The following is a 56,670-nucleotide window of genomic DNA, read 5'->3' on the forward strand; positions in this document are numbered from 1 at the left end:
GAGGGAGATGATTCCTCGTCAGGCGTCAGTGGTGCTACCAGAGCACGTCCTACTTTCAGTAGGAAGAGTCCGTGCGACCCGGGCCTGGCGCTCCAATTGTCGGATGAGGTCCGGTGCCTTTCAATGGGCGCCGGGCCTTGTTTGCTTTTGGGGTGCGGGTTGGTCGGGATTCGGTGTGTGGGTGTGGGGCTGGTATTGTTCTGGGTGTCGCGAGGGAGATGATTCCTCGTCAGGCGTCAGTGGTGCTACCAGAGCACGTCCTACTTTCAGTAGGAAGAGTCCGTGCGACCCGGGCCTGGCGCTCCAATAGTCGGACGGGGTCCGGTGCCTTTCAAAAGGCACCGGGCCTCGTCCGCTTTTTCGGGGTGTCGCGGTGCGCGGTCAGGACTTGGTGAGGCGGGCGGGTTCCGCCGGGGTCAGGGTCAGGCCGGTGGCGGCTGCGGAGTCCTGATGGTTTCGGGGCGGCTGGCGCCGGGGATCGGCAGGGTCGCCGGTGAGCCGGCCAGGAGCCAGGCCAGGGCGACCTGCTGGGGGCTGACCTCGCGTTCGGCCGCGACCTTGGCGAACTCCCGGGCCGGGGTTCAGGACGGCTGGCGGTCCGAACCGAGTTCGCGGGAGATCCGCAGTCCGGCCTGGGCGACGACGGGACCGAGGGCGCGGACGCGGGCGGCGGTCATGCGGGAGGTCAGGCCGGAGACCGACAGGGCGGCGGTGACCTCGCCGGCGTGGTCGAAGATCGGTGCGGCGACGCAGCGGACCTCGGGTTCGTTCTCGCGGTCGTCGATGGAGTAGCCGCGGGCGCGGATCCGGGCGAGGTCGGCGCGCAGCCGGGTCTCGTCGGAGATGGTCCAGGCGGTGACCGGGCGCAGGCCCGCGGCGACGACCTCGGTGACGGCCTCGTCGGGCAGCCAGGCGAGGATGGCCTTTCCGGTGGCGGTGCAGTAGGCGGGGGCCCGGCTGCCGACGCGGGAGGCCATGCGGACGTTGGTCTCGTCCTCGACCTTGTCCAGGTAGACGATTCCGGGGGCCTGCCAGACGGTCAGGTGGACGGTCTCGCCGGCCTCGCGCTGGAGTCGGCGCAGGTGTTCGGCGGCGACGCTGCGCAGGTCGAGGGTGGAGAGGTAGGCCTGGCCGAGGCGCAGTGAGCCGTGGCCGAGCCGGAACCAGCCGGTCTCGCGGTCGCGGTCGAGGAGGTGCTCGTCGAGGAGCGGGCCCGCGAGCCGCAGCACGGTGCTCTTGTTGAGGCCGAGCGCTTCGGCGAGTTGGGCGAGCGGGACGCCGCGCCCGTCGCTGTGGTCGCGGACGTGGCCGAGGACGGCGAGCGCGCGGCGCAGCGAGGACGACTGGTTGCGCTCGGTCGCGGGTTTCCGCCCGGCGGCCGCGCCCGGGGGTCGTTCGGCCGCCGCGCCGGCGGGTCTGTCGGCCGCCGTGCCCGCGGGTCGCTCGGTCTCCGCGTCGGGCCCCGTCTCCGTCATGGGTGGTCCGTCCCCTGTCTCGTTCCGCTGTCGAGTGCTACTGCCATGTACTGCTGCCGCGTTCTGCTGCCGCGTTCTGCCGGTGTTCCCCCGCTCGACGGCGGCGGTTGTCAGAAGGTACCCGTTCGCGTCCGCAACGCCGCTTCTTCGACACAACGTTGTGCAGTGCAAAACTTCCCGAACCCCCTCTTGTTGGCGTCGATCGCCCGCGCTTAACGTCCCTGCCATCGAGCAGGCGACGCCGCCCCACCCGAACGGTCCGCCCTGCCGCACCCCCGTACCGGTCTGCCCGGGACGCCCCCCAACGCGTCCGGGCAGTCCTCCACCCACACCCACCATCGGCCCCGGTCAGGGCCTGCTTCGACGTACCCGTCCCCAGCGGAGCACGTCTCGGCGGCAACTGTCGGGAGGGGAGGTTCTTTACCCATGCGACTCATCAGACGGACTGCCGCGGCCGCCGTGCTCGCCGCCAGCTGCCTCGCCGCGACCGCCTGCGCGCCGGGCACCGCCGCGCCGGCCGGCGACAAGGCCGCCGACGACCGGACCGGCACCCTCCAGGTCTGGCTGTACAACGAGGCGGGCAACGCGGCCAAGGAGGCCGTGGTCGGCAAGGCGGTGAGCGAGTTCCAGGCCTCCCACCAGGGCGTCACCGTCAAGGTCAGCTACATCGACACCGACGCCTCCGCCCGCGCGGCCAAGATGAAGGGCGCCTTCAACGACCCGGGCAGTGCCCCGGACCTGGTCGAGTTCGGCAACACCGACCTCCCGGGCTACGTCGCGGCCGGCGGTCTCGCCGAGATCGGCGCCGACCTCGACAAGTGGCAGGACAAGGGCGACCTCGACCCGGCGATCGTCAAGACCGCCGTGGTGGACGGCAAGACCTACGGCCTGCCCTGGTGGATCGCGGTGCGCGCGCTCTACTACCGCAGCGACCTGTTCACCGAGGCCGGGCTGACCCCGCCGACCTCGTACGCCGAACTGGTCACCGCCACCCAGAAGATCCACGCGGCGAACCCCGACACCTTCGGCATCGCCGTCGGCGGCAAGTACACCTTCGGGGCGCTGCCGTTCGTCTGGGACGCGGGCGGCGACATCGCCGCCAAGGATGGTTCCGCCTACAAGGCGGCCATCAACTCGCCCGCCTCGCAGGCCGGGATCAAGCGCTACACCGACCTCTTCGGCGCCGACGGCTGCCCCGCCCAGCAGTGCGCCGACCTGACCGGCGGCAAGACCGTCGACCTGTTCGCGGCCGGAAAGTCCGCGATGGCGATCCTGCCCAACTCCAGCCGCAGCAAGGTCGACGGGGGCCCGGTGAAGGGCAAGTACGGCGTGGTGCCGCTGCCCGGGGAGAAGGCCGGCTCGATCGCCCCGGCGTTCGCGGGCGGCAACAACCTCGGCGTGATGAAGGCGGCCAAGCACCGCACGCTCGCCCTCGAGTTCGCCGAACTGCTGGCGGGCCCGGCGTACCAGGAGCAGATGTACGACGCGATGGGCAACCTGCCGACGCTCAAGTCCGTCAGCGGCAAGGTCGCCGCCAAGGACGCCTTCCTGAAGCCGTTCACCGACACCATCGCGGCCGGCACCAGGTTCGTCCCGCTCGACCAGGCGTGGGCGCAGATCGACGCCCAGGCGGTGATCCCGACCATGCTGCAGCAGGTGGTCACCGGCAAGGCGGACGTGGCGAAGGCCTCGGGCGACGCCGCGAACCAGATCACCTCGGCCTTCGCCGCGCACTGACGGCGCCCGAGCACCCCCCAACCTCTGGTCCCGTACCACCTCCTGGTCCCGCACCGACCTCCTGGTCCGCGGAAGAGAGCAGGTCCCGCACGTGTCCGCATCCACCACGACCGCCCCGACGGCGCCGCCTTCCCCGCGCGGGCGCCGTGGGGGCACGGCGCCGGCCGCACCCTCGGGCGGCCGGCGCCGCCGGCCCCCGCTGCTGCTGCTCCTGCCGGCCGCGGTCATCCTGATCCCGCTGGTCGCCTACCCGATCTACCAGCTGGGCCTGCTGTCCGTGCTGGACTTCGGGCAGGCTCAGGCCTCCGGGGGCGCCCCGACCTCCTTCGTCGGCTTCGGCAACTACTCGAAGATCCTGAGCGACGGCCAGTTCTGGTCGGTGCTGCTGCAGACGGTCGGTTTCGCCGCGTTCTGCGTGGTCGCCACCCTGGCCGTCGGCGCGACCCTCGCCGTCCTGCTGACCAAGGTCGGGCGCTGGCCCCGGCTGGTGCTGACCACCGCCGCGATGGCGGCCTGGGCGGCGCCGGCGATGACCGGTTCGACGGTGTGGAGCTTCCTGTTCGACACCAACCTCGGCCTGGTCAACCACACGCTGGTGAAGCTCGGGCTCACCGGCTTCCACGAGTTCAACTGGTTCTACGACAAGTGGACGGCGTTCCTGATCGTCGGCGCCGTCGTGGTGTGGCACTCCTTCCCCTTCGTGATGGTCACCCTCTACGCGGGGATCCGGGCGATCCCGGAGGAGATCATGGAGGCCGCCGCCCTGGACGGCGCCAACACCTGGACGACCTTCCGCCGGATCACCGCGCCGATGCTGCGGCCGATCCTGACCATCGTGGTGATCCAGTCGGTGATCTGGGACTTCAAGGTCTTCACCCAGATCTACGTGATGACCGAGGGCGGCGGCATCGCCGGCCAGAACCTGGTGCTCAACGTGTACGCGTACCAGAAGGCGTTCGCCTCCTCGCAGTACGGGCTGGGCGCGGCGATCGGCGTGATCATGCTGCTGATCCTGGTGATCCCGACGGTCCTCTACATCCGCACCCTGCGACGGACGGGGAACGAACTGTGAGCACCCTGAACCCCGTCCGGAACTCCCGGACCCATGCCGGCGGAACCGGCGCCCCCCGGAGCCGCGCCACCCGCAACACCCGCGGCCGCTGGCGGTTCGCCGCCAACGCCGGCGCGATCGTGCTGGCCGTGGTCACCGCCTTCCCGATCTTCTGGATGGTGCTGTCCGCGTTCAAGCCCAAGGGCGAGGTGCGGTCGCTGGACCCGAAGCCGTGGACGGCCCACCCCACGCTGGAGAGCTTCCGCCAGGTGCTCAGCGTGGACGGCTTCGGCCGGTACTTCGTGAACAGCCTGGTGATCGCGGTGTCGGTGGTGGTGCTCTCGGCCGTCGTGGTGTTCCTGGCGGCCGTGGCCGTGACCAGGTTCCGGTTCAGGTTCCGCACCACCATCATGGTGATGTTCCTGATCGCCCAGATGATCCCGGTCGAGGCGCTGACCATCCCGCTGTTCTTCATGTTCCGCGACGCCGGGCAGTTCGCGCCGGGCATCGGGCTGAACACCCTCGCCTCGCTGATCCTGGTGCAGTTGGCGTTCTCGCTGCCGTTCGGCATCTGGATGATGCGCGGCTTCGTCGCGGCCGTCCCGGTGTCGATCGAGGAGGCCGCGCAGATCGACGGCGCCAGCCGCACCCGCATCCTGTGGCGGATCCTGCTGCCGCTGGTGGCACCGGGCCTCGCCGCGACCAGCGTGTTCTCCTTCATCGCCGCGTGGAACGACTTCGTCTTCGCGAAGACCTTCATCATCAGCGCCACCCAGAACCAGACCCTGCCGTCCGCGCTGCTGGTCTTCTTCAAGCCGGACGAGAACGACTGGGGCGGCATCATGGCGGCGTCGACGCTGATGACGGTGCCGGTGCTGATCTTCTTCATCGCGGTCCAGCGCAAGCTGGTGTCCGGGCTGGCGGGCGCGGTGAAGGACTGACGCCGACCGGAGCGGTGAAGGACTGACGCCGACCGGGGCGGTCGGGCGGGCTCCCCCCCCCGCCCGGCCGCCCCGGCGGTCGTGCCACGCCGTGCGGCCGGTACCGGACGCCGATCCGCGGGCCCACCGGCCGGGCCGTGTCCGAGGCGGAGGTTAGGCTTCCGCCATGCCTGGCCGGCACCGGTGGACGGGGCTTCCCTCCCGGGTGCGGCGGCCGGCGATCATCCACCGCGACGGCGGCTCCGCCGCACAGATGGGGAAGACGATGAGCAAGCCCACGAGGACGGCCGCGCAGCCGCCGGCGGCACCCGGTGCCGACAGTCACGACCTGATCCGCGTGCACGGCGCGCGCGAGAACAACCTCAAGGACGTCAGCGTCGAGCTCCCGAAGCGGCGGCTCACGGTGTTCACCGGCGTCTCCGGCTCCGGCAAGAGCTCCCTGGTGTTCGACACGATCGCCGCCGAGTCGCAGCGGCTGATCAACGAGACCTACAGCGCCTTCGTCCAGGGCTTCATGCCGACCCAGGCACGGCCCGAGGTCGACGTGCTGGAGGGGCTGACCACCGCGATCATCGTCGACCAGCAGCGGATGGGCGCCGACCCCCGCTCCACGGTCGGCACCGCCACCGACGCCAACGCGATGCTGCGGATCCTCTTCAGCCGGCTCGGCCAGCCGCACATCGGCTCGCCCAAGGCGTTCTCCTTCAACGTCCCCTCGATCAGCGGGGCGGGTGCCGTCACCGTCGAACGCGGCGGGAAGACCGTCAAGGAGCGGCGCAGCTTCAGCATCACCGGCGGCATGTGTCCGCGCTGCGAGGGCCGCGGCAGCGTCTCCGACATCGACCTCACCCAGCTCTTCGACGACACCAAGTCGATCTCCGAGGGCGCGATCACCATCCCCGGCTGGAAGACCGACAGCTGGTGGACGGTCGGGATCTACGCGAACTCGGGCTTCCTCGACCCGGACAAGCCGATCCGCAAGTACACCAAGAAGGAGATGCAGGACTTCCTCCACCGCGAGCCGACCAAGGTCAAGGTCAACGGGGTCAACCTCACCTACGAGGGGCTGATCCCGAAGATCCAGAAGTCGATGCTCAGCAAGGACCGGGACGCGCTGCAGCCGCACATCCGGGCGTTCGTCGACCGGGCGGTCACCTTCACCGCCTGCCCCGACTGCGGGGGCACCCGGCTCAGCGAGGCGGCCCGGTCGTCGCTGATCGGCGGGACGAGCATCGCCGACGCCTGCGCGATGCAGATCAGCGACCTGGCCGCCTGGGTCCGCGACCTCGACGAGCCGGCCGTGGCGCCGCTGCTCGGGACCCTGCGGCACACCCTCGACTCGTTCGTGGAGATCGGGCTGGGCTACCTCTCGCTCGACCGGCCCGCCGGCACGCTGTCCGGCGGCGAGGCGCAGCGGGTCAAGATGATCCGGCACCTCGGCTCGGCGCTCACCGACGTCACGTACGTCTTCGACGAGCCCACCACCGGCCTGCACCCGCACGACATCCAGCGGATGAACGAACTCCTGCTGCGGCTGCGGGACAAGGGCAACACGGTGCTGGTCGTGGAGCACAAGCCGGAGACCATCGCGATCGCCGACCACGTCGTCGACCTCGGCCCCGGCGCCGGGACGGCGGGCGGCTCGGTCTGCTTCGAGGGCACCGTCGAGGGACTGCGGTCCAGCGGCACCGTCACCGGCCGCCACTTCGACGACCGGGCCGCCGTCCGCAAGGCGGTGCGCGAGCCGAACGGCACCCTGGAGATCCGCGGCGCGACGGCGAACAACCTGCGCGACGTCGACGTCGACATCCCGCTCGGGGTGCTGACCGTGATCACCGGCGTCGCCGGCTCCGGGAAGAGCTCGCTGGTGCACGGCTCGATCCCGAAGGGCGCGGGCGTGGTGTCCGTCGACCAGGGCGCCATCCGCGGCTCCCGACGCAGCAACCCGGCGACGTACACCGGGCTGCTGGAGCCGATCCGCAAGGCCTTCGCGAAGGCCAACGGCGTCAAGCCGGCCCTGTTCAGCGCCAACTCCGAGGGCGCCTGCCCCAACTGCAACGGCGCCGGGGTGGTCTTCACCGACCTGGCGATGATGGCCGGTGTGGCCAGCACCTGCGAGGAGTGCGAGGGCAAGCGCTACCAGGCCTCGGTGCTGGAGTACCACCTCGGCGGCCGCGACATCAGCGAGGTGCTCGCGATGCCGGTGACCGAGGCCGAGGAGTTCTTCGGCACCGGCGAGGCGCGCATCCCGGCCGCGCACCGCATCCTCGCCAACCTGGCCGACGTCGGGCTCGGCTACCTCAGCCTCGGCCAGCCGCTCACCACGCTGTCCGGTGGCGAGCGGCAGCGGCTCAAGCTGGCCACCCACATGGCCGAGAAGGGCGGCGTCTACGTCCTCGACGAGCCGACCACCGGCCTGCACCTCGCCGACGTCGAGCAACTGCTCGGGCTGCTCGACCGGCTGGTGGACTCCGGCAAGTCGGTCATCGTCATCGAGCACCACCAGGCGGTGATGGCGCACGCCGACTGGATCGTCGACCTCGGCCCGGGCGCCGGCCACGACGGCGGCCGCATCGTCTTCGAGGGCACGCCCGCCGACCTGATCGCCGCCCGCTCCACCCTCACCGGCGAGCACCTCGCGGCCTACGTCGGGGGCTGACGGCCCCGGCGGCCGAACCCTTCGGTGGTCGAACGCCCCGGCGGTCGAGCGTTTCGGCGGCAGGGTGGTGCCACGCCCCGGGCACTACCCTGCTGCCATGGCGATCCACGGCTTCGGGGCCACCGAGTTCCAGCTCGTGCTGCTGCGCCGGATGGCCGACTTCAACCCGGAACTGGTCGAGCAGGCCGTGCGGCGGCTCGGCGCGACCCGGGCCGCCATGCGGGAGGTGAACAAGCGCTGGCAGGCGATGGTCCGCTCGCCCCGGTTCCCGCGCGGCGCCGACCGCTGCGCCGCCGTCCTCGGCCCGCCGCAGGCGGTGGTGCCGCGCCGGATCGGGGACCTCGCCTGCACCGCGCGGCAGTGGGCGCTGCCGCTCTGGCCCGAGCTGCGCTTCGAGAGCCTGCTCGGTCCGGCGCAGGCCGGGCGGCCGCTGCTGAACGAGTGGCTGGTGCGCGGCCCGGACGCCCCGGCGCCCGGGCTGCGCACCCTCGCCGACCTCACGCCGTGGAGCTGCGTGGTCGCCGACCTGGGCGCCGCGTTCCCGCCCGCCCGGCCGCGCGAGGGCAGCGCGCCGACCCGCTTCCAGCTCGACTTCACCGCCCCGGACGCCGACGGGCGGGCGCGCCCGTGCACCGCCGACTTCACCTGGGGGCTGCTCCAGGAGGTCCGGCCGGACGGTTCTTAGGCCCGGGCCGGGTGGACGGTCCGCCCGCCGACGACCGTGCGCTCGGGCCGCAGCTCGCGCAGCACGTCCACCGGGCAGCTCAGCGGATCGACCGGCCACACCGTCAGATCGGCCAGTGCCCCCGGCCGCAGGCTGCCGCGCTCGGCGCTCTCGCCCATCAGCCGGGCCGCGTGGACGGTGTGCAGCGCGACCGCCTCGGCCCGGTCGACGGCGTGCTCGGGCCCCACCACCCCGGCGGTGGTCCGGCGGGTCGTCATGCCCCACACCGACACCATCGCGCCGTACGGGCCGACCGGGAAGTCCGAGCCGGCTGCCAGCAGCGCGCCCTCGTCGAGCCATTCGCGCAGCGGGAAGATCCCGGCGGTCCGCTCCTCGCCCCAGGCCCGCTGCTGGGCGAGCGCGCCGTCGTGCAGCAGCGGGTGCTGCACGGTGACGGGGATGCCGAGCGCGATCGCCCGGGCCCGCTGGTCGGCCCGGGCCAGTCCGCCGTGCTCGACCACCAGCGTGCCGGGCGGCAGGCCGGGGCGCTGGCCGAGCACCTCCTCGAAGACGTCCAGCAGGGTGCGCAGGCCGCGGTCGCCCCAGGCGTGCACGCCGACCCGCCAGCCGCGCCCGACCACCCGGTCGACGGCCGCGACCAGCTCCTCCGGCTCCCAGAGCAGCCGGCCGTGGTAGCAGGGCCGGTCCTGGTACGGCTCCTCCAGCGCGCCGGCCTCGAAGCCGCCGTCGATGCCGAACTTCACCCCCCACAGCCGCAGCAGGTCGTCGTCCTCGCCGGCGGCGCGCCAGGCGTCCATCCGGTCCAGCAGCTCGTCGACCTGCTCGGGGGTGCGGGCGGCGAAGCCGGAGACCAGCGCCCGGACCCGGACGGCGAGCGCGCCGGCCGCCCGGGCGGCGAGCAGCACGTCGAGGTCCTCGACCGGGACGAGGCAGTCGCGGACGGTGCCGATGCCGGTGGCGGCGTAGTCGGCGGAGGCGGCGCGCAGGCCGGCCACCCGTTCGGCGAGCGCGGGGCGCGGCAGCACCCGCTCGACCAGTTCGACCGCCTTGTTGACCAGCCGCCCGGTGAGCCGCCCCCGGTCGTCGCGTTCGAGCAGGCCGCCGGGCGGGTCGGGGGTGTCGTCGGTGATGCCGGCGAGGCGAAGCGCGGCCGAGTTGAGCACCATGTTGTAGGCGCCGCGGCGGACCAGGACGGGGTGGTCGGCGGTGGCCTCGTCCAGTTCCGCGGTGGTGGGCAGCCGCTGCTCGGCGAGCAGCACCTCCTGCCAGTTGACGGTGGTGTGGATCCACTGGCCGGGCGGGGTCCGGGCGGCGCGTTCGCGGATCAGGCCGAGGAAGGCGGCGAGGTCGCGGGCCCGGTGGACGGGGACGCCGTGGACGCTGTGGCCGGCCAGGATCAGGTGGGTGTGGGTGTCGTCGAAGGCGGGCAGCACCGTCGCGGCGGGGGCGTCCAGGACCTCGGTGGCCGGTCCGATCAGGTCGTCCAGGCCGTGCGGGTCGGGGGACAGGGCGGTGATCCGCGCCCCGGTGACGGCGATCGCCCGCTGCGGCGGCCGGCCGGGGACGAGGGTGTGGACGGCGGCGGCGCGGACGAGGAGGTCGGCGCGGACGAGGAGGTCGGCGGGGGCGGGGTCGGTCATCGCGGCTCCTGGTGGGGTGGGGCGCCGGCCGGCAGGCCGGTGACCTTCTCGACGTGCCGCAGACTGGGCTCGGCGAGCAGCGCGTGCAACTCGGTGAAGACGGCCCGCGCGGCGACGGCGTTCCAGTCGGCGGGCAGCAGCGGCTCGGGCAGGCCCGGGTCCAGGTAGGGCAGCCGGCGCCACTGGGTGAGCATCGGGACGTAGTCGCGGAACGCCTCGACCGGGTCGACCCGCGGCCGGCCGCGCAGTTCGGCGGCGACCGGGCGCCAGGCGTCGTCGAAGGCCGCGTACTGCGCCTCGATCGCCGGGAAGTCCCACCAGCCGGCCACCGCGGTGCGCAGTTCGGCGAAGCCCGCGTACTCGGCGGACAGGAACAGGTGCACGTAGGCGCTCAGCCCGAGGCGCTCCAGCAGCCGCCGGGCGTCCGGCAGCAGCCGGGCGGGCGCCAGCCAGACGCCGGGGGCGGCGTTGCCGAAGCCGAGCCAGCTCAGCCGGGAGCGCAGCTGGTGGCGGTGGGCGCGTTCGGACTCGGGCACCGAGAAGACCGCGACCACCCAGCCGTCGGCGAGTTCGGCGGGCTCCAGGCTGTGGAAGATCCGGCGGTCGCCCTCCTCGAACACCGGGCCCATCGCCGGGGCGAGCCGGTAGCCGGTGCCGTCGCGGCGCTCCTGGAACAGGGTGCCGGCCTTCTTCAGCCGGGAGATGGCCGAGCGCACCGCCGGGCCGTCGACGTCGAGTTCGGCCATCAGCGCGATCAGGTCGGCGATCGAGATCCAGCCGCCGAGGCGGCGCACGAACTCGCCGTACACGGTGTGGATGAGGGAGCTGGGCCGGGTCGTGCTCTCCGACATGGTGCGCCTCCTCCCCGGCAGCTCGTGGTGATCATAGCGGTGGGAGCCCGGCGTCAGGCGTCCGCGTAGGCGCCGGAGAGCAGGTGCCCGGCGCCGGGGGCGACGGCCGGCAGGCCGAGGGCGCGCAGCAGTTGGTGGGTGGTGCAGATCGCCGCCGAGACGACCGGTTTGCCGAGCTGTTGTTCGGCTTCCTCGACGGCGGACAGCGAGGGCAGTTGCACGCAGGCCGAGAGCACCACCGCGTCGGCCTCGGCGTGGGCGAGACGCCGGGCGATGGCGGGGAGCCGCGCCGGGTCGTGGGCGGCCACGTCGAGGTTGTCGGGGATCTCCAGGGCCGCGTAGTCGAGCACCTCGATGCCCTCGTGGGCCAGGTAGTCGACCACGGTCCGGGCCAGCGGCCGCAGGTACGGGGTGACGAGGGCGACCTTCTTGGCGTCGAGCGTGTGCAGGCCGGTCACCAGGGCGCCCGCGCTGGTGACCACGGGGGCGGGGGCGCCGTTCTCGGCGGTGCGCCGGTGCAGGCGCTGTTCGGCCTCGCGGTGGTAGCCGGGGCCGGTGGCCATCACGGCGACCAGGCAGGCGTAGCCGAGCACGTCGACCCGGGCGTCGGAGAGTTCGGCCGCGCAGCGGTCGGACTCGGCGTCCATGGCGCGCAGTTGCTCGGGGGTGACCCTGGTCATCCGCATCCGGCTGGAGTGGAAGGTGAACCGCTCGGGCGCGACCGCCTCGCGGGCCCGCAGCAGGGCGGGGACCTCGGTCTCCATGGTGACGTTGGAGCTGGGGACGATCTGGCCGATCCGGTAGGTGGTCATGGGGTGCTGGGGCTCCTCTCGGGAGCTGGCCGGGGTGGGGCGCTCGGCTCAGCGGGCGTCGACCACCGGGTTGGCGAGGGTGCCGATCCGCTCGATGGTGGCCTCGACCAGGTCGCCGGGCTGGAGGAACTGCGGCGGCACCAGGCCGGCGCCGACGCCGGACGGGGAGCCGGTGGCGATCACGTCGCCCGGTTCGAGGGTGACGCCGGAGGAGATGTCGGCGATCAGTCGGGCGATGCCGAACAGCATGTGGCGGGTGTTGGAGTCCTGCCGCAGCTCGCCGTTGACCCTGAGCGAGAGGTCGAGGTCCTGCGGGTCGGGGATCTCGTCGGCGGTGACCACGACCGGGCCGAACGGCGCGTAGCTGTCCTGCCCCTTGGAGAAGAACCACTGCCCGGAGCGGCGCTGGTCGCGGGCGCTGACGTCGTTGACGATGCTGTAGCCGAAGACGTGCCGCCAGGCGTCCCGCTCGGCCACCCGGAAGGCCGGTTCGCCGATCACCACGGCGAGTTCGCACTCCCAGTCGAGCTGCTTGGTCAGGTCGGCGTTGTGCCGGATGGGCTGGCCCGGGCCGGTGACGGCGGTCGCGGGCTTGCTGAACAGCACCGGCCGGTCGGGCAGTTCGCGTTCGGTGTCCAGGGTGCGGTGCGATTCGGCGACGTGCTCCACGTAGTTGAGGCCGACGCCGACGATCTTGCCGGGCCGCAGGGGCGCGCGCAGCGACACCTCGGCGAGCGGACGGACGGCGGGGTGGCCGGGCCCGGCGTGGGCCAGCAGCGTGCGGGCGGTGGTCAGCGCGGCCTCGCCGGCCCGGACCAGGCCGAGCAGGTCGTCGGGCAGCCGGGTGCCGGCGGCGGTGGCGAGGGCGGTCAGGTCGGCGACCTGGTCGCCGAGCCGGGCGCCGAGCCGGGCGCCGAGGCGCGGGGACTCGTCGCCGTCCGCGCAGTAGGTCAACAGGTGCATGGTCGGGGCTCCTCGGGGGTACCGGGCGGTGGTGGGCCGGGGTGTTTCCTGCGGGTCAGGCCGGGCCCTGGTGCCCGTCGTGCGCGGGGTGGGCCTCCTCGCGGTAGAGGCCGAGCGAGTGCATCACCGGGAAGTCGTTGAAGGAGAACAGGCAGGCGTCCTCGCCGGGGTCGAGGTTCGCGTGTTCGTGCCAGGCCCAGGACGGGACGACGAAGACGTCGCCCTGCTGCCACTCGAAGCGCCGCCCGGCGATCACCGAGACGCCCCGCCCCTTGGCCGCCGTGTAGACCACCGAGCCGGTGTGGCGGTGGGCGCGGGTGGCCTGGCCGGGGCGCAGCAGTTGCAGGTGGGCGGCCATGGTCGGCATCACCGGGCCGCCGGTGACCGGGTTGGTGTACTCCATGATGACGCCGTCGTACGGCGATCCCCCGGTGGCGCGGGCGAGTTGGCACAGCGCGTGGTAGCTGGGCTCCCAGGGCCAGCCGAGCAGGGGGGAGTAGGGCCTGCTCCAGGTCTCGACGCCGTACGGGAGCAGGTTGCCGCCGTAGCTCAGCAGGGAGGAGTTCACCACCGGGCCGGGCCGCTGGTACAGCTCCGGGTGGACCTCGTAGAAGTTCGCGTCGAGCATGTTGACCAGCGGGATGTCCAGGCCGTCCTGCCAGATCACCGGGGCGTCGTCGGACTCGTTGCCGTGCTCGTGCCAGGAGTTGTTGGGCGTGATGGCGAAGTCGCGCGGGCCGACCCTGAGCTTCTGGCCGTCCACGACCGTCCAGGCGCCGGTGCCCTCGTGGACGAAGCGCAGGGCGGCGGCCTGGTGGCGGTGCGCGGTCATCGCCTCGCCGGGGCCCATGATCTGCAGGCCGGTGTACAGCAGGCCGACGGCGGCGCTCAGTTCGCGGCGCCCGGGGTTGACCAGCATCACCACCCGGCGGCCGGCGTCGTCGGCCTTGACCAGCGGCAGCGCCTTGCGGACCAGCGGGCGCAGGTCGGCGTAGCGCCAGAGCACCGGCACCGACTTGGGCTGCGGGTACCAGGGCTCGATCTCGTTCGCCACCGTCCACAGGGCGCCGGCCTCGTGTTCGGCCAGTTCCTGGTAGTAGGCGGTGAGTTCGGGGCTGTCGGTGACCCTGGCGCGGCCGAGCCGGTCGTCGTCGTGGTCGGCCGGGCGCCCCTGGTCGGTGGTGTCGTGGGGGTCGGTGGTGCCGTCGTGGCTGGTCATGCCTGCTCCTCCGGGAACACCAGCGGCCGCAGTGGGCGGTTGTCCACGTGCAGCCGGAAGACGTCGAAGCGGTTGTAGTGGCCGACGATGTCGTGCATCTGCTTGGGCTGGATGCACCGGCCGAGGTCGATCTCGGCGTAGACGATGCCCTCCTCGTCCACCAGCGGCTCGCCCACCGGGCGTCCGTCGGGGCCGAAGACGCCGGACAACGCGCTGCGCGGGCGGGCGAGTTGCTTGCGCACCTGGTGGTCGTCGCCGGCGATCAGGTCCACCATCTCGGGCGAGATGGTGGAGCAGGAGACCACGGTGAACAGCTTGCCCTCGAAGCAGTGCGCGGCGGCGCGCAGCGCGATCGCCTCCGCCATGTCGTAGTCCTCGGGGGCCACCGGCAGGGCGATGTAGCTGGCGGCGTGGACGAGTTCGCCCTGGGCCAGCAGGGTGAAGCGGGCCAGGGTGTTGGTGTTCTCGCCGCAGGCGAGGGCGCCGAGCGGGCCGACGGCCGTGCGGTGCACCCGCAGGGAGCTGCCGTCGCCGGGCGTCCAGGTCAGCTTCTCGGCCCAGGTCGGCACCAACTTGCGGTGCACGTCGAGGAGTTCTCCGTCCGCGCCGATGATCAGCAGGGTGTTGTAGAGCACCCCGAGGCTGTGCCGGCCGCGTTCGTTGACACCGATCACCAGCACCACGCCGGCCTGCCGGGCGGCGGCGCGCAGCGTGTCCACGTACGGGCCGGGGACGTCGACGGCGGCGCGGTAGAGGCGCTCGTACCAGGGCGAGCCCTGCACCGGGTTCATCGTCCAGTTCCAGTACGGGTAGCCGGGGACGAAGACCTCGGGGAAGACCACCAGGGCGGCGCCGTGGCCGGCCGCCTCGTGGATCAGGGCGACGGCCTTGTCGACGGTGGCGGCCGGGTCCAGGTAGACGGGGGCGGCCTGGACGGCCGCGGCGGTGAAGCGGGGCAGGTCGGGCATGGTTCCTCCTCGGCTGCTCAGCGCGGTTCGGGGGTGGGCGGCGGCCAGCGGCGGTGCACCGGCGTGGCGGGCTCGGCCAGCAGGTGCAGGCGCGGTGCGACCCGGTCGGCGTTCGGGCCCGGTGGTCTGCGGCTGCCCGCCGACCAGGGACCGGGCCAGTGCGCGCCCGGACCGGTGTAGCCCTGCTCGGCGGCGGCGTGCAGCGTCCAGAGCGGGTCGTACAGCTGGGCCCGCCCGATCGCGACCAGGTCGGCCCGCCCGGCCAGCAGTACGGAGTTGGCGTCGTCGTGCCCGGAGATCGCGCCGACCGCGATGGTCGGCAGACCGGTGGCGGCGCGGATCAGCTCGGCGAACGGGGTCTGGTAGCCGCGTCCGTACGGCGGCCGCTGGTGGGCGACCACCTCGCCGGTGGACACGTCCACCGCGTCCGCCCCGCCGTCGGCCAGCGCGCGGCCGGTCGTGACGGCCTCCGGTCCGGTGGTGCCGCCGGGCGCCCAGTCGCAGGCCGAGATCCGCACCAGCAGCGGCCGCCCGGCCGGCCAGACCGCGCGGACGGCCGCCAGCACCTCCAGCGGCAGCCGCAGCCGGTGCGCGAGGCGGCCGCCGTAGCGGTCGGTGCGGTGGTTGGTCAGCGGGGAGAGGAAGCCGGAGACCAGGTGGCCGTGGCCGAACTGCAGCTCCAGCGCGTCGAAGCCGGCCCGCGCCGCGCGTTCCGCCGCCTCGGCGAAGTCCGCGACCACGGTGGCCAGTTGGGCGGCGGTGGCGGCGTGCGGGGCCGGGCTGTCCGGGCCCCACGGGAGCGGGGAGGCGGCGAGCAGTGGCCAGCCGTCGGCGAGCGGGCGCCCGATGCCGTCCGGGCCGGGTGCGGCGGTGGCGCCCCGGCGGCCGGCGTGGGTCAGCTGGAGGCCGACCGGGGTGTCGCTCACCGCGCGGACGGCGTCGACGAGTTCGCGCCAGGCCATCTCCTGGCGGTCGTTCCACAGCCCCGGGCAGCGGTCGGTGGCCCGGCCGCCGGGGCTGACGGCGGCCATCCCGGCGAGGACCAGCCCGGCGCCGCCGAGCGCGTGCGCGGTCAGCTGGGCCCGGTCGAAGCCGCTGGGCAGGGTGTCGGTGGAGGTGAAGGTGGCGAGCGGGGGCACCACGACGCGGTTGCGCAGCTCCAGGGTGCCGAGCTTGAGCGGCCGGAACATCGGTGGCACACCGGGCGGACCGCCGGCGGCGGCGTCCACCGCGTCGACGAAGCCGGGGTCGCGCGCCCGCAGGTTGCCGTAGGTGACCCGACGGCTGCGGGTGAGCAGGTTGAACGCGAACCGGTCGGCGTTCTGCCCGGTGCGCCGCTCCACCGTCTCGAACCATTCCAGGCTCGCCTGCGCGGCCCGCTGGGTGGACTCCACCACCGGGCGCCGCTCCGCCTCGTAGGCGGCCAACGCCTGCTCCAGCGCCGGTTGTTCGTGCAGGCTCGCGGCGAGCGCGAGGGCGTCCTCCAGGGCGAGCTTGGTGCCCGAGCCGATCGAGAAGTGCGCGGAGTGCGCCGCGTCGCCGAGCAGCACCACGTTGCGGTGGCGCCAGTGGGCGTTGCGCACGGTGGTGAAGCGGATCCAGCGGGAGGCGTTCGGGATCAGCCGGTGGCCGTCCAGGTGCCCGGCGAGCAGGTCCGCGCAGCGCCGCACGCTGGCCTCGTCGCTCTCGCCGCGGGCCGGCTCCCGGGCGGCGAGGGCGTCGAACCCGGCCCGGCGCCAGGCGTCTTCGGCGATCTCCACGATGAAGGTGGAGCGGGTCGCGCTGTACGGGTAGGCGTGCACCTGGAGGGTGCCGAAGTCGAACCGCTCGACGATGAAGGTGAAGGCCTCGAAGACCTTGTCGGTGGCGAGCCAGATGTAGCGGCAGTGCCGCTCGTCCAGGTCGGGCCGGAAGGTGTCGGCGTAGGCCGCGCGGGTGCCCGAGTGGATGCCGTCGGCGGCGACCACCAGGTCGTACTCGGCGGCGAGCCGGCCGACCGGAGGGGCGGGGGTGCGGTAGCGCACGTCCACCGCGAGCTGCTCGCAACGCCGTTGCAGGATCGCGCGCAGCCGGTTGCGGTCGAGGGCCGCGAAGCCGTGCCCGCCGCAGGTGCGGACCTCGCCCGCGTAGCGCACGTCGATGTCGCTCCAGCGGGCGAACTCGGCGCCGATCGCGGCGAAGACCTCCGGGTCGGCCTGGGCGATGCCGTCCAGCGTCTCGTCGGAGAACACCACGCCGAAGCCGAACTCGTCCTCCCGGCCGTCGCGTTCGAAGACGGTGATCTCCCGGTGCGGTGCCAGCCGCTTGGCGAGCGCGGCGAAGTAGAGCCCGCCCGGGCCGGCGCCGATCACCGCGATGCGGCGTGCGGTGGTGGGGTGGGCCGCGGTGGTGCGTGCGGCGGTGGGGTGGGCCGCGCCGGTGCGTGCGGCGGTGGTGGTGGTGCGGGCCGCGGTGGTCACCGCACCACCTCCGGCTGTTGCGGTCCGGCCTCGGCCAGCGCGCGGCGCACCGGCGCGGGCCAGGGCTCGGCGCCCTTGGCGTTCGGCGCGGCGTGCACCACCGACATCCGCCCGGAGGCGGCCAGGCCCTGCGGGCCGTGCACCTCGAAGGCGTAGTGCAGCGACGAGCCGCCGACCCGGACCACCCGCAGCTCGGTGCGGACCAGGTCGCCGAACCAGAGCCGCTCGCGGTAGTCGGCCTCGAAGTGCACCCGGGGGATCCGCCCGAACAGCTCGGCCAGGCCCAGCCGGCGCAGCAGCGCCGCCTCCGCGGCCTCGGCCCAGCGCTGGACGGCCGAGAAGTGGTAGTGCCCGGCCGCGTCGGTGTCGGACCACTCGACCCGGCGCTCGATCGCCACGCTGGCCGGGGCGGTAGCGGCCAGCCGGCGCAGCTCGGCGCGGTGCAGCTTGCCGGTGGCGGTGCGCGGCAGCCGGGTGACGAACTCGACCGCGCGCGGGTACTTGTACGGGGCGATGGTCCGTTTGACGTGCTCCTGGAGGCTCCGCACCTGCTCCGGCCCGGCGGCCGCGCCCTCGCGCAGCACCACGTAGGCCTTCACCACCGTGCCGCGCCGTTCGTCCGGCGCCCCGACCACCGCGCAGTCGGCGACGTCGGGGTGGGCGGCGAGGGCCTGCTCGACCTCGGGGCCGGCGATGTTGTAGCCGGCCGAGACGATCATGTCGTCGTTGCGCGCCTGGTACCAGAAGTAGCCGTCCCGGTCGCGGACGTAGGTGTCGCCGGTGAGGTTCCAGCCGTTGCGGACGTAGTCGCGCTGGCGTTCGCCGTCCAGGTAGCGGCAGCCGGTCGGGCCCTTGACGGCGAGCAGCCCGGGCACGCCGTCCGGCACCGGCCGGCCCTGCCCGTCCAGGACGGCGGCCCGGTAGCCGGGGACGGGGCGGCCGGTCGCGCCGGGGCGGATGTCGCCGTCGGCGGCGGAGATGAACACGTGCAGCAGCTCGGTGGCGCCGATGCCGTCGATCAGCCGCTGCCCGGTGGCCGCGCGGAAGGCCTCCCAGAGGGCGGCGGGCAGGTGCTCGCCGGCCGAGACGCAGCGCCGTACGCCGGACAGGCGGTCGGCGAGCCCGGCGGCGAGGATCGCCCGGTAGGCGGTCGGCGCGGTGAACAGCACGCCGACCCGGTGCCGGTGGACCTGTTCGGCGAGCTGCTCGGGGGTGGCCTGCTCCAGCAGCAGGCTGGCGGCGCCGGCCCGCAGGGGGAAGACCACCAGGCCGCCGAGCCCGAAGGTGAAGGCGAGCGGCGGGGTGCCGGCGAACAGGTCGTCGGGGGTGGGGCGCAGGAGGTGGCGGGAGAAGGTGTCGGCGTTGGCGAGCACGTCGCGGTGGAAGTGCAGGGTGGCCTTGGGCCGTCCGGTGGTTCCGGAGGTGAAGGCGATCAGCGCGACGTCGTCGGCGGCGGTGGGCACGGCGGTGAAGCCGCCGCTCTTGGCGGCGCAGCGGGCGGTCAGGTCCTGGGGGCCGGGCCCGCCGAAGGCGAGCACCCGCAGGCCGGGTGTCTCGGCCCGGGCGAGGTCGTCCAGGTAGCGGTGGTCGCACAGGGCGATGGCGGGCCGGGCGATCCGGTGCAGCCCGGTCAGTTCGGCGGCCCGCAGCAGCGGCATGGTGCTGACGGCCACGCCGCCGGCTTTCAGGACGCCGAGCCAGCAGGCCACCAGCCATGGGGTGTTGGGGCCGCGGAGCAGCACCCGGTTGCCGGTGGCCAGGCCGAGGTCCTCGGTCAGCAGCCGGGCCACCCGGTCGGCGTGGTCGCGCAGTTCGCCGTAGGTCCACTGGCCGGTCGGGGTGAGCAGGCAGCGGCGGTCGGGGCCGTACCGGGCGATCGTCGCGTCGAGCAGCGCCTGGGCGCAGTTGAGCCGGTCCGGATACGCCAACTCCGGTATGTCGAATAGGAGTTCGGGCCACTGGTCGAAGGGCGGGAGATGGTCGCGGCAGAACGTGTCCACGTGCGCGGAGGGGGATAGCTCCATGGGCGGGCACCTCATCGTGCGAGCGGGAGTGAGGCCAGTATGGCGTGTTGGTGACGCCAGTCAAGAGAGCGATACACGCATTCGGGGGAGCGGGACCCGCGCGGCCTCACCGGTGGCCCCACCCGTGGCCCGGCGCAACGGCAGCCGCACCCGGCGACCGGTTCGGTCGGGGTGCGGCGGGTGCGGGTCGCTCGACGCGGGCCGCTCAGCGCAGGTCGAAGACCAGGCGGGCGGAGACCTTGCCGCCCAGCACCTCGTCGAAGCAGGCGTTCACCTCCTCCAGGCGGCGGGGCTCAAGGATGACGCGGGTGCGGCCGAGGGCGTGCAGGCGGAAGACCTCGGCGAGGTCCTGGCGGGTGCCGACGATCGAGCCGATCACCCTGGTGCCGTTCAACACGGTCTCGAACACCGGGAGTTCGAGCTTCCCGCCGGCCGGGAGTGCCACCAGCACGAGCGTGCCGCCGCGCCGCAGGGCCCCGTAAGCGGCCTGGAAGGAGGCGTTGCTGACGGCGAGGGCGATGGCCGCGTGGGCGCCGCCGAGCTGCTGGACCTCCGCCGCGACGTCCTGGGTGCGGGCGTCGAGGACGTGGTCGGCGCCGAGTTCGCGGGCCAGGGCGAGCTTGTCGTCGGTGACGTCGACCGCGATGGTCTCGGCGCCGAAGATCCGCGCGTACTGGAGCGCGAGGTGGCCGAGCCCGCCGATGCCGGAGACCAGGACCCGGGTGCCCGGGCGGGCGCCGGAGACCTTGAGCGCCTTGTAGGTGGTGACGCCCGCGCAGGACAGCGGCGCGGCGTCGAGCGGGTCGAGGCCGTCGGGGACGGGCACCACGTAGTCGCCGTGCGCCAGCGCGTACTCGGCGTAGGCGCCGTCCACCGAGTAGCCGCTGTTGTGCTGCTGGAGGCAGAGCGTCTCCCAGCCGGAGACGCACTGGTCGCAGCGCCCGCAGGCGTCGGCCAGCCAGGGGATGGCGACCCGTTCGCCGACCCGGACGCCCCGCACCTCCCCGCCGACCGCCTCGATGATCCCCACGCCCTCGTGGCCGGGCACGAACGGCGGGCTCGGCTTGACCGGCCAGTCGCCGTGGGCGGCGTGGATGTCGGTGTGGCAGAGGCCGGACGCCTCGATCCTGACCCGGACCTGGTGCGGCGCGGGCTCGGGGACGGCGCGGTCCTCGATGACCAGCGGCGCGGTGAAGTCGTGGACGACGGCGGCCTTCATGCGCTCTCCCTCGGGCGGTGGTGATGCTGCTGGCGGCTGGGCGCAGCCGTCAGCAGCATCACCCGACGGGGTGAGTGCCGCAGCCCGGACTACTCCGGACGAGTGGACGAGTGGACGAGTGGACCGGTGAAGGTCAGCCGGCCGCCACCGGCATCGACATGTAGACGGCGCGCTTGCCGTAGCAGGACGGCACCGTCACCTCGCGGTGGGCGCGGTAGCCGAGCAGCCGCAGCAGGATGTCGGTGCCGCGGACGGCGACCATGGAGATCCGCTCGAAGCCCTGCTCGGACGCCTGCTCCCGGAAGTGCCGGATGAACCCCAGCGCGACCTCCCGGCCGCGCAGGTCCTCGGCGATCACCAGGTCGTGCACGTGCAGGTTGTCCGACGCGAACACCGCCTCCTCCGGCCGTTCGAGGTCCGGGCAGCGCAGCGGCGGGTACGGCAGGCTCAGCAGGTAGCCGCGGACCGTGCCGTCCTGCTCCAGCACGAAGCAGGTCCGCGGCGAGGCGAGGGCGCGGGACTGCAGCGCCTCCCGGCCCTCCGACAGGCCGTCCGCCGCGTAGGCGTCGTGCTCCAGGGCGACCACGGCGTCCCAGTCGCCCTCGGCCAGGAGCCGGATCCGGAGGTCCTCGCTCACCCGGCCGCGACCTCCGAGGCGGAGCCGAGCCCCTCCGCGCGGGAGGCGGCCACCAGCGACGCCCACGCCCCCATCAGCACCGCCCAGCGCTCGGCGTCCTCCTGCGCCTCGTCCAGGAGCTGCTGGCGCTGCTCGGCCACCGCGTCCGCGAGCTCGGCGTACTTGCCGCCCAGCTTGCGGTAGGAGCGGTCCAGGACGTCCAGGCAGTACTCGTTCCCGGCCCGGTCCCAGTCGACGCTGCCCCGCACCAGGTCGAGGATCGGTTCGACCTTCAGCCCGTGCCGCTCGTCGAGCAGCCCGCGGCCGAGGTCGATCATCCCGCCGTACACCGGGTACAGGTACAGCATCGAGAGCAGGAACTTGACGAACCGCATCTGGTACGAGATGAAGCCGGCGCCGATGCGGCGTTCGGGCGTGTAGTAGTTGACGATGTGGCGGTTGTGGACGACGCCGGGCAGCCGGGAGTGGACCATGGCGTGCAGCAGGGCGTAGTCGCTGCCGATGGTCTTGACCGAGGGCAGCAGCGGCAGCACCTCGTAGGCCCGGTGGTCCAGCGCGATGTTGCACATGTAGACGTCCCAGATGTCGGGCACGCCGAGGACGGATTCGTCGGTGGTGAACGGCTCGGAGCCGGCGCCCTTGAACGAGACGTCCACCATCGCGTCCCGGTCCTCCTCCGGCCACACCGGCGGGGTCCACAGGCGCACCACGTCGCGGTAGATCTCCGGGTCCAACTCGTGGATCTCGCTGATGTCCACGTTGAGTTCGCCGATGAAGGAGCCGCTGACCAGCATCACCGGCTTGTCCGCGTCGGCCGGGTCGAGCTCGGAGCGGGTCACGTCGGCCGCCGCCTCGCCGGCCGGTCGGCCGATCGAGAGCAGCTCGTGGTGGATCGGGAAGATCTTCCGGCCGTCGACGACCTGGAAGTCGGCGTCGTCGTTGCGCAGGTGCGCCGAGGTGCAGCCCAGGGCGGCCGCGCCCAGGAAGAGCCGGTTGACGCAGGAGCCGTACGCGACGGCCGGCGGGAGCATCATGTCGAGCAGCAGCTCGGGGTCGGCGGCGCCGGAGCGCTCGGTCACCCGGCGCAGGAACTCCCGCTGCCGCGCGTTGCCGAGGTGGTGGACGACCACGCCGGGGGTGGGCTCCAAGGCGGCCACGGCGTCCGCGTTCTGTGCGAACTGGGCGGCGTCGGTGGTGTCGAGGATGAGGAGGTGCACCTCGACGTCGAAGTTCGCGACGGCGTAGGCCGCCTCCTCGGCGAGTTCCACGATGGTGTCGGGGCAGGATCGCATGGTGGGCAGGGCGAGGCAGACTCGTTGCATAACGGTGGGATCTCCGTCGGTTCGTCAGAATCGTGGCGGTGATGACGGTATGAGTGCTTTTCGCGCACCACCGTGGACTAGACCAGTTCCGAAGTCAACGATTGACAGAGCGGCTGCGGCGGGGTGGAATGCGCCCCGCCCGACGGCCTTCCGGAGCCTCTCGGGCTTCCTTCCGGGCAGGGCGGAGCGCGGGTCCGGCGGCTCGCGGAGCGGGCCCCCGGGTCCGCACGCGAGGACGAATTCCCGTCACAGATCCGAACGGGCGCGCGAGCACGGGTGGTTCATCGCCGTGCATTGCGCCGTTGGGGTCAATCCGGAGGGTGAACCTGCCGATACCCGCAATGACGTCCGTTCGCCGCCTGGAGGAGACCGCATGTCCGACCTGTGGCTGCCCGGTGCCGAGATCCACGACCTCGGCGACCACGCGCCGACCGACCAGCAGTACCCCCCGAGGGCCATCGCCCACATCACCTGGGACCGCGACGCGACCGCCGCCGCACCGCAGGACTGGTGCACCTACGAGGACCTGGTGAGCTACTTCACCGGCAGCGGCGCCGGCGACGCGCCGCACCTGGTCTGGGACCCGTTCAGCGGCCGGATCACCCAGCTGTTCCCGGCCGACTCCCGCTCGAAGAGCCTGCTCAGCCCGACGACGAGCCCGACCCGCACCAACCGGGCCGGGCGCGTGGTGATCCAGATCGAGGCGGTGTTCTTCCCCTACTGCACCTACCAGGGCACCGTGTACGCGCGGCTGGTCGACACCCCGTGCGCGGGCTGGGACCGGATCCACGCCTGGATCGCCTCCTGGGGCGTGCCCGACGTCTGGCCGATGGGCCGGCCGGTCGACTTCACCAGCCACCGCGACGAGCAGGTGTGGGAGGCCAGCGGCGGCTGGTACGCGCACGCCCACGTCCCGTTCAACGACCACACCGACCCCGGCTCCTGGCCCGACTTCACGGCCGGCCCCGGCACCCCGATCCCCACGCCCTCGCAGCACCCCCCGGTGCCCCCGGCGGATCCGACCCCGGCCCGGTACCAGACCACCATCAACGGCCTCCCGTACGGCTACGGCGCCCAGGGCTACCAGGTCACCGTGGTCGGCCGGGGGCTCGTCGCCCAGGGCTTCGGCGCCCACTACCGCTCCGGCCCCGGGCCGAACTGGAGCGACGCGGACACCGAGAACTACGCGGACTACCAGCAGAGCCTGGGCTACTCCGGCCAGGCGGCGGACGGCGTGCCGGGGGAGGCCTCGCTGCGGCGGCTGCTCGGCTACCTGCCCGGCCCCCGGACGGTGTCGCTCGCGCACGTCGTGGCGGCGGCCCGCACCGACCCCGGCGCCGAACAGGGGCATCGGACGTACGGCGCCGAGGTGGCGATCGTCGAGCAGGCCCTGGCGGACGAGGGGCTGCTCGAACAGCGCTGGGTGGACGGCTCGTTCGGCAGCCTGACGGTCACCGCCTACGCCGGGTGGCAGCGCCGGTGCGGGTACACCGGCGCCGCCGCCGACGGGATCCCGGGGCAGGACTCGCTGGGCCGGCTGGGCGCGGCGCAGGGCTTCGCCGTCACGGACTGACCGGGGCCCGTCCGCACCCGGGGCATGGCGGAGGGGGGAATGCCCGGCTCGGCGGCGGGCGTTGTCCACCGCGTGACCAGCGCCGCGCCCACGATCAGGCTCTCCGTCCTCGACCGCTCCCGGACCAGACGGGGCGAGGAGCCGGCGCAGGCGCTGCGGGACACGGTGGCCTTCGCCCGCGAGGCCGAGCGGCTCGGGTACCACCGCTTCTGGGTCTCCGAGCACCACGGCGTGCCCGGGGTGGCGGGATCGGCGCCGACGGTGCTGGCCGCGGCGGTGGCGGCGGCCACCACCCGGATCCGGGTCGGCACGGGCGGGGTGATGCTGCCCAACCACCAGCCCATGGTGGTGGCCGAGCAGTTCGGGGTGCTCGCCTCGCTCTTCCCCGGCCGGATCGACATGGGGCTCGGCCGCTCGGTCGGATTCACCGACGGCGTGCGGCGGGCGCTGGGCCGGGAGAAGGACTCCGCGGACGACTTCGGCGCCCAGCTGGCCGAACTGCTCGGCTACTTCGACGGCTCGCAGCAGGCCCACCCCGGAGTCCACGCCCGCCCGGCCGAGGGCCTGCGGGTGCCGGCCTTCGTCCTGGCCACCGGCGCGGGCGCCGACCTGGCCGCCGACGCCGGGCTGCCGCTGGTCATCGCCGCCGCCCGGGGGGAGGAACGGATGCTCGCGGCGATCGACCGCTACCGCGGCCGGTTCCGTCCCTCGGCGCAGGCCGCCGAGCCGTACGTGGTGGTCTCGGGCACGGTCGCCGTCGCCGGGAGCGCGGGCCGGGCGCGCGAACTGCTCGTTCCGGAGGCGTGGTCCGGCGCGTACTCCCGCACCCACGGCGAGTTCCCGCCGCTGGCGCCCGCCGCCGAGATCCTGGCCCGGCCGATGAGCCCGCGCGAGCAGGCCGCCTACGAGCAGTCGCTGAAGGGCCACATCGCGGGCACCCCGGAGCGGGCCGCCGCCGAACTCGCGGCCCTGGTGGCGCGCAGCGGCGCGGACGAGTTCCTGGTCACCACCAGCACCTACGACCGCGCCGCCCTCCTCGACTCCTACCGGCTGCTCGCCGAGGCGGTCGGCCAGGCCTGAGGCCGCCGGCCGGGTCCGAGGCAGGCGGGCCGTGCCTGCGGAGCCGTCGCCCGCTCAGCCCGCGTCGACCTCCGACGTCCCGAGCCGGGCGTACACCTCGGGCCGCCGCGCCCGCAGCCGCAGCGCGATGGCGACGCCCGTCAGGAACACCACCGGCACGATCGCCACCAGCGGCCAGTTGACCTCCGGCCCGGCATTGGTGAACAGGTCCAGCCGCCACACCACCAGCGCCGTCGCCCCGCACAGCAGCACGGTGGCGGCGACCGGCGCCACGACCGTCCGGAACGCCCCGGCGCTCGCGGCCGCCTCGCGATGGCGGCGGAAGAAGGCGTACACGGACAGCCCGGCGAGCGCCTGCAGCACCAGGATGCCGACCACGCCGGGGGAGTTCACCCAGAGGAAGAACTGGTTGTACGGGTCGGCGCCGATCAGCGCCGCCACCACGACGGCCACCGCCGCCAGCACCGACTGCGCGATGCCGCCGATCCACGGGGAGCCGTGGCGCGGGTGGACCCGGCCGAGCGCGGCCGGGGCGGCCTGCTCGGTGGCGAGGGCGTAGCCGTAGCGGGTGATGGTGTTGTGGAAGGCGAGCAGCGCGGCGAGCAGGCTGGTCACGATCAGCACCCGCTGGAGGTCGGTGGCCCAGGCGCCGACGTAGTCGGTCATCGCGGTGAAGAACATCCCGGCCGGGTCGGCGGTGGCCGTCGCGACGGCCTCGGTGGCGCCGAAGGCCTGCACGATCATCCAGGTGATGAAGGTGTAGAAGAGGCCGAGGAAGGCGATCGCCGCGTAGGTGGCGCGCGGCACCGTCCGCCGTGGTTCGCGGGCCTCCTCGCGGTAGATGGCGGTGGCCTCGAAGCCGATGAACGCGGCGAAGGAGAGCCCGAGCACCCCGCCCATGCCCCCGGAGAACACGTTGTGCGGGGCGAACGAGGACAGGTCGAGCCCGTGCGCGCCGCCGCGCACCAGCACCGCCACGGCGAGCACCAGCAGGATGCCGGTCTCGGCGATCAGCAGCGCGCCGAGCACCTTGGCGCCGAGGTCTATCGAGCGGTAGCCGAGGAGCCAGACCACCGCGACGCCGAGCAGCGCCCAGACCGGCCAGGGCAGGTCCAGGCCGAGCAGGTCGGCGGCGGTGGTGTGGGCGAAGAAGCCGAAGGCGCCGTACATGCCGATCTGGATGGCGTTGTACGAGAGCACCGCGAGCAGCGCGGCGCCGAGCCCGGCGGGGCGGCCGAGGCCGCGGGTGACGTAGGCGTAGAACGCGCCGGCGTTGCGGATGTGCGCGGTCATGGTGGTGAAGCCGACCGCGAAGAGCGCCAGGATGACGCCGGTGGCCAGGTAGGCGACGGGCGTGCCGATCCCGCCGAAGGCGATCGCGAACGGGGCCACGCCGGCCATCACGGTCAGCGGTGCGGCGGCGGCCACGACGAAGAAGACGATGTCGCCGGTGCCGAGCACGCCGCCTTCCAGGCGGGCGGGGCCGGTGGAGCCGGCGGCTGCGGTGCCGGGGCCGGTGCTGCTGGGCCCGGCGCGGCGGGTGCCGGGGCCGGTGCGGGGGGAGCCGGGTGCGGTCGGGGAGGCCGCGTCGGAGGGCAGGGTCATGGGGGAGCTCTCCTGGGGTCGTACGGACGAGGGTAGAGCGGTCGGCCGCCGATCGGGGGCGGGCGGTCGACGGGGTGCGGACGCCGTGGGGGGCGTTCCGGCGGGCGGGGGACGGGGGATCCCGCCTCGGGGGTCGGTGCGTGCGCAGGCTTCAGTGCGTGTGTCGGCTTCAGTGCGTGCGCAGGCTTCAGTGCGTGCGTCGGCCGCCGAGCCAGGTCCCGGCCACCGGGACGGCGGCCAGCTCGTCGGCCGGCACCGCGTAGGGGTCGGCCGCCAGGTGCACCAGGTCGGCCCGCATCCCGGGCCGCAGCACGCCCCACTCCGCCTCCTCGAAGGCCTGGTGCGCGACACCCGCCGAGTACGCGGCGAGGGCCTCGGTGAGCCCGATCCGCTCCTCGGGCAGCCAGCCGCCGGCCGGCAGGCCGTCCGGGGTCTGCCGGGTGACGGCGGTGGCGAGACCGGCCAGCGGCTCGTAACGGGTGACCGGCCAGTCGCTGCCGAAGGAGACCCGGGCGCCACCGCGCAGCAGCGCGGCGATCTGGTACTGCCGGGCGCCGCGCTCGGGGCCGAGCCGGGGGAGGGTGAGTTCGGTCATCAGCGGGTCGGTCTGGGCCCACAGCGGTTCGAAGTTGGCGATCACGCCGAGTTCGGCGAAGCGGGGCAGGTCGGCCGGGTCGACCAACTGGACGTGGGCGATCACCGGACGGCGGGCGCGCAGGCCGTTGCGGCGGGTGGCGGCCTCGACGGCGTCCAGGGCGATCCGGACGCCGTGGTCGCCGATGGCGTGGATGTGCGGCTGGAAGCCGAGCGCGTCGACGGCGGTGACGGCGTCGGCCAGTTCGGCGCCGGTCCAGTTGGCGACGCCGTGGGAGTGCGGGCAGTCGCTGTAGGGCGCCAGCAGGGCGGCCGTTCCGGACTCGACGACGCCGTCGGCGAAGAACTTGACCGCCCGGGCGGTGAGCCGGCCGCGCCCGCCGGCCTCGACCCGCTCCCGGTCGGCGGCCAGGCCGGGGAGCCGTGCGCGCCAGCCGTCCGGTTCGAGCAGCAGGGCGAGCCCGGCCCGGACGGGCAGGTCGTGCTCGGCGACGGCGGCGAGCCAGGTGTCGACCTGCGCGGGCTCGATCCAGGCGTCCTGGAGCCAGGTGAGCCCGGCGGCGGCGAGTGCGGCGGTGGTCTCGCGCAGGGCGGCGACCTGTTCGGCGAGCGGGAGCGGCGGGACGAGCGCGAGGACGGGGTTGAGGGCGCCGAACTCGCGCAGGGTGCCGAGCGGGGAGCCGTCCGGGCGGCGGACGATCTCGCCGCCCACGGGGTCGGGCGTGTCCGGCCCGTACCCGGCGCGGCGCAGCGCCTCGCTGTTGGCCCAGCCGGTGTGGTGGTCCATGGTGCGCAGCAGGACGGGCCGGTCGGGGACGGCGGCGTCGAGCAGCCGGGCGTCGAACAGGCCGCCCTCGGCGAGCCACGGATTGACGGCGTCCCCGGTGATCCACTCGGCCTCTGGGTGCCGGGCGGCCCAGCTGCGGACGGCCTCGACGACCTCCGCCAGGCTGGTGCAGTCGCGCACCGGCACGCCGCGCAGCCCGATGGCGCCGAGCAGCGGGTGGAGGTGGCCGTCGCCGAAGGAGGGCAGCAGGGCGCCGCCGGCCAGGTCGACGGTCTCGGTGCGGTCGTCGCGCAGGGCGAGCGCCGCGTCGCCGAGGGCGGTGATCCGCCCGGCGGTGACGGCGAGGGCGTGGGTGGCGGGGTGGGCGGGGTCTCCGGTGTGGATCCGGCCGCCGGTGAAGATCGTGTCGGCACGCATGGGGGAGCGTCCTCTCCGGGTCGCGGCAGGTGACGAGGGCGACCTGCCTAAACCGAATGGGGTTCGGTTACCGTAGGCGCGGCGCCGGCGGGTGCGGAAGAGTTTTATTGAAAGCCATTCAGTAACGCTTGGGTAACGATGATCTTGAGAGTGCTCCGGAAGGCCCCCTGAAGGACTCCCCGAAGGGCTTCCCGAAGGATTCCCCGAAAGACTTCCCGAAAGACGAGGAACCGGCATGGCCAGGCCGCGCACACCCCTGCTGGACCGGCAGCGCATCGTCGACACCGCGCTGCGGCTGGTCGACGAGGCGGGCGACCTCACCATCCCCGGCCTCGCCGGTGCCCTCAAGGTCAGCCCCTCCGCGCTCTACCACCACGTCGCCGGCCGGGCCGAGATCGTCGCCCTGATGCGCGCCGAACTCGTCCGCACCATCGGCGAGCAGTCGATGTGGGACCAGCCCTGGGACGCGGCGCTGCGCACCTGGGCGCACGCCTACCGGGACGCCTTCGCCGAACACCCGGGCATCGTCCGCCTGCTCGCCACCGCCCCGCTCGCCGAGCCGTTCATGCACGCGCTGTACGAGCGCGCCGTCGCCACCCTGGAGGGCGCGGGCTTCGCCGCGCGGGACGTGATGGGCGTGATCACCGCCCTGGAGAGCTTCATCCGCGGCTCCGCGCTCGACCTGGTCGCCCCGGACGTCATGGTCGACGCCGTCGACCGGGACGCCACCCCGCGCCTGGCCGACGCCCTCGATGCCGTCCCCGCCGGCCGCGAACGCGCCGACCGGGCCTTCGAGCTGGGCCTCACCGCCCTGATCGCGGGTTACCGGGCGCTACTGCCCTGACCGCCCTTCGTGTCGGGGTCGGGGCCGTCGCGCCGGGGTCGGGTCGCCGCGGTGCCGCCGGGTCCGGTCCCGTTCCTCCATCCGGTTTCTGAGCAGGCGTGATGACCTGCTAATGTTCTTCTCGTCGGGAGGGAAACAAACTTCCGAACAGGCGTCAGCGGTGCTACCAGAGCACGTCCTACTTTCAGTAGGAAGAGTCCGTGCGACCCGGGCCTGGCGCTCCACTCGAAGGGGCTCGTTCCGTCCAGCGGAACGGGCCCCTTCGTCATGTCCGGAGGTACTGGAGGCACCGGAGGCGCCGGAGGTTCCGGCGGCAGTCGGGCGGCGACCCGGTGGTGTAGACCTGTTCGCCCGGCCCTTCTACCGCAGGCCGGCGGTCGAAACCCTGCCATGCGGCCGGTTCTCGGCCAAGCTCCCCTGCCAGGTGGTCGGCGGGTGGCGGTGGGTCGCGGTCCGCGACCGCCCCCGGGCCAGCGGGTTCGCCAGGCGGCGGTCGCTGACGCCTTGTCACACCTTGGCCGGAAGTGGACGCTACTGATGTGAATATGCCATTGGAATGTTCGTCATATGGAATCCGGCAGTAGCCTTCCGTGTCGAGCCCGCCACTGCTGGTGGCGGCCCGGCCGTGCCGTGCTGCGCCCGGCTGCCCAGACCCCCTCGAAGGAGCCGGTGTGCCGGGTATCGACGAATGCCTCGCCGGAGCGATGTCGATCTCCGGGGCACGCTCCGCGAGCCTGGTCGACTGGAGCAGCGGACTCGCGCTCGGCAGCCTCGGCGAGTGCCCGACCGGCGACCACGAGACCGCGGCCGCCGAGACAACCGACTTGGTGCGGGCGGCCGTTGAGAGCCAGACCTTCACCGGGGCGGAGGATCGGCGGTCGCCGTTGCAGGACGTCATCGTCACCGCCGGCCGCAGCTACCACCTCATCTGCTTCATCGACACCGTCTTCGACAGCCGCCTCGTCCTCCACCTCTGGCTCGACCGCGCCCAGGGCAACCTCGCCGCCGCCCGCTACCGTCTCCAGGCGCTCGCCGAGGAACTGGTGCTGGGGTGAGCGGGACGCCCACCGCGGCCATCGGGTTTCGGCCAGCACGCCGGGCGGGCCGCCCCCGCCGTCCGTGCTCCACCGGCCGGTGGCCCCGGTGACCGCCGCGCCCGCCGCCGTCCGCCCGCCCGCCCCGCCGCAGACCCCCGGCGAGGCCCTCGGCCTGCTCGCCGCCCGCCGCGCCACCGGCGCCCTGCGCGGCCCGCTCGGCAGCCTGCACCTCGTCGACGGCCAGGTGGCCCACGCCGACTCCCCGCGCGCACCCGGCCTGGCCGAACTGCTCACCGGCTGCGGCCGGATCACCCCCGGGCAGTGGGCGGAGCTGCTCCGGCTCCACGGCCCGCGCGCCCGGGTCGGTGAGGCACTGGTCGAACGGCGGCTGCTCACCCGGGGCGAGCTCGAACTCGGCCACCTGGGCACGCTCTTCGACGCCGCGTTCTTCGTCCTCGCCGACCGGACCGGCGGTGTCTGGCGGTTCGAGCCCGACGCCCGGCACTGGCTGGGCCCGGTGGCCACGGTCGACCCCGGCCGGCTGCGCCGCGAGGTCGAGCGCCGGGGCCGGCTGCTGGAACGGATCTGGCCCTGGCCGCAGCTCGACACCGCGCCGGTCCGCCCGGTGGTGCCGGTCCCGCGGCCGTCGCACCGCCCGCCCGGCCGCCGCCGGTGCGAACTGCTGGACCACGCCGACGGCCGAAGAACCCCGGCGGACCTGGCGCGGCTGCTCGGCCGGTCCGGCTTCGGCGTCACGGCGGACGTCCGCCGCCTGGCCGCCGCCGGGCTGCTCGCCGCCCCGCGGCACGCCGCACCGGCGGTGGTACCCGCGGTGGCGGTGGCACCGAGCGGCGCGACACCCGTGGCACCCGCGACGCCCGTGGCGCCGGCCCCCGACGCGCCGGCCCCCGCCCGCCAGCCGGGAGGCCTGCACCGCCGGGTCCCCGGCGCCACCCTCGCCGGCGCCATGCCGTCCGGCCCCGTGGCCCCCACCCGCTCCGATCGCCCGCCCACCACGGCCGCGGCCCACCCGCTGGCCGTCCCCGACCCGGACATCGCGCTGCTGACCCGGGTCCGAACCCTTCTGGAGGCCCGACTTTGAACCACTCTCCACCCGCGACCCCGCCGTCCCGGCCATGAGGCGGGCGCTCAAGCAGCGTGTCGGAAGGAGACAACTGATCGCCTTGGAGACCGAACTGCTCGCCGAGCTCCGCGCCGTCAAGCAGCGCGTCCCGCACCTCGCGGGTGGCCTGGTGGCCAGCGTGGACGGCCTGTTGGTCGCGCACGACACCCACGGGGCGGAACCCTCCGGCCTGGCCGCGATGACGGCGGCCTCGTTGTCGCTGGCCCAGCGGCTCGCGGACACCACCGGCCAGGGCGAGTTCCGCGAGTCGCTGGTGCGCGGCGAGCACGGCTACGTCGCCACCTACGCGGCCGGGGGCAGCTGCGTGCTGGCCCTGCTGGCGCACCCGGACGTCAACGTCGGCCGGCTGCACCTGGAGGCCCGCCGTTCGGCCCAGCGGATCGCCGGGCTGCTCAGCGACAGCCTCCTGCCCAAGGACCCGCGCGACCCGGCCTGACCGCACCTATCACCCCAGCACCCCACCACCCCACCACCCCACCACCGAAAGGGAGTTACCCAGATGACCGACGCAGCCGGCGCGCTCAAGCAGGCCATGACCAGCATCGAGGGCGCCATCGGCGCGGCACTCGTGGACTACAACAGCGGCATGGCGCTCGCCACCCTCGACGGCCCCGGCGGGCTGGACCTCAACGTGGCCGCGGCGGGGAACACGGACGTGGTCCGCGCCAAGATGCGCACCATGGACATGCTCGGCCTACAGGACGGGATCGAGGACATCCTGATCACCCTGAGCAGCCAGTACCACCTGATCCGGCCGCTCGCCGGACGCACCGGGAAGGGCCTCTTCCTCTACCTGGCGCTGGACAAGGCGCGCGCCAACCTGGCGATGGCCCGCCACCAGCTCACCAGGATCGAGGCCGAGCTGGAGGTCTGACAGGCCGGACAGCTCGAACAGGCGGACAGCTCGACAAGCTCGGACAGGCCGGAGAGTCCGGAGAGTCCGGAGAGTCCGACCGGACGAAGCGTCGGCCCGGCGTCGGCTCAGGCCGCGCCGGGCGCCGTCCACCGGACCTCGCCGCCCGGCAGCCCCGCGCACACCGCGCCCTCGGCGGTCTCCACGCTCCACGGCGCGAGCTGCGCGTGCGGCGGGACGGACAGCGCGCCGCCTTCCGCGAAGGCCAGCTCCAGGCCGCCGGCGAGGGTGATCTCGGCGGTGTCGACGGTCCGGCCGACGAGCGCGAGCAGAGTGCCGGTCGGGCGGACGGTCAGCGCCGGAAAGTAGTGCTCGACCTCCGCCGGGGCGGTGAAGGAGGGCGCGGCGAGGCGGAACTCGTGCGCCACCCGGACGGTCACCGGCCCGTCGAGGGTGAGGTCCAGCCGGTCGCCGCCGCTGACCGACGCCACTCGCCGGCCGGCCAGCGCCTCCGTGATCCCGTGCTGCGTGATCCCGTTCTGCATGGCCCCAGTGTGACCCACCCGACCCGGCCCTGTCCGCCCTGCCCGACAGCCCCGCCCGACCAGCCCGCCTGACTCGCCTTCCTGAACCCGCTCGACCCGCCCGCCCGCCTGGCCCGGCCGGCCCACCCGGCCCGCCCGCCGCTACCCGGCGGCGCGTCCGCGCACCAGCTCGGCCGGCCCGCCCGCCCGCTCCCGCGCGGCCAGCGCGGCGGCCGTCCGGGCCCAGGAAGGGCCGGTCAGCAGAGCCCGTGCCTCGGCGGGGCCGCAGAGCCGCCACTCCACCAGCTCCTCCTCCGGCAGCGCGATCGAACCGAGCATCCGCTCCGTCACCGTGCCCCCGTCGAACACGGACACCAGCACCGCGGTGTCCCGCCCGGTCGCCGGGTCGGCCTCCGGGTCGGCGGCCGCCCCGGGCTGCCAGTCCAGCGCCAGCAGCCGCCCCGGTTCGACCTCCCAGCCCAGTTCCTCGCGGATCTCGCGCCGGACGGCCGCCCGGGGCAGTTCCCGGTCCGCCTCGATCCCGCCACCCGGCAGCGTCCAGTACGGCACCCGGCCGCGCGGCCCCTCCCACGGCCGCAGCCGGACCAACAGGACCCGCCCGGCGTCGTCGGTGAACAGGGCCCGTGCCTTGGCCCGGATCCGCGGGCGGGTGGCGATGTAGGTGGCCCGGTCCATCGGCGGCTCGTACCCGGGCCCCGCCCCCGGCCCGTCCGGGGCGGGGCCCAGGGCGGGCACCCCGGCCAGCCCGGTGTACGCGGGCGGCGGTTCGTCCGCCGGCAGGTGGTCGAGGGTGTGCCCCACGGGCCTGCTGTCCTCCAGCTCCAGCGGACCGGCCGACCGCGGCGCCCGCAGACAGGCCGTGACCCGGCGGGACAGCAGGGGCGGCAGCGCGTGGCCCGCCTGGTCAGGGGTCAGCCAGGCCCAGCCGCCGACCTCCGCCGCGTCCGGCCGGATCGCCGCGGCCTGTTCGGCGGTGAGCGGCTGCGCCCAGTACAGGTACGCGGCGATCGGCGGCCGGAAGTGGTCGAGCGTCCAGTCGACGCAGGCCAGCGGCCCCAGCCGGGGTGTGAACCCGAGTTCCTCCACCACCTCGCGCAGCGCGGTCTCCCGTGGCGAGCGGTCCTGCGGCTCCCACCCGCCGCCCGGGATCGCCACCGGATGCTTCCGGTCGTACGGCAACCGCACCACCAGCACCCGCCCCCGCCCGTCCGGGAACAGCACCCCCGCCGCCGCCAGCAACTCCCGCCCGCTCCCGGATGACGCGTCCACCGCTGCTCCCTCCGTCAGGCCCGGTTCGAAGGCCGTGCCCCCCGACGACTCGGCGGACCTCCTTCATGGTTCCCCCCGCGGGCCTGGCCGAGCCCTCGCCGCCTCACCCCAGTGACGCGAGGGCCTGCGCCGCCGCGCGGGCCATCTGCTCGTCGTGCCGTCCGTTGGACCCGCGCAGCCGGGCGAGGCCTTCGGCCGCCGCCAGGGCGAGCAGTCCGGGCAGCAGGTCGGTGCTTCGGGCGGCCACCCAGCGGGTGCCCTGGGTGGCCATCCACCACAGGTCGGCGGCCCGGCCGGGCGGGGCCTCGGCGGGGGTGTCGACGGGCGGCGGGCCGAGGGGGTGGCCGGCGGCGGCGAGCAGCTCGTGGAACCCGCGGGCGATCAGGTGGTGGCCCTCGGCGCTGGGGTGCAGCCGGTCGACGCTGAGCAGCCGGCGCTGCGCGTACCAGGGCAGCTCGGCGATGTGCAGGTGCACCGCCCGGTGCCGGGCGGTGAGGGCGTGCACGACGGTGTTGACGGCCTGCATCCGCCGCGCCAGCGGTCGGGCCAGCGGCGCGGGCAGGCGGAGCAGGGTGCCCGGATCGGGCAGGCAGGCGGTCAGCAGGACGGCGCCGTGGCTGGAGAGTTCGCCCAGGGTGGCGTCCAGTTCCAGGGTGGTGCGCCGGATGTCGAAGCCCGCCCGCAGAGTGTCGTTGCCGCCGATCACCACGGCCGCGAACCGCGGCCGTAGCGCGAGCGCGGAAGGGAGTTGACGATTCGTCAGGTCCGTGGTCTGGGCGCCGCTGCACGCCAGGTTAGTGAACTCGACGCCGCCTTCGGGCGCCAGCGACCGGGCCAGGACGGCGGCCCAGCCGCGCCATCCCTCACCGACCGGGTCCCCGACCCCTTCGGTCAGCGAGTCCCCGAGCGCGACGAACCGCACCGGCCCGCCGGTGGCCGGCCGGCCGTCCGCGGACCGGTCACGCCCGGTGCCGAGCACGCTCATCCCAACCCTCCTCCACCGCACCGGGGTTCCGTACGCCGGGGTTCCGCACGCCGTGGTTCCGTACGCCGGGGTTCGGCGCGTCGTGGGCCGCGAGGAACGCGGCCACCGCGGCCGGCCAGCCGTACCGCTCGGCCCGGGCCCGGGCGCCGGCCCGCCGCGCCTGCTCCGGGCGTGCCAGCAACTCCCGTACCGCCCCGGCGAATCCGGCGCCGGTGTCGGTGGCGGCCACCCCGGCCAGGCCGACCAGCCCGGGCAGCGCGGAGGAGCGGCTGACCGCCACCGGCGTCCCACAGGCCAGCGCCTCCAGCGCGGCGAGCCCGAAGGTCTCCACCGGCCCGGGCGCGAGCACCACGTCCGCGCAGCCCAGCAGCCGGGCCAGTTCCTCCCGCCGGCCCAGGTGCCCGAGGAAGCGCACCGGCAGCCGCAGCCGCTCCGCCCGGGCCGCCAGCCGGTCCCGCAGCGGTCCGGCCCCGGCCACCACCAGGACGGCCGGCAGCCCCCGGGCCCGCAGTGCGGCCAGCGCCTCGACCGCCCGCTCGGGCCGCTTCTCGGCCGAGAGCCGGGAGCAGAGCACCAGCAGCACGTCGTCCGGCCCGCAGTACCGCGCCCGCTCCCGGGCCCGCGCGGCCGGCGGCAGCGGGCGCATCGCGTCCAGGTCCACGCCGAGCGGGGCTCGGGCCAGGTTGGGCACGCCGATCCGCCGGAACTCCGCCGCCGCCCAGTCGGTGGTGCAGAGCACCGCGTCGTACGTACGGGCCGTCGCCGCGTTGAGCCGGTCGGCGGCCGCGTCGGCGAGCGGGCGGGGCAGCCCCCAGGTGCGCAGCAGCCCGACGGCGCTCTCGTGCGACACCATCACTGAGCGGACGCCGTGCCGCCGGGCCCAACTGCCGGTCCAGCGCAGCGTGGTGCGGTCGGAAACCTCCAGTCGGTCGGGCTTCAGCCGGGTCAGTTCGGCGGACACCGCCCGCCGGTCGGTGAGCACCCGGTAGCCGCCGCTGGCCGGCAGCACCGGCCCGGGCAGGGTGACCACCAGTCCCTGCTCGCCCTCCTCCTCGCTGCGCCGCTCCCCGGGCACGATCAGCACCGGCCGGTGCCCGGCGGCCAGATAGCCGGCACCGAGGTGGCGCAGCGCGGTGCGCAGGCCCCCGGAGACCAGGGTGACGAAGTTCGCGAGCCGCACGATGGTCAGCGGCTCGCGGTCGGCGGTGTCCGTCATGCCGGCAGCTCCTCCACGACGGCGACCGGCTCGACGACCGCCGGGGGAGTGGAAGGGGGAGCGGAAAGGGGAGCCGCCGGTGTGCCGTGGTGCTCGGTGAGGACCTCCGCGTAGTGCCGCAGCAGCAGGTCGCCGACCGCCTCCCAGGTCCGCGCGGTCACCTCGGCCCGTCCGGCGCGCCCGTACGCGGCCCGCCGCCCCGGGTCGGCGGCCAGTTCCGCCACCGCCCGGGCCACCGCGGCGCCGTCCCGGGGCGGCACCAGCAGGCCCGTCCGGTGGTGCGCGACCAGATCCAGCGGGCCGCCGGCGGCCGGACCGATCACCGGCACGCCGCTCGCCATCGCCTCCTGGATGGTCTGGCAGAAGGTCTCCAGCGGGCCGGTGTGCACGAACACGTCCAGGGTCGCGAAACAGCGGGCCAGTTCCTCGCCGGTCCGGCGGCCGAGGAACACCGCGCCGGGCATCGAGGCCCGCAGACCGGGCCCGGACGGCCCGTCCCCGATCACCACCACCCGCACCCCGGGCAGGGCCGACGCGGCGGCCAGCAGGTCGACCCGCTTCTCGGGCGCCAGTCGCCCGACGTACCCGACCAGCACCTCCCCGCCCGGGGCGAGCGCCCGGTGCAGCGCCTCGTCCCGGTGCCGGGGGTGGAACCGCACCGAGTCCACCCCGCGCGGCCACAGCTGCACCCGGGGCACTCCGTGCGCGGTGAGGTCCTGGGCGGCGGGGGTGGACGGCGCCAGCGTCCGGGCGGCGGCCCGGTGCACGGCCCGGATCCGCCGCCAGGCCGCCGCCTCCCCGAGGCCCCGCCCGGCCCGGTAGGCGTGCGCGTACCCGGCGAGGTCGGTCTGGTAGACGGCCACGGCGGGGACACCGAGGCGGGCCGCGACCTGCACCCCGCGCGCGCCGAGCACGAACGGGCTGGCCAGGTGCACGATGTCCGGCCGGTGCCCGGCGACGGCGGCCGCCAGCTGCCGGCTCGGCAGCGCGATCCGCACCTGCGGGTATCCGGGCAGCGGCACCGACGGAATGCGCACCACCGGCAGCTCCACCGTTTCGGAGCCGCCGAAGGTGTGCGGCGGGCACGCGGCGCCCCGCGCGGGTGCGGGGGTGACGACGAGTGGCTGGTGGCCCCGGCGGACCAGATGCTCGGCCGTCCGCAGCACGCTGTGGGCGACTCCGTTGACCTCGGGCGGAAAGGATTCGGTGACGATGACGACGCGCATGCCAGTGTTCTCTCCGCGCCCGGCGTGCACCCGGCCAAAGGGATCTGTCATAGAAGCGAACGCGGGTCGGCGATTTGCATCGCCGACCCGCGCCCGCACCGCGCCGCCTCAGTGCGACCCGGCCGCCTCCTTGAGCTCCGCGTACGGCGCGAGCTTGCGGAGCGACTCGATGCTCCTGAGGCACTCGTCCTTGCTCTCGTGCGGGTCCCCGGTGACGATGACCGTCCCGTTGCTCGCCTTGAGCCGGAAGCGGTGCATCCCGCTCTCGTCCTTGTACAGCTCGAATTTCCCGGCCATGCCAGTAACAGCCTTCCGTTCAGGTGACCCCCTCGATCGAAAGGTAGGGCCAAACCCTTTGGAGTGCAGGACAGTTGGCCCAGTCGGGTGGCGACTGTTCGAGTCGCGGAGCCGGGTACTGCCTGGCCGCTGCTGGGGCCGTGAGGGAAGGCGGTGCACATGGCGAGTTTCTTTTGGGGAGTGACGGTCGCTGGCGGTTGCCCGTTGGGCGGGTGCTCAACCCTGGGCACTTAGTCACGGACAGCGACCGAACAACCTCGCGAGCGCGGGGCCGGCCGGCCTTTGTCCAGGTCCACCACACTGTTCTGAGAGCAACCCCGCGAGCGCGGGGCCGACAGCGTGCGGGCGATCCGCTCCTGGTTGGTGGTGGAGCAACCCCCGCGAGCGCGGGGCCGACGCCCGGGTGCCGATCGTCGCGATGAACGCCCGGGAGCAACCCCCGCGAGCGCGGGGCCGACTTGGTGAGCAGCCGGACGGAGAACCGGCCGGCGGAGCAACCCCCGCGAGCGCGGGGCCGACGAGCTGGAGATCGAGGGGGCGCTGTACTGCCCGGAGCAACCCCCGCGAGCGCGGGGCCGACTTCGCGCAGGGCACCGTCGATCACAGGGTGCCCGAGCAACCCCCGCGAGCGGGGCCGACGGTGAGGACAAGGCGGCCACGAGCTCGCTGACGGAGCAACCCCCGCGAGCGCGGGGCCGACACTTGCTGACGTGCGGCGATTGGGCTCAGAGTCCTCCGGTTGATTTAGTTCGATCGGATGGCAGCCTGAGGGAGATCTCATGTATTGCCATCATCTCTTCATACTCTGAGGTGAGTTGTCATTGCCGTGTCCCGCGCTCTCGAAGGGTACTCGCACGTGGATGTTGGGGTGATGGCTGAGGGTCGTTGGCAGTGGTCGGCCCTGAACGTACGGGGATGGATCTGCGCCCGTGCCCGGTCACCGTGACCGGCACCGTGAATGCCGTCGAGCAGCTGAGTCTCGTTGCTCTCAGTGGTGATCGCGTCGAGGCCCAGCAGGCTCCGGATGCTTTCGACTGGCCGTCAGGCGGGTTGGCCCTTGGGCGCACATCGGGTGCACAAGACGAATGAGTGCGGTTGTCTGGCGAGGAGAGACAGCGATAAGCGTTTCTGCAGGTCAAACGCTGTGAGTGGACCTTCATCCCCTGAGTGCGGGAGGTTCGATTCAGAAGTCCTTGTACAGCTCGAATTTCCCGGCCGTGCCAGTAGCAGCCTTCCGTTCAGGTGACCCCCTCGCGCCGCACCGTAGGGCCAACCCGGTTGCTCCGCCCGCCGGCTGGGGGTGGTGGCCCGGGAGTGCTCCTTGCGGCAGCCTCGTTTCACCGGCGGACCGGGGTGGTGCCGTTCATGCCGAAGCGGGCGGAGCACTGCTCGCCGGATCGGTTGTTCGCGTTCCACACGCAGATCCACATCGTGTAGCCGATGTCCGGGACGAAGCTCGTCTTCGCGGCGCCCAGGGAGGCGCGGAAGGTGTACGTGATGCCGTCGCTGCGGGCGAGCTCGGCGACGCAGGTTTGGGCCAGGGAGGTGTTGAGCACGCCCGCGAGCGAGCCGGAGCCGTTGTCGTCCAGCCAGGCGGAGCAGGCGGCATCGGGGCCGAACCAACTGGTGTCCGCCTCGGAGCCCTTGACCTGTGCCGGGTCGTCGCTGCCGTTGATGCCGCGGATCGATGACGAGGTGGGGCTGGGGGCGGCCGTTGAGGGTGCGGCGGTGGCCGTGCTCGGTGGGGTGGCCGTGCCGGGTGGGGTGGTCGGGGGCCGGGTAGCGGGTTCGGCGGCAGCGAAGGTCGAAGGCCGCAGGCTGGGGGAGGGTGCCCGCGTGGTGCCGGCCGGGGCGGTTGTAGGCGGGGGAGAGGGTTCGGCGGTGGCGGTGGCGGTGGCGGTGGCGGAGATCGAGGCGCTCGGGCTCTCGGAGGGCCCGTGCGTCGTCCCGGCCAAGGGCTCGACGGCGACCTGCACGCCGTTGGACTCCTGCGCGTCGTGGTGCTGCGGGGAGGTGGACGGGCTGAGGGCGAACACCGCGACCGCGCCGAGGGCGGTCGCCGCGGCGATCGGCAACAGGAGCAGGTGCTTGCGCGGGCGGCGAGGTGGTACGAGGGGTGCGGGCCCGACGTCGGGCTTCGGGTCCGCGCTCGTGTCCGGTGGCGGGACGGTCTCCAGCTTGCCGACCGGCGTTTCGGCGAACGCACGTCGAGCGTCGATGCGTGACATGACTTCGGGCGGCCAGGACGGGGGAGGGTCGAGCCGGTGCGTGCGCGTCGCCAGGACGATCTCGTCGGCGGTGGGGCGTGCTCCGGGGCCGGTGGCGAGACAGGGCCCGAGGAGGGTGGCGAGGTCGGCGTCCACGGCGCGCAGCGGCCCCACGTCGGGAACGGCGCCGGGCGTGCGGCCCGAGGCGGCGTAGAGCAGGAGCGCCGCGAGCGAGTAGACGTCCGCGGGCGCCGCCACGTCCTCGTCCCCGGCCTGCTGTTCCGGTGCCGAGAAGCCCTGCGTTCCGTAGCTGTCACCGCTCCTGGTGAGCCTCGCCTGGTCCGCGGCGCGCGCGATGCCGAAGTCGATCAGCTTCACGCCGTCGCGCACCAGCATGACGTTGGCGGGCTTGATGTCGCGGTGCGCGATCTCGGACGCGTGTACGGCCCGCATTCGAGCGGCCGTCTCGGCCAGCAGCAGCCACAGCGCCTCGGCGGGAAGCGGGCCGTGCAGCCGGACCGCCTCGTCCACCGTGAGCCCGGGAACGTACTCGGTGGCGAACCACGGGCGTTCCGCAGTGGCGTCGCTCGCCAGCACCCGCGGTCCGACTCCGAGTGGCACGCGGTAGAGGATGCCGACCTCTCGTTCGAAGCGCTCGCTGGGGACCAGCCGCGGCCGGACGAGCTTGACAGCGGCGTAGCCCCTGTCCGAGACCCCGAGGTAGACCTCGCCCATGCCGCCGGTGCCGAGCAGGCCGATGATGCTGAAGCTGCCGATCTCCTGCGGATCGCCCGGGCCGAGTGGTTCGGCGACCAGGCCGTCGATCGCGGCAGCTCGCCGGCTGATCTCGCTCACGGCGGGCAGGCTATCGAGCAAGTCCAGTCAGGGCAAGCGGAGTTGGTGATTCCGCAAGCTCGACACGCCGCACGCCCGCAGGAGGAATGGTCCTCTCGGTGCGCTCATACACTGGCGCGAGCCGAGGCGGAGGTATGCGAGATGGCGTACGAGGACTTCCCACCCCAGATGCTGCCGCCGGGCAGTCCTTCCGGCAGAGTGCCCTCGGCCCCGCCCGGGACGATCTTCGTGCTCGGCCCGGAGGGCGGGTACGCCGTGCCGCCGCGCCGGTACACCTTGCTGTTCGGGCGCGACCGCGAGGACGTGCACGTACCGGTCGGTGTCGACGCCCCGACCGTCAGTCGTCGGCACGGCGTCTTCACCTGCGCCGGGCCGGACGGCGACTGGTGGCTGGTCAACACCGGCGCTCTGCCGATCGAACTGCCCGACGGCGTGCTGATGCTCACCAGCCACAAGCGGATCATCGGACCCGGGTACACCCCGCTGGTGATCAACTCGTCCAAGCGGCGGTCCCACCTGGTGGAGGTCCGCGTCGTGGACGGGGACGACCTGCACCCCCGTTCCACGAGCAACGCCGATACCGCGGCCCCCGAGACGGTCTACCTGCTCTCCCTCCAGGAGCGGCTGGTGCTCACCGCACTCGCCCGGCGCTACCTGGAGGGCCAGGACGCCTTCCCGCTCCCGTCGGCCTGGGAGGAGACCGCCCGGCTGGTCAACGCCTCGCCCCACGCGACCAAGTTCTGGACCCACAAATCGGTCGCCAACACGGTCGAGGACGTGCGCGACCGGCTGCGCCGGCGGGGCGTGCGCGGACTGACGCGCGACGAGGTCGGCGAGCCGGTCGGCTCGACGCTCAGCGTCAACCTGATCAGGGAACTGCTGAAGACGGCGACGCTGAACGCCCAGGACCTGGAGCTGCTGGCCGATCAGGGCTGAGCGTTTCTCAGGCCTCCGTCTCGGGCGCGGCCTCGGCGTGGTGGTTGTACGTGACGTGCATGGTGCCGTGTTCCACGGCGAAGACGGCTGCCTGGTCCTCGGCCGTGTTCTGCTGGCGCGGTTGGGGCTGCGGCTGCTCGGGGTGATGCTTCGTGTTCGTCACGTGGTTGTTGTCGCCCACGATGAAGGTGCCGGAGACGTCTCCGGCGTGGATGGTGCCGGGGGTGGATTCCGTAGGCATGGTCGGCCTTTCCTGGTCGGTCTTGTGGCGGATTACCAGGCGATGCAGTGGATCACCAGACTCTGCCAGGCCGAGTTGTATGCCGAAGCCTGGCTGGCCGTGTTGTAGCCGGTGGTGAGATTTTTCCGAGTCGCGCGGAACTGGTTCTCCTCCTGCTGGCTAGCGGTCAGAAGGCCCTTGAGGTCGGATACCACGGATCCGTCCCGCGCTTGCGACAGGGCTCCCCGCACCGTGGACTCGCTGGCGCGCAGGTCTTTGAGGATGATGTCGATACGGGATTTCACCACGCTGTCGTCGGGAAGGGTGGAGGTCCGTCGTGAGTTGTACGCGGCTACGGCGTTGTTGTACGAGTCGAAGGCGCTGTGAATGGCGGTCAGGTCGGCGTTGTGCTGCTGGGTCTCCTTTCCCAATTCCTGTACCACCGTTGCGCACACGGGATCGACGGGGTCCGGCGTGACGACCGGGGCCGGGGCCGGCGGGGCGGGGGTGTGGACCGGCGGGGCCGGGGTGTAGACCCTCGGAGGCGGGGCCGGCGAGTAGGTGGGCTGGGCCGTCGTAGCCCGGTTCGACTGGTTCTGGGTGTAGACCATGGCGCCCACGCCGAGTACGGCTGAGGCGCCGACCACGCAGGCGACGACGAGGGCTGCTCCGCCCTTGGCAGCCGCCGCACCGGTGGCGGTGACTGCCGTGTGACCGGTGCTGGTTGTGGCCGTGGTGCCGCCCGCGGCGTGCGTCGAGTGCGTGGCGGAGCTGTGCGCACCCGACAGGTCGATCTTCTGCGGTACTGCGTGCGAGGGGATGGCGTGTGTGCCGGCCACGTGGCTGGTGGGCAGGGGCTGTTGGGCGGTTTGGGACAGGTCGATCACCTGCGGCGGAGTCGCCGAGTGCACGGGTGCCGACGCAGTGGGAGTGGGGACCGGGTGGGTGATCGTCGGGGGGCTGACCGCCGGGTGAGTGACTGTTGGCGGGGTGGCCACGGTCGGTGCGGGAGCGACCGGTACGACGGGAGCGACCGGTACGACGGGGGCGAGAGGCGCGATCGGCGGCACGGCGGTGATCGCCGTCGTGGCGGCCTGGTGGGCCACCGAGTGCGCTTGCAGGGCGGCGAGTTCCTGCCAGAGCGCCCCCGCCTCCAGCACCAGGGCCGTCGTCAGCGCCGCCCGGCCGATCGCCTTGCGGCGGGTGCGCGCCTCCCTCAGGAAGAAGTCCTCGCCCGCGCGGTCTCCCGCGCTCTTCGCGGCGGCCCAGCCGGCTCCGAGGAGGCTGCCCCACGCGTCGAACTGCCGGGAGAGCGCCAGTTTCGGCGAGGCGGCACGGGCCAACTCCACGCCGAGCTGCGCCTGTCCGCTCCGCTCCGCTCCCAGCACCGCGACGTCCAGGGCCTGGAAGTGGGCCGCGACCTCGTCCGGGGTGGTCTCCCGCGACTCGACCCAGGCGGTGAGCGCCTGGCAGAGCGGCGCGGCGGGGAACTGCGTCATCCGGCTCCTGAGCACGCACTCGGCGACGTCCGGCGGACACCCGTAGCCGGTTTCCGAGGCGACCAGCAGACCGTGCCGCACCAGGCCGTCGGCGAGCGCCTTGGCGTCCGTGCGGCCGAGCAGGGCGTCGAGCTGCCGGGCGGCCAACTCGGCGCCGGAGAGCGAGCCGAGCAGGTACAGCAGGTCGCGCTCCTGCGGCCGGAGCCTGTTGAGCAGCGCGGGAAGGAGCGCGGGGAGTTCGGCGATGCCGGGCAGGCCCTTGCCGGTCGCGGCCGACAGGGCGATGCGCCGCAGTCGGAGCGGGTTGCCGTGCAGGGCGTCGCACAGCGCCGTCACGGTCCGCGCTTCGTCGGGCCGCAGCGCGCGGGCCAGGACCGTCTGGACCAGGACCACCCCGGCCGGGGCCGTCAGTCCGTCGAGTCGGATCGTGTGGACGCCGGTGACCGACGACCGGCGCTGCGAGGTGAAGACGAACGTGGAGTGCTCGGCCAGGTCGAAGAGCCGGTGCAGGTCCTTCTCGTCGAGTCCCGCGTCGTCCAGGTAGATCCGCAGCCGCAGGGTCTTCAGGTGCTCCTTCAGCACCTCCAGCGACGGCTTGTAGTTCGGCGCGTCGAAGCTGATGTCGAAGATCGCCTGCGCGAGGTCGTCGGCCGTCCGTCCGCCGGCTTCGATGTAGGCCGCGCCTTCGGGCCCGCGCGGCAGGGTGCGGGCGAGGTGGCGCAGCAGCGCACTCTTGCCGACCCCGGAGGCGCCCCAGATCTGCACCAACTGCCGTGTTCCGATGGCCTGTTGCAGCACCTGGAGCTCCCGCTCCCGACCGATCGGCGGATCGGCGGCGGAACGCGGCAGGTGGGAGATCGGCTGACGCTTGACCGGGGTCGGCGCAGGCCCCGCGTTCACGGTGATGGCCGAACCGTGTCCGGTGGTGATGTTCAGGTTGGTGACGGTGTTCCGGTTGCCGACGATCATCGTTCCGGACACGTCGCCCGCCCGGATCCGCGTGGAACCGTCCGGAGCACCGTTGTTCTCTGGCATCTGTCTCTCCGGTCCTCTCCGACGCTCGGGTTCCGGCACTCGGTCATGCTGGCGCCGGCCCGTCGTCGGAACCCGGCGCTTTTAGCTGTTCGGTGAGATCGCCCGCGAACCGGCCGGTTCGGTCGCGGCGGCGATCCGGGCGAGGTGGTCCAGGTCGAGGATCGTGATCCTGCGGTAGCCCGTGACGACCGCGCCCGACTCCCGCAGGGCCCGCAGGGCCTTGTGGATCGACGACTCCGCGGCGCCGACCAGCGTGGCCATCTCCGGTTGTGACAGCGGGAGATGGGCTTCGTTGCGGCCGGGGCGCCCGTAGGTGACGGCGAGGTGGTGCAGGATCCTGGCCAGCCGCCCGAGCACGTCGCAACCGGTGAAGTCGACGATCCGGCTGGTCGCCGTGCGCAGCTTGGCCACCACGCTCGCGTTGAGTGCGAGCCCGATGGCGGGGTGCTGCTTCGTGCACGCCAGCAGTTCGGCGGGCAGGATGTAGCGGGCCAGTACCCGGCCGCAGGCGGTCACGGTGCCGATGCGCGGCTGACCGTCGATCCCGGCGAACTCCCCGACGAGGTCCCCGGCCATCCGTACGGCCAGCAGCGCGTCCCGGCCGTCCTGTGCGTGCGCGGTGACCTTCACCGTGCCGCCGATCAGGAGCAGCGAGAAGTCCGAGGTGTCGGCCTCGCGGATGGTGATCTGACCGGCCGGGTAGACCACGCCGTGGCCTAGCCCCAGCAGGACTCGGCGGTCGGCCTCGCCGACCCGGCCGAGCAGCCCGGTCGTCGGCCAGTAGGCCCCGGCCCCGCGCATCCGTGTGTTGCTCATCGGTCACTCCTCCTCCTCGTCCGGCCGAAGCCGGACAAGCCGTATTAGTAGCCGGTCTACCCGAGGACCCCTCCTCTACGTTCTGGTTAACCATCGTGTCGGCACCGGGAATTCGGTGCCGACGGCGGTTCGATCCTCGAACTGCCGGCCCTCGTCGTGATCGCGGAGGGAATGTGAATCCGAGGTACGAGTACCGAGCTCTGCTGGCGTGCGACATCGCGGGTTCCGCGGGCCGCGGTCAGCAGCGGCTGCAGGAGATCCGCGGTGTGCTGCGGTCCGCGCTGTTCGGCGCCCTCGGCGTCGCGGAGCTGGACCGGCGGGACTTCGCGTACGTGGACACCGGCGACGGCTGCCGGCTCGTCGCCCCGGCCGGGTTGCCCAAGGCCGGACTGCTGGTCCCGCTGCTGCCGGAGCTGGGCTCGCGGATCCGCGAGCACAACCGGCACGCCGGCCCGGACGCCCGGCTGCGGGTACGGGCCGCCGCGCACGCGGGGGAGGTCCGGTTCGATCCGGACGGCACCGTCTCCGGCACCCCGTTCGAGGCGCTCGCCCGGCTGCTCGACTCGCCCCCGCTGCGGCATGCGGTCCTGGACGGTCCGGACGGTACCCCGGTGGCTGCGATGCTGTCGCAGCACTACTACGAGGAGACGGTCGGGCACGGCCACGAGGGGCTCGACGCCGGCGCCTTCACCGCGGCCGAGGTCCGGGTCAAGGAGTACGCCGCACGGGCCTGGCTCTGGTACCCGGGCAGCCCGGTCGGGCCGCGCGGCGGTCCCGGCCCGGAGTCCGGCTCCCGCGAGCGGCCGGCGGAAGCCGAGCCGCCGTCCGCGGGGCAACTCGTCCGAGCCACGGGGAGCGGCCCGGTCTTCGCCGTCGGCCACGGTGGCCAGTACGTCCACTACAACGAACGGGGCTGAAGCGCCGATGAACCAGGAACTCGCGGAGCTGGCCGCGAGCGGAGCCACCGCTCTGGTGTCCGCGATGGGCACCGATCTGTGGAACGAGGCGAGGCGACTGATGAGCGGCGTCATCGCCCGGGTCCACGGCAGCCGCCGCAGGGAACTGTCCGCCGCGCTGGAGCGGGCGTCGACCGCCACGAGGGGAGCGGTCGACGCCGCGGCCGTGGACTTCTGGACCGGGGCCCTGTTCCAGTTGCTCGACCGGGACCCGGCTCTCGCCCAGGACGTGATGGCTCTGGCGACGCTGCGGACCGGGCAACGGCCGGACTTCGTGGTCCAGGTCAACTCCGCCACCGGTTCCGGTGAGGTGTTCGCGGTGCAGCACGGTGACCAGCACTTCGCCTCGGGGCCGAGGTCCCGCGATCGTGAGGAGCGGCCGTGAGCGGGGGCGACGGCCGGCGGGACGGCCTGGCGGACGGCTGGGTGCGGGCGGGGCTGCTCGCAGCCGTCGTGATCGGGGCCTTCGCCGAGGTGCGTATGCCGCACCGGCACTACGGCTGGCTGGTGGACGCGTTCGCCCTCGCGGCGGTGGGTGTCGTCGGCGTGGCAGCCGCACTGGGGTCCGAGGCCGCCGCGCCGCCCGCCCGGCGGCGGGACCGGCCCGAACGGGGGGCCAGGCCCGACGCGACGGCGCCGGTCTGCCGCTTCGTCGCGGCACCGGCGGTGTCGACGGCCCAGCCCGGCAGGCCCCGGCCGTTCCTGCGCGAGCGGCCGACCGACCTGAGCGTGCCCCGCTTCGGCGAGGGCGCGCGGGCACAGGGCTACCCCTGGCTGCTGCCGGAGCGCACGGTGCAGAACGGCATCGCCGCCGACGAAGCCACGGTCGGTGCCCTCACCATCCGCGCCGCCTCCGTCGTCGGGCCCGGCCACCGCTGCGGCCGGCCCGCCGAGCCGCGACAGGACTCCTACCGGATCGGGCGGAGCCCGGACAGCCGGTACGCGATCGTGGCCGTGGCCGACGGCCTGTCCAGCGCGGCCTGGTCCGACATCGGGGCCACCGCGGCCTCCAGCCAGGCCGTCACCCTGCTGCGCGAGCAGATCGAGGGGGTCGGTTTCGACCGGCTCGACGTCAAGGCGCTGTACGGGCAGGTCGCGGAATCGATCGCCGCGCACGCGGCCGGACGCGGTGTCGGCGCCTCGCACCTGGCGACCGTGCTGATCACCGCGGTGATCGCCGAGCCGGACGCGAACGGTGTGGCGCGGGCGTGGGTCGGCTGGCTCGGTGACAGTTCGGCCTGGACACTCGACCCTCGCGTCCCGCTGTGGCGGTTCTCGGCCGGCGAAGCCAAGGACCGCGCGGCCGCGGTGGTCTCGAACGAGGTCGCCGGCCGACTGCCGGACACGCCGCACCTGGCCGCGGACGGTTACGTCACCCTGGCGGCCGGTGCCGCCCTCGCCCTGGTCACGGACGGGATCGGCGACGCGTGGGCGGACCGGGCGGGCAACGTCAACGAGTACTTCGCGAACGCCTGGCGCTCGCCGGTCCCGGCCACCCGGTTCACCGCCGACGTCGGCTTCGACGCACCGCAGTGCCTCGACGACCGCACCGCCGTCGTGGTGTGGAACGGCAGTGGGACATGACCGACTCCGATCCCGTCGCCGGCGGCGGCGCCCCGGCGGTGGACCCGCGGGGCTGGGCGTTGCCGAGGACCGTGGGCCTCGGCGATCTCGGACCGCTCGCCGAGCCGATCTCCGAACACAACGGCCAGGCCGTCGCCGTACGGCCGCTGACGGGCCATCCGGGCTGGCTGGCCAAGCTGTACCGGCCCGGCCCGCACCAGGAGGACGGCCACCGGATCGACCTGCTGATCTCGGCTCCGGACACGCTGCCGGAGGCGGAGCGGGCGACCCTGTACGCCGGGACGTGCTGGCCCGCGGCCCGGATCCGCGAGCCCGGCAACCCGGTCGTCGGGTGCGTGATCCCGATGGCGCCCGAGCAGTACCGTTCCGAGCTGCGGCGCGGCAAGTTCAGCGAGCGCCGGTTCCTGGAGATCGACTGGCTGGCGAAGTCCGACGAGTCGATCCGGGGCGTCGGCCTGCCGTGCCCCGGCTTCGAGGGCCGACTCGCCGCCTGCCGCCGACTGACGGAGCTCGCCGCGATCCTGGAGGGCCTGGGCCTGGTCTACTCGGACTGGTCGTTCTCCAACGCCTTCTGGAGTCCGGAGGGGCGTTGCGTCTACCTGATCGACGTCGACGGCTGCCAGCCGAAGAAGATGCCCGACATCCACCAGCCGAACTGGGCCGACCCGCTCACACCGCCGGGCTCCGACGCGGACCAGTACACCGACCGCTACCGGCTCGCCCTGCTCGTCGCCAAGTGCCTGACGGGCCGGCGCGACGCGAGCACCTTCCACGGCGTCGCCGCGTCCCACTGGCTGAACCAGCCCGCCGCCTCCGAGGTCCTGCTGGACATGCTGCTCGCGACCGACCGGGAGCGACGGCCCGCGGCCGCCCAGTTGAACCAGGCGCTGAACAACGGGCCCTACCTCAGGGCCGTTCCGCGTCCGACACGTACGCCGCTGCCCCAACTGCCCCCGACGCCGCCGACGGTGGTGCTTCCGCGGCCCGCGCCGCACACGATCCCGGAGCCCCCCTCCGGCACCGTCACCCGCGTCGGCACGGTCGAGGAGCAACAGAAGCCCGCGACCGGCTCGTCCACCAAGTGGATCTGGGTGCTCGCCCTCGTCGTGATCCTGGCCATCGTCATCGCCAACAACCACTAGCTCAGAGGTGCACACACATGTCACTCTGCCTGCCCACCTACGTGGTGATCGACGCCTCCTCGTCGATGAAGCCGCACGAGGCGGTGCTCAACGCGACCCTCTCGCGTCTGCACTACAACCTGGCGACGAATCCGCGCGTCTCGGAGTTCGCCAGGGTCAGCGTGGTCGCCTTCTCCACCGACGTGCACGTGGTGATCCCGATGTCGGACATGGAGCAGGTCCCGAGCATGCCCGAAGTGATCTGCGGCGGGGGCACCGAGTACGGCAAGGCCTTCGACCAGCTGCGGCAGAGCATCGAACAGGACGTGAGCAGCCTGCGGGCGCAGCAGTACGGCGTGCTGCGGCCGGCGGTCTTCTTCCTGACCGACGGCGCTCCGACCGACGCGAGGTGGCAGGACTCCTTCCGCGCGCTGGTGGACCGGAACTGGCCGCGCCACCCGCACGTGATCGCCTACGGCTTCGGCGCCGCCAGGCGCGACGTGCTGAAGGAGGTGGCGACCAAGGCGCTGTTCATCGCCGACGGTTCGGACACCGAGTCGGCGCTGAGCGGGGCGATCACCGGTCTGCTCAACACCCTGATCGCCTCCTCGCAGACCGGTCGGATGCACATCGCCACCGACGTCAAGGGCTTCGAGTACGTGCAGGTCGCCCAGGAATACGTGGACTGAGCGTGGACACCGAACCGCGTACCGCGGCGCCCCGGGCGCTGCGGGCCTCCGCCGGGCTGTCGGTGCTGGCCGCGGTGCTGCTCGCCTGCGGCGGCGTGGTCGAGGTGGCGGGCCATCTCAGCGGCCCCTCGACGAACGGGGGCGGAGGCGGCTCGTACCCGGCGGCGCCGGTGCCGGTACAACCGGCCCCGACCCTGGACCCGGCCCCGATCCCGACCCCTGAGGTCTCCTCGCCCGCCGCGGTGCCGTCGCCGAGTTGCCCGCTCCCGGCCTCACCCACCCAGCTGCCCGAGCCGACGACCACCCCCACCACACCGGCGTCTCCTTCGGAGCATCCCCCAGGGAAAGGGGCATCCCGGACGAGGACTCCCGTGACGAGGGCTCCTGCGGCGAGGAGTACTGCCCCCTAGCCCCCGTGGCCCCCCGTAGCCGCGATACCGGCGGGGGAGTGGGGGCGGGGGTGCCGCTCCTGGTGGCGCCGTCACCCGAACGCAGTCGCCTCGGGTCCTCGCGCGGCCCCGGAGTCGCCCGGAAGGCGGCTCCGGGGCGCCTTCTCACAGCGGATCCGCCGTGGCGCGGGCGGTGCCGGGGCCTCGTTCCGGTGCTTTCCGCGGGGCTCGACGCGGGGGTTCCCGTCGCACCGGGCGGGGGTGCGCACCCCCGCTCCGGCGGTCGGCTGCGCCATCCGGGTAGGCGTCGGCGGGCGGGGTCGGCGGCCCGGGCGGGGGTCTTCGGGGAGGGGGCGCGAGGGCCGGGGGATCGCGCCGACGCGGTCGTCGCGGGGGCCGCCGGCGGACCGGTGGGCGGCGGTGGCCGGTGTGCGGGGGCGGCCGTTTCGGGACGCCGGACGAAAGGCACTTGACGGCGGGTCAGTCGCGGATCCGGCCGGGCGGCTCCCCGCCCGACCCGGCTCGTCGGGGGGCCGGGCGGGAGGGTCGGATCCGGCCGCCGGGGCGCCGGCCGGGCGTTCGCGTCGGGGGGCCCTTCGCATGCCGAGGGCCGGTCACGGTTGCGGTCCAGAAGCTGCGAGCGGGGGCGTCAGGCGGATACTGGAGATGTGAGAACGGCTCTGGCAGGCACATCCCTGACGTGCCCGCCGCTTAGGGCTGTCTCACGGCAACGGCAGTCTCTGTCGTGCTCCCCGGGTCCGCGCCGTCGGCGTCGGCCGTGGACGTGCGGCGTGCCAATGCAAGGGAAGAAATGGAGTCGTGATGAGTTACTTCAACCGCAGGGACCGCGGTCGCGGACGTGAACGTGACCGTCGCCGCCGTCGCCACGGCCGCCGTCGTCGGTTTGGCTTCTGGTGACAGATTAAGGGCGGTCCGGGCTGTGCTTAACAGTCCGGCATGACACCCATCCCTGGGGCCGGCGGTATCACCGCCGGCCCCTCATCCTGAGTGGGGTTCCTCCATGCACGGTGCCACGCCCATGGGGGGTCCGGAGGACCGGGCAGCCGACCGGGCCATCGACCAGGGGCCGGTGGCGGACTCGCCCGCCATCTCGCTGCGCGAGCTGTTCCGGCGGTTCTGGCCGTGGGTCCGACCGGACGTGCGCTGGCTGCCGCTGAGCGCGGTGCTGCTCGTGCTGGGCGCCTTCGGCGAGGTCGTCTCGGTCTGGATGTTCAAGGACCTGATCGACGAAGTCCTGGTGCCGCGGCACTTCGCCGAGTTCTGGCCGCTCGGCGGCACGATGCTCGCCGCGGCCGCGGCGGCGGCACTGTTCACCTTCGCCGGCACCTACACCGGTACCTGGATCGCGGAGCGGTACCTGCTCCGGCTCCGGACCGGCACACTGGCCCATCTGCACACCCTGCCGCCGGACACCCTGGAGACCCGCTGGCGCGGCGACCTGGTGGCCCGGATGACCGCCGACATCGCGACGATCGAGCAGATGGTCGCGACCGGTCTGGTCGAGGGCGCGGTGGCCTCGGTCAGCCTGGTGCTGTTCGCCGGCGCGGCGTTCTACCTGAGCTGGCCCCTCACCCTGGCGGCGCTGATCGTCGCGCCGCTGTTCATCTTCACCACCGGTTTCTTCGGGCGCCGCATCCGCATCCGGGAGCGGCAGGTCCAGCGCCGCGCCGGCGGCGTCACCGCGCTGCTGGAGGAGACGCTGCGCAACGTGGTCGTCACCCGCACCTGCGGCCAGGAGGAGCGCGAGGTCGAGCGGGTGCACCGGGAGGGAAAGGCCCTGCTGGACGCCGAGCTCTCCGCCGCCCGGATGTCCGACCTCTACCAGCCCCTCCTCAACGTCCTCCAGATGCTCGCGGGGCTGGTCGTGGTGGGCGTCGGCGCGCTCCAGGTGATCCGCGGCGAGCTGAGCCTGGGTGGTCTGCTCGCCTTCGCCGCCTTCATGGCGCAGCTGTTCGAACCGATCCAGCAGCTCGCCGGGCTCGTCCCGCTCGCGGGCGCGGCCTGCGCCTCGGGCGAGCGCCTGCTGGAGATCCACGACCTGTCCAGTCCGGTCCGGGAGAGCCCCGCCGCGCGGGACGCCGACGCGGTCCGCGGCCGGGTCTCCTTCGAGGGCGTCCACGTCGCCTACCCCGGCAGCCACGACGCCCCGGTGCTGTCCGACGTCAGCTTCGACGTCAGCCCCGGCAAGGTCCTGGCCGTCATCGGCCCCAGCGGCAGCGGCAAGTCCACGCTCGCCAAGCTCCTGGTCCGCTTCCTGGACCCGCAGGCCGGTACCGTCCGCCTCGACGGCGCCGACATCCAGGACCTGACCATCGCCTCGCTGCGTGCGGCGATCAGCTTCCTGCCCCAGCAGGCGCAGCTCTTCCACGCGACCATCCGGGACAACATCGCCTACGGCAGGCCCGACGCCCCGCAGGGCGACATCGAACGTGCGGCCCGCAGCGCGGGCGCCCACGGCTTCATCACCGCGCTGCCGCAGGGGTACGGCACGGTCATCGGCGACGAGGGCTTCCAGCTCTCCGGCGGGCAGGCCCAGCGCGTCGCCATCGCCCGGGCCTTCGTGCGCGGCGCGCCGGTCCTCGTCCTGGACGAACCCACCACCGGCCTGGACCCGAAGACCGTCCAGCAGCTGATCCCGCCGCTGCGCCGCCTGATGGCGGGCCGCACCACGATCCTGATCACCCACGACCCGGCCTTCCTCCCGCTGGCCGACCACGTCCTCACCCTCCAGCCGCCGGACGCCCCGCGGCCCCGCGCCCGCTTCGCGGAATCGGCCACCGGGCGCCCGGAGGCCGTCGCGGTGAACGCGTCCGAGGCGGGGCTGCCCGGTGAGCGGGGCCACGGGCCCGGGTGAGCTTCGCCCCCACCCGAACGGCCGGGATCCGCAGGCTGCGGACCCCGGCCGTTCGAGCGCGTGCGGTCAGGAGACGACGATGGTGGTCCGCAGGTAGTAGACGAACGGCGGGCAGGCCGAGCCGCGGTCCGGGAAGGCGCACCGCGAGATCCAGGTGATGTCGCTCGTCCCGGCGGTGGCCGCGCTGAAGGTCGCGTGCGTGGTGTTGTCGGGGTCGGTGCTGCCCGCGGTCTGCGGCAGCACCGAGGGCACGGTCGGCACGGGGACGGAGGACAGCCAGGTGACGGTGCGGTCGCGGTAGGGCGGCAGGTCGATCTGGACCACGTCACCTGTGTGGACCTGCACGGTCTGGCCGTTGGCGGCGGGGCCGAGGGCCACGACGTCGGCCAGGGCCGGCCGCGCCGGTGCCGCCGCGGCGGTGGTGACGGTGCCGGCGGTCAGGGCGAGGACGGCGGCGGGGGCTGTCAACAGCCTCAGGATCTTCATGGCACTCCCGGTACTCGGAGGTTCACGGAAACGGAGGTTCGCGTGGAACGGCGGTGCAGGGTGCGGAGGTTCCGGTCTCCCGTCTATCCGGTGCGGGCGGCCCGGCCGATGGCGCGGAGCCGCCCGGGAGGGAAACCTCCGGCCAAGGATGTCCACATCCTCCGCTTCAGGCAAGGAGCGTGACGTTCCGTCAGCTGTGCGTGACCCCGGGTCGCCGTGGCCCCGCGCCGGGCCCGGGCCGTCAGTCCCGGCGGCGGGCCGCCATCCAGACGTAGACCAGGATCCCGGCGAACAGGAACAGCACGCCCTGGTAGACGGCCGCGTAGCCGGCGCCGGCCACCAGCCACAGGGAGAAGCCGAAGGCGCCCAGGCCCAGCACCGCGTCCCGGGCGAGCCGGCCCCCGGAGACCTTGTCGGACATGCCGCGCACCAGCCAGTACAGCTGCGCGGCGGTGGAGAGCAGGTACGGGACGGTCGCGGTGAAGGTGGTGACCAGCACCAGGATGTTGAACGCGCCCTTGGCGCCGGTGGCGAAGTTGAGGATGGTCAGCACCGAGGCCAGCGCGACACTGGTCACGACGCCGAACACCGGGACGCCGCGCCGCTCCTTGGCGAAGGCGGCCGGGAACAGCCCGTCCTTGGCGGCCGCGTACGGCGCCTGGGCGGCCAGCAGCGTCCAGCCGTTGAGCGCGCCGGTCATGGAGACGAGCGCGGCGACGGCGATGGCCGTGCCGCCCCAGGTGCCGCCGAACATGGCGTCCACGGCGTCCGAGAACGGCGCGGTGGAGTGGATCAGCCGGTCGTGGGCGACGGTGCCGAAGACCGCGAGCGTGCCCAGCAGGTAGACCACCGCCGCACCGGCCGTGCCGAGCACGCTGGCCCGCCCGACGTTGCGCTCCGGATCGCGGACCTGGCCGGCGCTCATCGCGGCGGACTCCACGCCCAGGTAGCTGAAGAGCAGGATGGCCGCGGCCGCCGTCATCCCGCCGGCCCAGCCGTGCCCGGTGGCGTCGAAGGGGCCCAGGTTGCGCGCGTCGAAGAAGCCCAGGCCGCCCACCGCGACCAGCAGCAGCGGGATGAACTTGAGGACGGTGGAGACGAGTTGGACGGCGCCGACGTAGCGGGTGCCGGCCAGGTTCGCCAGCGCGGGCAGCCACTGGAAGGCCATCGCGGCGGCGATGCTGAGCCCGATGGAGTGGCCGACGGGCAGCAGCACGTCGAGGTAGCCGACGGCGGCGACCGCGAGCGCGGCGTTGCTGACCCAGGTGGTGATCCAGTACGACCAGGCCGACAGGAACCCGGCGAAGTCCCCGAAGGCCTCCCGGGCGTAGACGTAGGGCCCGCCGGTGCGCGGGTTGCGGCGCGCGAGCTGCCCGAAGACGAGTGCGAGTGCGATCGCGCCCACGGTCAGGACGACGAAGGAGACCAGGCTGACCGTCCCGTAGGGGGCCACGGCGGCGGGGATCATGAAGATGCCGCCACCGATGATGTTGCCCATCACCAGGGCGGTGGCGGTCGGCAGGCCGAAGCGGCCGCCCTTGCGGGGCGTCGCGGTGACCGCTTCCGGGGTCTCCGGCGGGCTCGGTCGGGTCGCCTGCCGGGGTGCGGCCGGGCTGGTCTGCATGAGGGCGGTGCGCCTTTCGTGGTCCTGCTCGTGCTCGGTGGAGCCACCGTTCATGCTCGAACCGGGTGGCGCTCTGTACCAAATCGATGGGATTTGTTCAGTCGGCCTGGCATGTCACCGCAAGACTTGCGGTCCCGTGCCGGTCGGACGGGCACTCGTCCTGCGCCGCTCCGGCCCGGCCGTTCGGTGTACGGCCGGGTGTCCGAGGGCGTTCACCCGGGGGAGGGATGTCGTCACCCGAATGCCTCAGCCGGGTTGCGGCGCGCCGCGGCGCGTGCGCGTTCGTGTGCAAACGTTGGCCCGGCGCTTCCCCCGGTGGGGCGCCGTCCGCCCCGTCCGGTGGCCGCACCGGCCGTCCCGGGAGGCGGATCGAGGACCAGAATCGAACCAGAGGACATCAGATGTCGCTTCGTGGGAAGATCCGCAAGCTCGCCGTGATCGCCGTCGTGGCGGGCGCCGCCGCCTTCGCGGCGCCGGTGCCGGCGATGGCGGCCTGGCACGGGTCGCACTCGTCGACCGGGGAGAGCCTGGAGTCGGGTTCGGCCGGGGTCGGCCTGTTCGGCCCGCGCGCCAACTGGCTGAACGTCCACGAGCACACCGAGGACGCCTGCTTCGGCGACTGCTGACCGACCGGTGAGCCCGGGGGCCGCTGTGGGCCCCCGGGCTCACTGCTGTCCGCAGGGCGGTCCGAGCAGGTCAGGCGGGCAGGGTGGGGGCGGCGGCCCGCTCGCGCAGTTCCTTCAGTACGGCGATGTCCATCGCGTGCCCGGTGCCGTCCCCGCCGTGCTTGCGGTCCGGGGTCTCCACCAGCAGCGGGACACCGGCCGTCTCCGGGTGCTCGAACAGCTCACGGAACGGTTCCGCGCCGATCATCCCGGCGCCGATGTTGGCGTGCCGGTCCTTGCGCGCGCCGACGACGTCCTCGGAGTCGTTGGCGTGGATCAGCCGCAGCCGGCCCGGCCCGGCCGCCGACGCCAGGGCGTCCAGCGCGGCCGTCACCCCGCCCGGTACGGCCAGGTCGTGCCCGGCGGCGAAGGCGTGGCAGGTGTCCAGGCAGACGCCGACCTTCGGGTGCCCGTCCAGCGCCTCGACGTACTCGGCGAGCTCCTCCAGCCGGGAGCAGAGCGAGCTGCCCTGGCCCGCCGTCGGTTCCAGCAGCAGCCAGGGCGCGTCCTCGCCGAGGGCGTCCAGTTCGTCCAGCAGCGGCCGCACGTCGGCCCGGACCTGTGCCATCGCCTCGGCCC

General features: G+C 73.7%; 47 protein-coding genes and 1 pseudogene (1 of these 48 running past the window's edge). 20 read left to right on the top strand and 28 right to left on the bottom strand.

The genetic code is table 11. From position 1 onward, the window contains the following. Window positions 1–381: 381 nt before the first annotated feature. Both ABT015_RS13580 and ABT015_RS13585 read right to left on the bottom strand, forming a co-directional pair. A pseudogene (locus tag ABT015_RS13580) lies at window positions 382–566 on the bottom strand (aldo/keto reductase); the annotation flags it as partial. A 15-nt stretch (window positions 567–581) separates the two neighbouring features. After that, the gene (locus ABT015_RS13585) at window positions 582–1,475 is read right to left on the bottom strand and encodes an IclR family transcriptional regulator (RefSeq protein ID WP_350879089.1); all 894 of its coding nucleotides are present in this window, start codon (window positions 1,473–1,475) and stop codon (window positions 582–584) included. A 426-nt stretch (window positions 1,476–1,901) separates the two neighbouring features. On the opposite strand from ABT015_RS13585, the gene ABT015_RS13590 reads away from it, so the two are divergent. The 5 genes from ABT015_RS13590 (at window position 1,902) to ABT015_RS13610 (ending at window position 8,548) form a co-directional block, all read left to right on the top strand. After that, entirely contained in the window at window positions 1,902–3,212 is a 1,311-nt protein-coding gene (locus tag ABT015_RS13590; RefSeq protein WP_350879091.1) for an extracellular solute-binding protein, read from the top strand. A 91-nt stretch (window positions 3,213–3,303) separates the two neighbouring features. Next, on the top strand, window positions 3,304–4,284 hold the full coding sequence (locus tag ABT015_RS13595; RefSeq protein WP_063350256.1) for a carbohydrate ABC transporter permease: 981 nt from the start codon (window positions 3,304–3,306) through the stop codon (window positions 4,282–4,284). 116 nt (window positions 4,285–4,400) lie between these two features. Then, the gene (locus ABT015_RS13600; protein WP_350879202.1) at window positions 4,401–5,204 is read left to right on the top strand and encodes a carbohydrate ABC transporter permease; all 804 of its coding nucleotides are present in this window, start codon (window positions 4,401–4,403) and stop codon (window positions 5,202–5,204) included. A 265-nt stretch (window positions 5,205–5,469) separates the two neighbouring features. Beyond that, window positions 5,470–7,863, top strand: coding sequence for an ATP-binding cassette domain-containing protein (locus ABT015_RS13605; protein WP_350879092.1), 2,394 nt, complete (start codon window positions 5,470–5,472; stop codon window positions 7,861–7,863). A gap of 97 nt (window positions 7,864–7,960) precedes the next feature. Next, window positions 7,961–8,548: a 3'-5' exonuclease family protein gene (locus tag ABT015_RS13610; protein ID WP_350879093.1), complete on the top strand. Its 588-nt coding sequence runs from the start codon at window positions 7,961–7,963 to the stop codon at window positions 8,546–8,548. Here the strand turns inward: ABT015_RS13610 and ABT015_RS13615 are convergent. The 11 genes from ABT015_RS13615 to ABT015_RS13670 all read right to left on the bottom strand — a co-directional run bounded on the left by ABT015_RS13615 (window position 8,545) and on the right by ABT015_RS13670 (window position 22,662). Beyond that, window positions 8,545–10,188 carry an amidohydrolase gene (locus ABT015_RS13615; protein ID WP_350879094.1) on the bottom strand — a complete coding sequence of 548 codons (1,644 nt, stop codon included), beginning with the start codon at window positions 10,186–10,188 and terminating at the stop codon, window positions 8,545–8,547. The two genes, ABT015_RS13610 and ABT015_RS13615, sit on opposite strands and share 4 nt — an antisense overlap. Continuing rightward, entirely contained in the window at window positions 10,185–11,039 is an 855-nt protein-coding gene (locus tag ABT015_RS13620) for a PaaX family transcriptional regulator (RefSeq protein WP_350879095.1), read from the bottom strand. Before ABT015_RS13620 ends, ABT015_RS13615 begins: the two co-directional genes overlap by 4 nt. Before the next feature lie 53 nt (window positions 11,040–11,092). Then, window positions 11,093–11,851: a maleate cis-trans isomerase family protein gene (locus ABT015_RS13625; protein WP_350879096.1), complete on the bottom strand. Its 759-nt coding sequence runs from the start codon at window positions 11,849–11,851 to the stop codon at window positions 11,093–11,095. Between the two features lie 48 nt (window positions 11,852–11,899). Next, window positions 11,900–12,814 carry a fumarylacetoacetate hydrolase family protein gene (locus ABT015_RS13630; protein WP_350879097.1) on the bottom strand — a complete coding sequence of 305 codons (915 nt, stop codon included), beginning with the start codon at window positions 12,812–12,814 and terminating at the stop codon, window positions 11,900–11,902. Between the two features lie 55 nt (window positions 12,815–12,869). Next, window positions 12,870–14,033: a cupin domain-containing protein gene (locus ABT015_RS13635; RefSeq protein ID WP_350879098.1), complete on the bottom strand. Its 1,164-nt coding sequence runs from the start codon at window positions 14,031–14,033 to the stop codon at window positions 12,870–12,872. Beyond that, entirely contained in the window at window positions 14,030–15,001 is a 972-nt protein-coding gene (locus tag ABT015_RS13640) for a carbon-nitrogen hydrolase family protein (RefSeq protein ID WP_350879099.1), read from the bottom strand. The genes ABT015_RS13635 and ABT015_RS13640 overlap by 4 nt, the downstream gene beginning before the upstream one ends. Before the next feature lie 17 nt (window positions 15,002–15,018). Then, complete coding sequence (locus tag ABT015_RS13645) at window positions 15,019–17,460, bottom strand: oxidoreductase (RefSeq protein WP_502897303.1); 2,442 nt, start codon at window positions 17,458–17,460, stop codon at window positions 15,019–15,021. Next, window positions 17,457–19,484 (bottom strand): AMP-binding protein, encoded by a 2,028-nt coding sequence (locus ABT015_RS13655; protein WP_502897304.1) that lies wholly within the window; start codon window positions 19,482–19,484, stop codon window positions 17,457–17,459. Before ABT015_RS13655 ends, ABT015_RS13645 begins: the two co-directional genes overlap by 4 nt. A 205-nt stretch (window positions 19,485–19,689) precedes the next feature. Then, window positions 19,690–20,703 (bottom strand): alcohol dehydrogenase AdhP, encoded by a 1,014-nt coding sequence (gene adhP / locus ABT015_RS13660; protein ID WP_350879100.1) that lies wholly within the window; start codon window positions 20,701–20,703, stop codon window positions 19,690–19,692. Window positions 20,704–20,836: 133 nt separating this feature from the next. Continuing rightward, complete coding sequence (locus ABT015_RS13665) at window positions 20,837–21,340, bottom strand: GNAT family N-acetyltransferase (RefSeq protein WP_350879101.1); 504 nt, start codon at window positions 21,338–21,340, stop codon at window positions 20,837–20,839. Further along, complete coding sequence (locus tag ABT015_RS13670; RefSeq protein ID WP_350879102.1) at window positions 21,337–22,662, bottom strand: DUF6271 family protein; 1,326 nt, start codon at window positions 22,660–22,662, stop codon at window positions 21,337–21,339. The genes ABT015_RS13665 and ABT015_RS13670 overlap by 4 nt, the downstream gene beginning before the upstream one ends. Window positions 22,663–23,035: 373 nt before the next feature. Here ABT015_RS13670 and ABT015_RS13675 point away from each other — a divergent pair, with 373 nt between their 5' ends. Then, window positions 23,036–24,235, top strand: coding sequence for a peptidoglycan-binding protein (locus tag ABT015_RS13675; RefSeq protein WP_350879104.1), 1,200 nt, complete (start codon window positions 23,036–23,038; stop codon window positions 24,233–24,235). A gap of 72 nt (window positions 24,236–24,307) precedes the next feature. Further along, on the top strand, window positions 24,308–25,315 hold the full coding sequence (locus ABT015_RS13680) for an MsnO8 family LLM class oxidoreductase (protein WP_350879105.1): 1,008 nt from the start codon (window positions 24,308–24,310) through the stop codon (window positions 25,313–25,315). Window positions 25,316–25,369: 54 nt separating this feature from the next. On the opposite strand, the gene ABT015_RS13685 is transcribed toward ABT015_RS13680, so the two are convergent. Then, window positions 25,370–26,920, bottom strand: a complete 1,551-nt coding sequence (locus ABT015_RS13685; protein WP_350879106.1) for an APC family permease — start codon at window positions 26,918–26,920, stop codon at window positions 25,370–25,372. A gap of 187 nt (window positions 26,921–27,107) precedes the next feature. Next, window positions 27,108–28,718: an amidohydrolase gene (locus tag ABT015_RS13690; RefSeq protein ID WP_350879107.1), complete on the bottom strand. Its 1,611-nt coding sequence runs from the start codon at window positions 28,716–28,718 to the stop codon at window positions 27,108–27,110. 235 nt (window positions 28,719–28,953) lie between these two features. Here ABT015_RS13690 and ABT015_RS13695 point away from each other — a divergent pair, with 235 nt between their 5' ends. The 5 genes from ABT015_RS13695 to ABT015_RS13715 all read left to right on the top strand — a co-directional run bounded on the left by ABT015_RS13695 (window position 28,954) and on the right by ABT015_RS13715 (window position 32,617). Next, entirely contained in the window at window positions 28,954–29,562 is a 609-nt protein-coding gene (locus tag ABT015_RS13695) for a TetR/AcrR family transcriptional regulator (protein ID WP_350879108.1), read from the top strand. Between the two features lie 671 nt (window positions 29,563–30,233). Then, complete coding sequence (locus ABT015_RS13700; protein WP_063350270.1) at window positions 30,234–30,617, top strand: hypothetical protein; 384 nt, start codon at window positions 30,234–30,236, stop codon at window positions 30,615–30,617. A gap of 88 nt (window positions 30,618–30,705) precedes the next feature. Then, the gene (locus tag ABT015_RS13705) at window positions 30,706–31,701 is read left to right on the top strand and encodes a hypothetical protein (RefSeq protein WP_350879109.1); all 996 of its coding nucleotides are present in this window, start codon (window positions 30,706–30,708) and stop codon (window positions 31,699–31,701) included. Window positions 31,702–31,783: 82 nt separating this feature from the next. Next, complete coding sequence (locus ABT015_RS13710) at window positions 31,784–32,179, top strand: roadblock/LC7 domain-containing protein (protein WP_350879110.1); 396 nt, start codon at window positions 31,784–31,786, stop codon at window positions 32,177–32,179. Between the two features lie 63 nt (window positions 32,180–32,242). After that, complete coding sequence (locus ABT015_RS13715; RefSeq protein ID WP_350879111.1) at window positions 32,243–32,617, top strand: hypothetical protein; 375 nt, start codon at window positions 32,243–32,245, stop codon at window positions 32,615–32,617. 107 nt (window positions 32,618–32,724) lie between these two features. Here ABT015_RS13715 and ABT015_RS13720 read toward each other — a convergent pair whose 3' ends face one another. The 7 genes from ABT015_RS13720 to ABT015_RS13750 form a co-directional block, all read right to left on the bottom strand. Next, window positions 32,725–33,141 carry a DUF6188 family protein gene (locus ABT015_RS13720; protein WP_063350273.1) on the bottom strand — a complete coding sequence of 139 codons (417 nt, stop codon included), beginning with the start codon at window positions 33,139–33,141 and terminating at the stop codon, window positions 32,725–32,727. 141 nt (window positions 33,142–33,282) lie between these two features. Then, a complete protein-coding gene (locus ABT015_RS13725; RefSeq protein WP_350879112.1) occupies window positions 33,283–34,410 on the bottom strand; it encodes an NUDIX domain-containing protein in 1,128 nt (375 codons plus the stop codon). A gap of 103 nt (window positions 34,411–34,513) precedes the next feature. After that, window positions 34,514–35,395 carry an SGNH/GDSL hydrolase family protein gene (locus tag ABT015_RS13730; protein WP_350879114.1) on the bottom strand — a complete coding sequence of 294 codons (882 nt, stop codon included), beginning with the start codon at window positions 35,393–35,395 and terminating at the stop codon, window positions 34,514–34,516. Then, window positions 35,370–36,611: a glycosyltransferase gene (locus tag ABT015_RS13735; RefSeq protein WP_350879115.1), complete on the bottom strand. Its 1,242-nt coding sequence runs from the start codon at window positions 36,609–36,611 to the stop codon at window positions 35,370–35,372. Before ABT015_RS13735 ends, ABT015_RS13730 begins: the two co-directional genes overlap by 26 nt. Continuing rightward, entirely contained in the window at window positions 36,608–37,837 is a 1,230-nt protein-coding gene (locus ABT015_RS13740; RefSeq protein ID WP_350879117.1) for a glycosyltransferase family 4 protein, read from the bottom strand. Before ABT015_RS13740 ends, ABT015_RS13735 begins: the two co-directional genes overlap by 4 nt. 108 nt (window positions 37,838–37,945) lie before the next feature. Next, the gene (locus ABT015_RS13745; protein ID WP_063350276.1) at window positions 37,946–38,134 is read right to left on the bottom strand and encodes a YegP family protein; all 189 of its coding nucleotides are present in this window, start codon (window positions 38,132–38,134) and stop codon (window positions 37,946–37,948) included. 1,337 nt (window positions 38,135–39,471) lie between these two features. Continuing rightward, a complete protein-coding gene (locus ABT015_RS13750) occupies window positions 39,472–41,196 on the bottom strand; it encodes a serine/threonine-protein kinase (protein WP_350879118.1) in 1,725 nt (574 codons plus the stop codon). A gap of 141 nt (window positions 41,197–41,337) precedes the next feature. On the opposite strand from ABT015_RS13750, the gene ABT015_RS13755 reads away from it, so the two are divergent. Beyond that, window positions 41,338–42,132, top strand: coding sequence for an FHA domain-containing protein (locus tag ABT015_RS13755; RefSeq protein ID WP_350879119.1), 795 nt, complete (start codon window positions 41,338–41,340; stop codon window positions 42,130–42,132). 7 nt (window positions 42,133–42,139) lie between these two features. Here the strand turns inward: ABT015_RS13755 and ABT015_RS13760 are convergent, their stop codons facing one another. The 3 genes from ABT015_RS13760 to ABT015_RS13770 form a co-directional block, all read right to left on the bottom strand. Then, entirely contained in the window at window positions 42,140–42,373 is a 234-nt protein-coding gene (locus ABT015_RS13760) for a hypothetical protein (RefSeq protein WP_350879120.1), read from the bottom strand. A gap of 32 nt (window positions 42,374–42,405) precedes the next feature. After that, window positions 42,406–44,886 carry an ATP-binding protein gene (locus ABT015_RS13765; RefSeq protein WP_350879121.1) on the bottom strand — a complete coding sequence of 827 codons (2,481 nt, stop codon included), beginning with the start codon at window positions 44,884–44,886 and terminating at the stop codon, window positions 42,406–42,408. A gap of 81 nt (window positions 44,887–44,967) precedes the next feature. Then, entirely contained in the window at window positions 44,968–45,702 is a 735-nt protein-coding gene (locus ABT015_RS13770) for a Crp/Fnr family transcriptional regulator (protein ID WP_350879122.1), read from the bottom strand. Between the two features lie 173 nt (window positions 45,703–45,875). On the opposite strand from ABT015_RS13770, the gene ABT015_RS13775 reads away from it, so the two are divergent. The 6 genes from ABT015_RS13775 to ABT015_RS13800 all read left to right on the top strand — a co-directional run bounded on the left by ABT015_RS13775 (window position 45,876) and on the right by ABT015_RS13800 (window position 53,316). Then, window positions 45,876–46,619 carry a hypothetical protein gene (locus tag ABT015_RS13775; protein WP_350879123.1) on the top strand — a complete coding sequence of 248 codons (744 nt, stop codon included), beginning with the start codon at window positions 45,876–45,878 and terminating at the stop codon, window positions 46,617–46,619. Between the two features lie 7 nt (window positions 46,620–46,626). After that, window positions 46,627–47,043, top strand: a complete 417-nt coding sequence (locus tag ABT015_RS13780; protein ID WP_350879124.1) for a hypothetical protein — start codon at window positions 46,627–46,629, stop codon at window positions 47,041–47,043. Continuing rightward, window positions 47,040–48,242, top strand: coding sequence for a protein phosphatase 2C domain-containing protein (locus tag ABT015_RS13785; protein ID WP_350879125.1), 1,203 nt, complete (start codon window positions 47,040–47,042; stop codon window positions 48,240–48,242). The genes ABT015_RS13780 and ABT015_RS13785 overlap by 4 nt, the downstream gene beginning before the upstream one ends. Then, a complete protein-coding gene (locus ABT015_RS13790) occupies window positions 48,239–49,384 on the top strand; it encodes a hypothetical protein (protein ID WP_350879126.1) in 1,146 nt (381 codons plus the stop codon). Before ABT015_RS13785 ends, ABT015_RS13790 begins: the two co-directional genes overlap by 4 nt. Before the next feature lie 17 nt (window positions 49,385–49,401). Then, entirely contained in the window at window positions 49,402–50,052 is a 651-nt protein-coding gene (locus tag ABT015_RS13795; protein ID WP_350879127.1) for a vWA domain-containing protein, read from the top strand. Between the two features lie 1,428 nt (window positions 50,053–51,480). Continuing rightward, window positions 51,481–53,316 carry an ABC transporter ATP-binding protein gene (locus tag ABT015_RS13800; RefSeq protein ID WP_350879128.1) on the top strand — a complete coding sequence of 612 codons (1,836 nt, stop codon included), beginning with the start codon at window positions 51,481–51,483 and terminating at the stop codon, window positions 53,314–53,316. A 66-nt stretch (window positions 53,317–53,382) separates the two neighbouring features. On the opposite strand, the gene ABT015_RS13805 is transcribed toward ABT015_RS13800, so the two are convergent. After that, window positions 53,383–53,802: a hypothetical protein gene (locus ABT015_RS13805; protein WP_350879129.1), complete on the bottom strand. Its 420-nt coding sequence runs from the start codon at window positions 53,800–53,802 to the stop codon at window positions 53,383–53,385. Between the two features lie 241 nt (window positions 53,803–54,043). After that, window positions 54,044–55,426: an amino acid permease gene (locus tag ABT015_RS13810; protein ID WP_502897308.1), complete on the bottom strand. Its 1,383-nt coding sequence runs from the start codon at window positions 55,424–55,426 to the stop codon at window positions 54,044–54,046. A 401-nt stretch (window positions 55,427–55,827) separates the two neighbouring features. Here ABT015_RS13810 and ABT015_RS13815 point away from each other — a divergent pair, with 401 nt between their 5' ends. Next, window positions 55,828–56,052 (top strand): hypothetical protein, encoded by a 225-nt coding sequence (locus ABT015_RS13815; protein WP_350879131.1) that lies wholly within the window; start codon window positions 55,828–55,830, stop codon window positions 56,050–56,052. A gap of 70 nt (window positions 56,053–56,122) precedes the next feature. Here ABT015_RS13815 and ABT015_RS13820 read toward each other — a convergent pair whose 3' ends face one another. Continuing rightward, window positions 56,123–56,670, bottom strand: partial view of a deoxyribonuclease IV gene (locus tag ABT015_RS13820; protein WP_350879132.1) — the 3' portion only. The gene runs 403 nt beyond the window's last position; the window shows 548 of its 951 coding nt (coding positions 404–951); the start codon falls outside the window, past its right edge — the gene reads right to left on this strand; its stop codon occupies window positions 56,123–56,125.

Origin of the sequence: Kitasatospora sp. NPDC094016 (genome assembly GCF_040304045.1) — a bacterium.
Lineage (GTDB): Bacteria > Actinomycetota > Actinomycetes > Streptomycetales > Streptomycetaceae > Kitasatospora.

Excerpts from the sequence above, each read along its gene's own strand:
- ABT015_RS13655 (WP_502897304.1), bottom strand. The coding sequence starts at position 19,484 with ATGGAGCTATCCCCCTCCGCGCACGTGGACACGTTCTGCCGCGACCAT.
- ABT015_RS13605 (WP_350879092.1), top strand. The coding sequence starts at position 5,470 with ATGAGCAAGCCCACGAGGACGGCCGCGCAGCCGCCGGCGGCACCCGGT.
- ABT015_RS13815 (WP_350879131.1), top strand. The coding sequence starts at position 55,828 with ATGTCGCTTCGTGGGAAGATCCGCAAGCTCGCCGTGATCGCCGTCGTG.
- ABT015_RS13635 (WP_350879098.1), bottom strand. The coding sequence starts at position 14,033 with ATGACCAGCCACGACGGCACCACCGACCCCCACGACACCACCGACCAG.
- ABT015_RS13615 (WP_350879094.1), bottom strand. The coding sequence starts at position 10,188 with ATGACCGACCCCGCCCCCGCCGACCTCCTCGTCCGCGCCGACCTCCTC.
- ABT015_RS13745 (WP_063350276.1), bottom strand. The coding sequence starts at position 38,134 with ATGGCCGGGAAATTCGAGCTGTACAAGGACGAGAGCGGGATGCACCGC.
- ABT015_RS13800 (WP_350879128.1), top strand. The coding sequence starts at position 51,481 with ATGGGGGGTCCGGAGGACCGGGCAGCCGACCGGGCCATCGACCAGGGG.
- ABT015_RS13685 (WP_350879106.1), bottom strand. The coding sequence starts at position 26,920 with ATGACCCTGCCCTCCGACGCGGCCTCCCCGACCGCACCCGGCTCCCCC.
- ABT015_RS13630 (WP_350879097.1), bottom strand. The coding sequence starts at position 12,814 with ATGCACCTGTTGACCTACTGCGCGGACGGCGACGAGTCCCCGCGCCTC.
- ABT015_RS13640 (WP_350879099.1), bottom strand. The coding sequence starts at position 15,001 with ATGCCCGACCTGCCCCGCTTCACCGCCGCGGCCGTCCAGGCCGCCCCC.
- ABT015_RS13610 (WP_350879093.1), top strand. The coding sequence starts at position 7,961 with ATGGCGATCCACGGCTTCGGGGCCACCGAGTTCCAGCTCGTGCTGCTG.
- ABT015_RS13620 (WP_350879095.1), bottom strand. The coding sequence starts at position 11,039 with ATGTCGGAGAGCACGACCCGGCCCAGCTCCCTCATCCACACCGTGTAC.
- ABT015_RS13675 (WP_350879104.1), top strand. The coding sequence starts at position 23,036 with ATGTCCGACCTGTGGCTGCCCGGTGCCGAGATCCACGACCTCGGCGAC.
- ABT015_RS13810 (WP_502897308.1), bottom strand. The coding sequence starts at position 55,426 with ATGCAGACCAGCCCGGCCGCACCCCGGCAGGCGACCCGACCGAGCCCG.
- adhP (WP_350879100.1), bottom strand. The coding sequence starts at position 20,703 with ATGAAGGCCGCCGTCGTCCACGACTTCACCGCGCCGCTGGTCATCGAG.
- ABT015_RS13755 (WP_350879119.1), top strand. The coding sequence starts at position 41,338 with ATGGCGTACGAGGACTTCCCACCCCAGATGCTGCCGCCGGGCAGTCCT.
- ABT015_RS13730 (WP_350879114.1), bottom strand. The coding sequence starts at position 35,395 with ATGAGCGTGCTCGGCACCGGGCGTGACCGGTCCGCGGACGGCCGGCCG.
- ABT015_RS13805 (WP_350879129.1), bottom strand. The coding sequence starts at position 53,802 with ATGAAGATCCTGAGGCTGTTGACAGCCCCCGCCGCCGTCCTCGCCCTG.
- ABT015_RS13590 (WP_350879091.1), top strand. The coding sequence starts at position 1,902 with ATGCGACTCATCAGACGGACTGCCGCGGCCGCCGTGCTCGCCGCCAGC.
- ABT015_RS13670 (WP_350879102.1), bottom strand. The coding sequence starts at position 22,662 with ATGCAACGAGTCTGCCTCGCCCTGCCCACCATGCGATCCTGCCCCGAC.
- ABT015_RS13740 (WP_350879117.1), bottom strand. The coding sequence starts at position 37,837 with ATGCGCGTCGTCATCGTCACCGAATCCTTTCCGCCCGAGGTCAACGGA.
- ABT015_RS13715 (WP_350879111.1), top strand. The coding sequence starts at position 32,243 with ATGACCGACGCAGCCGGCGCGCTCAAGCAGGCCATGACCAGCATCGAG.
- ABT015_RS13795 (WP_350879127.1), top strand. The coding sequence starts at position 49,402 with ATGTCACTCTGCCTGCCCACCTACGTGGTGATCGACGCCTCCTCGTCG.
- ABT015_RS13585 (WP_350879089.1), bottom strand. The coding sequence starts at position 1,475 with ATGACGGAGACGGGGCCCGACGCGGAGACCGAGCGACCCGCGGGCACG.
- ABT015_RS13690 (WP_350879107.1), bottom strand. The coding sequence starts at position 28,718 with ATGCGTGCCGACACGATCTTCACCGGCGGCCGGATCCACACCGGAGAC.
- ABT015_RS13790 (WP_350879126.1), top strand. The coding sequence starts at position 48,239 with ATGACCGACTCCGATCCCGTCGCCGGCGGCGGCGCCCCGGCGGTGGAC.
- ABT015_RS13720 (WP_063350273.1), bottom strand. The coding sequence starts at position 33,141 with ATGCAGAACGGGATCACGCAGCACGGGATCACGGAGGCGCTGGCCGGC.
- ABT015_RS13735 (WP_350879115.1), bottom strand. The coding sequence starts at position 36,611 with ATGACGGACACCGCCGACCGCGAGCCGCTGACCATCGTGCGGCTCGCG.
- ABT015_RS13770 (WP_350879122.1), bottom strand. The coding sequence starts at position 45,702 with ATGAGCAACACACGGATGCGCGGGGCCGGGGCCTACTGGCCGACGACC.
- ABT015_RS13760 (WP_350879120.1), bottom strand. The coding sequence starts at position 42,373 with ATGCCTACGGAATCCACCCCCGGCACCATCCACGCCGGAGACGTCTCC.
- ABT015_RS13780 (WP_350879124.1), top strand. The coding sequence starts at position 46,627 with ATGAACCAGGAACTCGCGGAGCTGGCCGCGAGCGGAGCCACCGCTCTG.
- ABT015_RS13695 (WP_350879108.1), top strand. The coding sequence starts at position 28,954 with ATGGCCAGGCCGCGCACACCCCTGCTGGACCGGCAGCGCATCGTCGAC.
- ABT015_RS13765 (WP_350879121.1), bottom strand. The coding sequence starts at position 44,886 with ATGCCAGAGAACAACGGTGCTCCGGACGGTTCCACGCGGATCCGGGCG.
- ABT015_RS13625 (WP_350879096.1), bottom strand. The coding sequence starts at position 11,851 with ATGACCACCTACCGGATCGGCCAGATCGTCCCCAGCTCCAACGTCACC.